Below are 51,924 nucleotides of genomic sequence, written 5' to 3' on the forward strand. Positions count from 1 at the left end.
TCAAAGAACCCCATCTTCCCTCCCTTAGCGGTCCACGTCCCCCATCACGGGGTCCAGGCTGGCGATGATGGCCACCATGTCGGGGACCTGCTGCCCCTTGCAGGCGTAGGGGAGGCTTTGCAGGTTGACGAAGCTCGGGGCCCGCACCTTGACCCGGTAGGGCATGCTCCCCCCGTCGGAGACGATGTAGTAGCCGAGCTCTCCCCGGGCCGACTCCGTGGGCACGTAGACCTCCCCCTTCGGGGGGTGGAAGCCCTCGGTGTAGTGCTTGAAGTGGTAGATGACCGCCTCCATGGAGGTCTCCAGGAGGTGCCGGGGGGGCGGGGTGATCTGGGGGTTGGGGTCGCGCACGGGGCCCGGTTCTAAGCGCTCCAGGGCCTGCTGGATGATCCTCACCGACTCCCGCATCTCCCGGATGCGGACGAGCATCCGGTCAAACACGTCCCCGCGCTCGCCCAGGGGCACGTCAAAGGCGTAGGTCTCGTAGCCCGAGTAGGGGTAGGCCTTGCGCACGTCGTAGTTCACCCCGCTGGCCCTTAAAGACCCCCCGGTGAGGCCGAGGTGGATGGCCACCTCGGGCGGGATCACCCCCACGCCCCGGGCCCTCTCGTGGAAGATGGGGCTTTCGGCGAAGAGGGCCTCGTACTCGTCGATGCGGTGGGGGAGGACCTCTAAGAGCTTCTTGAGCTCGGGGACGAACTCCTCGGGCAGGTCTTCCTTGACCCCGCCGATGCGGATGTAGTTGTGGTGGAAGCGCTGGCCCGTGACCCACTCAAAGAGGTCCAGGATGCTCTCCCGCTCGCGGAAGGCGTAGAAGAAGGGGGTGAGGGCCCCGAGGTCCAAAAGCCCGGTGCCCAGGAAGACCAGGTGGCTCGCCAGGCGGGAGAGCTCGTTGAGGATGACCCTTATGGTCTCCGCCCGGGGAGGCACCACCGCCCCCACCAGCTTCTCCACCGCCAGGGCGTAGGCCAGGTCGTGGGCGAAGGAGTGGAGGTAGTCCATCCGGGGCGTATACGTGATCACCTGCGTATACGTCCGGTTTTCCATGTTTTTCTCGAAGCCGGTGTGGAGGTAGCCGATGTGGGGCACCACCTCCAGGACCTCCTCCCCGGAGAGGGTCACCACCAGGCGCAGCACCCCGTGGGTGGAGGGGTGCTGGGGGCCCACGTTCAGGGTCATCACCTCGGTGCGGAGCTCCCGGGGTTCCTCGGGAAGGGGGGCGTCCAGCTCCAGGTAGTCTTTCATTTGACCTCCTTGGCCTTCATGAGGTCGGCCCAGAGGGCCCTGTAGCCCTTGCGGCTTCCTCCCTTGTAGAGGGTGAGGCCCGGGCTTTTGCCGGTGATGGCCGCCCGGAACTCGCTGGGGATGATGTACCGGCCCTCGCGGAAGAGGGTGGGGGTTTCGCCCAAGGGGTAGTCCTTGCGCAAGGGGTGGCCCTCGAGGTCCTCCGGGGTGAGGATCTTCCGGAGGTCGGGGTGGCCCTCAAAGACGATGCCGAACATGTCGTAGACCTCCCGTTCCAAAAAGTTCGCGCTTCCCCAGAGGTCGGTCACCGTGGGGAGCCGGGGGTCTTTCTCGGGGACGAAGACCCGGGCGAAGAAGCGGCTCCCGTCCCCGTCCTTCCACCCCGGGAGGGAAACCAGCTCGTAGACCACGGCGAAGCGCTCGGGGCGGGGGTCGGGGTAGTCTAGGTAGTCTATCCCCACGATGTCCGCCAGGTAGTTGAAGCCGAGCTCCTTGTAGCGGGCCATCTCCTCCTTGAAGCGCTCCCTCGGCAGGACCACCCAGAGGTTGCCGAGGCCGTTATCCTCAATGGGGTAGCCCTTGGCCCGGGCCTCTTCCAAGACGCGCTCAAGCCGCATGCCTCACCCCCTCGCCCGCTTCCAGGCGGCCACCGGCGGGAGCCTGCGGCCACTTTCGTCGTAGGCCTGGCCCCGCACCTTCTTCTGGAGCTGCATCACCGCGTAGATGAGGGCCTCGGGCCTGGGGGGGCAGCCGGGGACGTAGACGTCCACGGGCACCACCGAGTCCACGTTCTGCACGATGGCGTAGTTGTTGAACATCCCCCCCGAGCTGGCGCAGGCCCCCATGGAGATCACCCACTTGGGGTCGGGCATCTGCTCCCAGACCCGGCGCATCACCGGGGCCATCTTCTTGGAAAGCCTCCCGGCCACGATCATCACGTCCGCCTGGCGGGGGCTTGCCCGGAAGACCTCGCTTCCGAAGCGGGCCAGGTCGTTCCGGGCGTCGGTGGAGGCCATCATCTCAATGGCGCAGCAGGCCAGGCCGAAGGTGGCGGGCCATAGGGAGTTGCTCCGGCCCCAGGCCACGAGCTTCTCTAAGGTGGTGAAGAGGATTCCCTCCCGTTCCAGCTCCTGCACGTCCCGCTCAAAGAGGTCCTTCAGTGCCACCGCATCACCCCCTTCCACCACTCGTAGAGGAAGCCCACGAAGAGGAGCAGGGTGAAGCCCAAGGCCCCGAGGAACCCGTAGAGGCCAAGCCCCCCTGCGCTCACCGCATAGGGCCAGAGGAAGGCCACCTCCACGTCAAAGAGGATGAAGAGCATGGCCACCACGTAGAAGTGGACGGGGAAGCGCCGCACCTCCCCCGCGGGGTCGTTCCCCGACTCGTAGGGCATGAGCTTGGCCCGCCCCGGCTTCTTGGGGCCCAGGACGGCCCCCACCACCAGGGCAGCCACCCCGATGAAGAGGGCCACCCCCAGGTAGATCAGGATGTTCACGTACTCCGCTATGGGCGCCAAGGTTCCCTCCTTTCGTGCCTCTCTTCACGAGCTGGGTCCCCGAAACCCTCAAGGACCCGCCCAGGTTCCTGCCCATCTTACTACCCCATCCCCGGGACAAAGGGGTAGGGCTACACCGTGCCCGGGGCTATTGGTGTAGTTCCCCTTTTTATGGGAAAAACGCCGCTACACTCCGGTGTAAGAAAGCCGGTCCCGCAGGCGGCGGAAGGCCTCGAGGTCCAGTTCCTCGGCCCGCACCCTAGGGGAAAGACCCAGGGCCACTAGGGCTTCCTCCACCCTCTCCCTGGGGTAGCCCGCGGCGGCGAGGGCGTTGAGGAGGGTCTTGCGCCGTCGGGAGAAGGCGGCCTCCAGGAGGGCGAAAAGCCCCGGATCGTCGGGAGCGCCCGTGGGGGTGAGGCGCACCAGGCTGCTCCACACCTTGGGCGGGGGGAAGAAGGCCCCCGGGGGGAGGTCCCAGAGCCTTTCCGCCCGGGCGTGGTGGGCCACCCGGAGGGAGAGGAGGCCGTAGGCGGGGGTCTTGGGCCTTGCGGTCATGCGTTCCGCCACCTCCTTCTGCACCAGGAAGACGAGGCGGGCGAAGCGCCCCGTCTTTAGGAGCCCGGTGACGAGGGGGGTGGCGATGTGGTAGGGGAGGTTGGCCACGAGGAGGCTTCCCTCCGGCACCTCCTCCCAGGGGTAGAGGAGGGCATCCTGGAAGACGAGGCGCACCGGGAGGCCCGAAAGGGTTTCCTCCAGAAGGGGCTTCAGGCGCAGGTCTTTCTCTATGGCCGTGACCGCCGCCCCGGCCTCGAGGAGGGCCCGGGTGAGGACGCCCAGGCCCGGCCCCACCTCGTACACGGGGCCGGTGAAGGGCCGGGCCGCCTCCACGATGCGGCGGAGGTGGGCCTCCGAGACCAAAAAGTTCTGGCCGAAGCGCTTGTCGGCGAAGAGGCCGTGGCGGGCCAGGAGCGCCTGCACCGCCTTGGGGGAAGTGAGGGGGTTAGCCATGGGGAAGGCGCTTCACCCTGGGGGCCAGGGGCTCTTCCTCCGGGAAAAGCTCCAGGTACTCCCCCAGGTCCAGGGCGTCAATCAGGGCGAACCGCTCCTTGAGGAGCACGCCCTCCTTCAGGGGCACGTGCCCGTAAACCCCGAAGCGGTAGCCCATGCGCTCCACGTAGTCGGGGGTGCGGAACCACCAGGTCTTGGGCTCGCTTTGGGCGTAGAAGAGGGCATCGTACTCCTGGAGCCAGGGTACGGGGCCCACGTGGGCGAAGTGGACCCCCTCCAGGACCAGTTCCCGGGGAAAGGAGGCCATCCAGCGCTTTAGCCCCTCGGGCAGGGGCTTGCCCCCGCGCTCGGGGTGGAACTCCAGGTGCTTGAGGTGGCGGTTGCCCAGGATGGGCTCCCCTCTCAAGGCGGCCTCGTCGTGGTTGCCCAGGAGAATGGTCACGTGGCCTTCCGCTTCCTCCTGAAACCCCTTCAGGCGGAACAGCTCGCGGATCTGGGCCCCGGCGGCCAGGCGGAGGTGGGTGGGGTCCTCCGGGTCGTAGGGGGAGAGCCCGGTGAGGCGCTCGTAGTCCCGGAGGGTCTTGGGGTGGACCAGGTCGCCCAGGAGGACCAGACGCGCCTCCCCTGCCCGCAGGGCCGCCGTGGGGCGGAGGTGGGCGTCGGCCAGCCCCTCGGCCTTGAGGAGGCGCCAAAGGGCGGGGAAGTTGCCGTGGAGGTCCCCGACGGCGATGACCCTCATCCCTTGAGGAGCTTCCTAAGCTCCCCGTAAAGGCTCCGGGTTTCCTCGGGGGTTTTGCCGTAGCCCCCGTACCTGGTGATGATCCGGGCCGCCTCTTTCCCCAGGCCCTTTTCCTTGAGCCTTTCCAAAAGCTGGTCAATGAGGCGGTAGGCCTCGGGTTTTTCCTCTTCCGGGGGGGTTTCAGGGAGGCCCTCCCCCTCCCCTTCGGGGAGGCTTGGGGGGGTGAAGCGGCCTTTTTCGGGGTCGTAGTCCACCCACTGCTTCTCCAGGCGGTAGAGGTACCTTCCCACGCCGAACTTCACCGCCGCCCGCTTGAGGGCGTCGGAGAAGGCGGCCTTCAAGGAGTCCCCCTCGCCCACGTCCTCCTTGGTGACCTCGAGGACGGTGAGGCGGCACTTCACCTCCACCACCCGCTCGCGGCGCTCCCCCCGCTCGTCCTTCACCGTCCTTTCCGCGTCGGCCAGCACCTCGTAGGCGTCGTGCCAACCCTCGGGGCCCACCACCTTGTCCAGCCGGTCCAGAACCGTGCGGGCGTCCACGTAGGGGACCACGAGGGCCCGCTTTTTATCCCGGGAGAGGGCCTCTATGCGCCACTGCACCTCCCCTTTGGGGAAGGGTTCGGCTAGCTTGCGCCAGACTTCGTCCATAGGTCCAAGTTTACTTTAGCTTTTTCTCACCCTAAAGCCCCCCTAAAGGAGGGAGACTAGGGGCATGAAGCGCTGGCTGTGGTTCCTGCCCTTTCTGGGCCTAGCTTGGGCCATGGAGGTCCGCCTCACCGCCACCTTGGCCTTTGACCTCTTTCCCCAGGCGGTGGTGGTGGAGCGGGTGGTGGAGCCCCAGGGAATCGTGGTGGTCTACGGGGGCTCACAGGCGGGGGCCGTTTTCCGCTACCACGACGAGGACCTCCGCCGCCGGGGCTGGGTGCGGGTGAAGTACGAGGTGAAGAAGAACGAGTGGAAGGCGGAGTACCGCAAGGGCAAGGCCAAGGCCACCCTCTCGGTCAAGGACAAGAAGGGCCGGGTGGAGGTGCGCCTTAAAGAAGGGGACTAGACAAGGCCCGGGCCCCTTGCTACCCTAAGGGGCGCGTGGGGCCGTGGCGCAGCTGGGAGCGCGCCTGAATCGCACTCAGGAGGTCACGGGTTCGAGTCCCGTCGGCTCCACCAGAAGGCCTCCCGCCCTTGGGCGGGAGGCTTGGCCTTTTTAAGTACCCCGCTCTGGCGAAAGCCAGAGCGGGGGCCCCAACACCCATGCGAATCCGCCTCCAATCCGGTCCAATGAGACCAGGATTAGTGTAGGCGGTCCGGGGCGTTACGGAGGCGTTACCCCGTTACAGCCCGAGGAGCCACTCCACAAAAGCGTTGACCACGTCGTTCTCCGCAAGGAGTTCGGGGTTTTCCAGGGCCGCCAGATAGAAGGCGCGGACGAGGTCCGGGGGCGGGTCCCTAAGGAGGTCCTGGACGCTTTTCCCCGGGTAGGGTCCCTTCGCCAGGGGGGCGGTCAGGCGGGAGGCGGTGGCCAGGGGGGCGGCCTCCTTCAGGGCCTCCAGGGTCCTTTCCAGGAGAAGGCGCTCCCCGTCCGCCCCCAAGGCCTCCTTGGGGGTGAGGAGGGGGTTTCCCGAAAGGTCCCGCGCCTCCAGGCCCAGGGCGTAGAGCCTGCGGGCGAGGCTTTCCGGGCCCACCTCCAGGGGAAGGAGGACCTGGGCCTTCCCGTAGCGGACCTCGAGGGTGTACCTGCCCTCCTCCGGCAGGGTGACGGCGGGGGCCACCTCCTCCAGGGCCGCCGTGAGGGGGGGGAAGCCCAAGGGCTTGGACGCCTGGGCCAGCGCCTTCCCTTCCTGCCAAAGGAGGGTTTCCAGGGCCCCCCTTTCCAGGTAGGGGGTGCCTTCCAGGCGCACCATGGGGAAGACCGCCTCCCCTTTGCGGAAGGGCCGGGCGTCCTGGTCGCCGGGGATAAGGGTGAGCCTGAGGACCTGAAGGCGGACCTGGGGGGCCTCGAGGCGGGCCAAGGCCCTCCTGGCGGCGAAGGCGGCGGGATGCCCCGGGTAGCGCTCCAGGAAGGCCCGGTAAAGCTCCCGGGCGTCAAGCCCGGCCCGCTCGGAGAGGTAGGCCCGGAAGAAGAGGGCCAGGGGCTCCTTCCTTCCCTCCAGATCCTTCAGGGCCTCCTGGAAGTCCCCGCCCTCGTCCAGGCGGAGGGCCCGGTCGTAGGCGGCCTTGGCCCCCAGGTAGTCCCCGTAAATGGCCCTGAAGAGGCCCAGGTTGTAGTAGGCGGTGGCGTTGGGGTTTAGGCCCACCGCCCTCTCCGAGGCCAGGAGGGCCCGGGGAAGGTCCCCGGTGAGGTAGTAGGCCCAGCCCAGGTTGGTCCAGTAGAGCCAGGCCTCGGGGCGAAGCCTTAGGGCCTTGAGGAGGGCCTCCCTGGCCTCCTCCCCCTTTCCCTCGGCAAAGGCGGCGAAGCTCACCTCCTCCCAGGCCAGGGGCAGCTCGGGGAAGGCCTTTGCCAGCTTCCTCGCCGAGGCCTTCCAGCGCTCGTCCTCCAGGGCCCGGAGGACCAGGTGGGCGGCGGTCCTTTCCAGGACGTCCCCTCCCTCCATGGCCTCCGCCAGGGCTAAGGCCTCCTCTTTTTTCCCCTCGGAAAGGAGCCGGAAGGCCTCGTAGGCCCGGGGAAACCTCCCCTGCCAGAGGAGGAGAAGCCTTTGGGGAAGAAGCCCCTCTAGAAGCCCACTTCCCCGGCCTTCCTTCAGGTCCAGGGCCGACCGGTGGAGGGGGTCGGGGTCCTCGCCTTGGGCCAGGGCCCGCAAGCGCTCCTCGGTAAGGGTGGGGGCGGGAGGGCGGCTGAACCTCTGGGCCAGGCCCTCCCGGATGAGCCAGGGCCAGGCGGCCTCGAGGCCGGGGAAAAAGGCCTCCTTCACCCCCTCCTTCCGGGCCAGAAAGAGCCTCAGGCCCCTTTCCTCCTCCCTCCCCAGGAGCACCCACTCTGCCCCCGTGGCGGCCTGGACCAGCCGGGCGCCGGCTTGGGTGTAGAGGCCCCCTGCCAGGTCGTAGCCTCCCCGCCAGGGGAGGTCGGGCAGGAGGAGGGCGAGGAGGGTGGGGGGAGGGGCCTTCAGCCCTTGGGCCAGGGACTGGGCCAGGCCATACCCCCTGGGGCCCTCAAAGGGCAGGACGAGGCCCTGGCCCAGGGCGAGCCCCAAAAGGAGGAGGCTTGCGAGGATGCTCCGCATGGGGCTATTCTAGCGCCTTTCCCTTAGGACCATGTAGGCGAAGCGGAAAAGCCTCGGGACCCGCCGCCAGCGCTTGGGGTCCAGGCCCACCCGGAGGAGCCACTCCAGCCCAAGCCTCTGGGCCCAGAGGGGGGGTCTTTGCGCCTCGCCCGCCAGCACGTCCAGGGTGCCCCCCACCCCCACGGCCACCCGGGCCCCCAGGCGGGGCTTGTGGCGGTGGATGAAGGCCTCCTGCCTTTCCCCCATGCCCACCAGGAGGAGGTCCGGGGCTTTTTGGCGGATCTCTGCCACCACCGGCTCCTCCTCCCGGAAGTAGCCGTGGTGGAGGCCCACCACCACGCCCCCCAGGCGTTCCACTTCCCGGGCCGCCTTCTCGGCCACCCCGGGCCTTCCCCCCAGGAGGTAGACCCTGAGGCCGGGGAAGCGCCGGAGAAGGGCCAGGGTGAGGTCCACCCCGGTGACCCGCTCCCGGAGTTCCACGCCCAGAAGGCGCCTCGCCGCCCAGAGGATCCCCACCCCGTCCGGCGTGACCAGCTCGGCCTCGAGGATGGCCCGCCTCAAGGTTTCGTCCTCCCCCGCCCGCACGGCGATCTCCGGGTTAAGGGTCACCACCTGGTGGGTCCTTTCCTCTTGGAGGAAGCCCCCGATGCGCCTCAAGGCCCCCTCCATGTCCACGGGGTCCAAAGGAAGGCCCAGGAGGGTCAGGCGCTCCATGCCACGAACCTCTGGGCGTAGCGGTCCTGGGTGAGGCCGAAGGCGGCCTTGGGGAAGAAGCGCACCTCGGCCAACCTGGGCACCACGGGGTCCACCCCGATGAGGCTCGCCCGGGCCAGCTCCTCGGCGCGACCTTCCCTGTAGAGGCGCTGGCCCTCTTGGCTTTGGAAGAGGGCCTCCTGGGGGTCGGGGAAGGCCTTGAGGAGGGCGGTGGCCAGGGAAGGGGGGGCTTCGGAGGAGAGCCTCCGCATGAGGAACCCGGTGGCCACCACCGCGGAAAGCAGGGGCTCGGGGGCCCCGGCGGGGCGCAGGGTGGGGCCCAAAAGGCCCTTGGCCAGGGCCAGGGCCGCCTTGGCGTTGCGGAGGTTGGCCACGTAGACCTCCCGTTCCTCGGGAAGGAGGCTTCCGTTGAGGATGGGGGCCACCAGAACGGCGCTTTTCCCCCGGACCTCTGTCCTTTCCAGGTCTACCAGGGAAAGCCTTCCGTGGAACCCCTCCGGGGGGAAGCCCTCCACCTCCCCAAGAAGCAGGGCCTCCCCGGCCAGCTCCCCGGCCAAAAGCCGGGCCACCTTGGGCCCGGGGGCGACCCAGACCTCCTTGGCCCCCTGGGCCAGGAGGAAGGTGAGGACGCTTCCTGCGGGCAGGACCTCGAGGAGGAAAAGGGGTCCCGCCGCCGGCCTCAGGCAAAGGTCAACCCGGCACACCCGGCCATGATACCCTAGCCTGGGCATATGCGGCTTAGAGACCTGGGCGAGCGGGCGCTTTTGCGGCGGCTTGCCCCCGTGGGCTATCCCGAAGGGGCGCCCTTGCCCCCCGGGGACGACGCCGGGGGGGTGTGGGTGGAGGGGGTGGCCTGGCTCCTCAAAACCGACGGCTTCCTCTACCGGGAGGTGGCCCTGAAGGGCATGGAGCCCTTTGAGGTGGGGTTTAGGGGAGTGGCGGCCACGGCCTCGGACCTCCTCGCCAAGATGGGGCGGCCCCTGGGCTTCACCCTGGGGCTTTTCCTGCCCGAGGACCTGGAGGAGGGTTTCGTCCTGGAGCTCGTCCGGGGGGCGGCGGAGGCGGCCAGGCGCCTTGGGGCCTTCCTCCTCGGGGGGGACACGAACCGGGGGGAGGAGGTGGCCCTCACCGTTTCCGGCTACGCCCGGGCGGAGACCCCCTTGCCGCGGCAGGCCCGCCCGGGGGACCTGGTTTATCTGGCCGGGGACCGGTGGGGAAGGACCGGGGCGGCCATAAGGGCCCACTACGAGGGGCGCTCCTTGGAGAACTTTCCCGAAATCCGGGAGGCCGCCTTCTACCCCCTGCCGCGCCTCGGGCTCCTCGCCCTCGCCGGGCTTCCCCGGGGGAGCCTGGACTCCTCGGATGGCCTCGCCGAGACCCTATGGCAGCTTTCCGAGCTCGGGGTGCGGGTGGAGCTGGAGGGCCTTCCCCTTTACCCGGACGTCCTGGCCTTCGCGGGGAGCCCTGAGGAGGCCGAGGGGCTCGTCCTCTTCGGAGGGGAAGAGTTTGAGGCGGTCCTCCTCCTGCCCCCCGAGCGGGAGGCCGAGGCGCTCAGGCGGGCGGAGGCTGCAGGGCTTCCCCTCTTCCGGGCCGGCCGGGTGGGGGAGGGGGAGGGGGTTTGGCTCCGGGGGGAGGCGGTGCCCCGGCGGGGGTACGCCCACTTCGGACCCCCGGAGGGTCTCCTCCCGGGTTAAGTACCCCACCGCGGCGAAAGCCGCGGTGGGGACCCCAAAAAAATCTCCCCCCAGCCCCGGCTTGGGCATCCCATGTTGCGAAACCAAAGTGTGGGCACTTAGGCGGGGGCTACCCCTCCCACCGCCTGCCCCTGGAGCGGGTAGGCCTTTGGCGCTAGGGAGGGGGGAGGAGCCAGCGGGTTTCCTCCCGGAGGACCCGGGCCAGGCGGGGGCTCCTTTGGGGCAGGCTTGTCCACTCCTCCAAGGTGTAGACCAGGGCCTCCGCGGGCACGGGAAGCTCCTCTAGGGGAAGCCCCAGGGGGCGCTTCCAGGGGGGGAGTGCGCCACCAGGAAGAGGAGGTCCAGGTCGCTTCCCACCCCCGCTTCCCCCCGGGCGTAGGAGCCGAAGTAGCCCGCGGCCACGAGCCCCGGGATAGGGTGGCGGGAAAGCCAGGCCCTAAGGGCCTTCTCCACCTCTTCCCGGCTAGGCCATCTGAGCACGGACGAACCCAAGGACCTCACGGGCATAGCCCACCGCCTCCTCGCTCTGCAAGGGTCCGTAGTGCTCCGCCGAAGGCCCCTCGGGGAAGGCGTCGGGGTAGCGGGTAAGGATATAGAGCCCGTCTAGGTAGCGGGCCTTTTCCACCAGCTCCTGGGGCACCTCTAGGGGGAGCTCCTTCAGAAGCCGGGCCACCAGGTGCCCCCAAGCCTCCTGGCCCAGGCGGAGGTGGAGGGCCTTCACCGCCTTCCCGGCCGCCTGCTGGGCAGCGAAGCAGGCCCACTCGTGCCTCCCGGCGTTCCGGGCGATCTCGGCCATCTCCAGCTCCTTCTCCGCCTGGAGAAGCCAGTCCTTGGCCCGGTTCATGCCCTGAGTTTACCGCTATACTCGGAGCATGCGGGCCTTCAAGGCGCACCTCCGGGGCCTTGCCCCCTACCCTTACAGGAAGGAGGAGGCCCCGGTGAAGCTGGACCAGAACGAGAGCCCCTTTGACCTACCCGAGGGGCTAAAGGAGGAGGCCCTGAGGCGCCTTCGGGCCATCCCCTGGAACCGCTACCCGGAGATCCACGGGGAAAGCCTCAGGAGGAGACTTTCCGCCCTCTTGGACTGGCCGGAGGAGGGGATCGTTTTGTCCCCGGGGTCCAACCTCCTCATCCTGGCCCTAAGCCTGGCGGCGGAGGAGGTCCTGGACCTCGCTCCCTCCTTTCCCCACTACGCCCACGCCGCCAGGGTGGCGGGGACCCCTTACCGGGCGGTGCCCTTGGGGGAGGGGTTTTCCCTGGACTTGGAGGCCCTCCTTTCCGCCTTCACGGGGGGGGTGCTCTTCCTCCCTAACCCCCACGCCCCCACGGGAACGCTCTTTCCGGGGGAGGCCCTTTGGGCCCTGGCGGAAAGGGCCAGGGAGGTGGGGGGGCTTCTCGTGGTGGACGAGGCCTACCGGGAGTTCTCCGGCACGGACTTCCGCCCCCTGGCCCGGGAAAACCCCCATGTGGCCCTCCTTCGCACCTTCTCCAAGGCCTTCTCCTTGGGAGGTATCCGGGCGGGCTACCTCCTGGCGGGCCTCGAGGTGGCGGGGGTGGTGCGGGAGGTTCTCCCGCCCTTCGTCCTTCCCGCCCACACCGGGGCCATTTTGGAGGTGGTCCTGGAAAACCCGGGATACGTGGAGAGGGTGGTGGCCGAGGTGGTCTCCCAGCGGGAAAGGGTGTACCGAAGGCTTCTGGAGCACCCCACCTGGCGCCCCTACCGGAGCCACGCCAACTTCCTCCTGGTGCGAACCCCCGATGCCGAAGAGGCCTTCCGCCACCTCCTCTCGAGGGGGGTCTTGGTGCGGCGGCAGGACCGCTACCCGGGGCTTGCGGGGTGTCTCCGGGTGACCCTGGGCCGAAAGGAGGAGATGGACGCCTTCCTGGAGGCGGCCTTCGGGGTGGCCTATGCGTGAGGCCTTGGTGGAGCGGGCCACGGCGGAGACCTGGGTGCGGCTCCGCCTGGGCCTGGACGGGCCCCCGGGGGGCAGGGTGGCCACAGGCCTGCCCTTCTTGGACCACATGCTCCTCCAGCTTCAGCGCCACGGCCGCTTCCTCCTGGAGGTGGAGGCCAAGGGGGACCTGGAGGTGGATGTCCACCACCTGGTGGAGGACGTGGGCATCGCCTTGGGGATGGCCCTCAAGGAGGCCCTGGGGGACGGGGTGGGCCTGGAGCGGTACGCCGAGGCCTTCGCCCCCATGGACGAGACCCTGGTGCTTTGCGTCTTGGACCTCTCGGGGAGGCCCCACCTGGAGTACCGCCCCGAGGCCTGGCCCGTGGTGGGGGAGGCCGGGGGGGTGAACCACTACCACCTCCGGGAGTTCCTGCGGGGCCTGGTGAACCACGGGCGGCTTACCCTCCACCTGAGGCTCCTTTCGGGAAGGGAGGCCCACCACGTGGTGGAGGCCAGCTTCAAGGCCCTGGCCCGGGCCCTCCACCGGGCCACGAGGCGCACGGGAGAGGAGCTTCCCAGCACCAAGGGGGTATTGTGAGGACCCTCCTCATAGACTACGGCTCGGGGAACCTCAGGAGCGCCGCCAAGGCGCTAGAAGCGGCGGGGTTTTCGGTGGCGGTTTCCGCCGACCCCCACGCCCATCCGGGGGCGGACCTCCTGGTTCTCCCGGGGCAGGGCCACTTCGGCCAGGTGATGCGGGCCTTCCGGGAAAGCGGCTTCCTGGAGCGGGTCCTCCGCCACCTGGAAAGGGGCCTTCCCTTCCTGGGAATCTGCGTGGGGATGCAGGTCCTCTACGAAGGGAGCGAGGAGGCCCCGGGGGTAGAGGGCCTGGGCCTCTTCCCGGGGGAGGTGCGCCGCTTCCGGGCGGGGCGGGTTCCCCAGATGGGGTGGAACGCCCTCGCCTTCCAGGGGGCCTTCGCCCCCCTTTCGGGCCGCCACTTCTACTTCGCCAACTCCTATTACGGCCCCCTCACCCCCCACTCCCTGGGGACGGGGGAGTACGAGGGGACCTCCTTCACCGCCCTCCTCGCCAGGGAAAACCTCCTCGCCCCCCAGTTTCACCCCGAGAAGAGCGGGAAGGCGGGCCTGGCCTTTCTGGCCTTAGCCCGCCGCTACTTCCAGATCCTCTAGGCGGAGAAGCCGCCCCTGGGCCCCCAGGCCGGTGGCCGCCAGGGCCCCCGCCAGGTTGGCGAGGCGGGCGGCTTCTTGGGGCTTCTTCCCCTGCAGGACGGCGTGGGCGAAGGCGGCGGTGTAGGCGTCCCCGGCCCCGGTGGAGTCCACGATGTCCTCCATGGGGAAGGGCTCCAGGAGCTCCTCCCCTTCCGGGGTGACCACGATGGAGCCCATGGCCCCCACCTTGATGGCCAGGTGGGCGAAGCCTTCCCGCCGAAGCCGCTCCACCCCTTCGGAAAGGGAAGAGGCCCCCGTGAGGGCCATAAGCTCGGCCTGGTTCATGAGGAGCCAGGTGACCCCCCTAAGGTACTTCAAGAGCTCCCCCCCCGCCGCCCGCACCGCTCCCGTGCCCAGATCGGCGAAGATGGGCATCTCCCGTTTTCTGGCGGCCTCGAGGACCTCCACCGCATAGCTCCGGGAGGGCCCCCCCACCAAGGCGTAGGCGGAGAGGACCACGGCCTCCGCCTGGTCCAGGTAGCGGGGCTTGAAGAGAGAGGGGTCCAGGTGGCGGCTCGCCCCCTCGGCGCTCACCATGGCCCGCTCCCCCCCTTGGACCACCAGGATGAGGACGGAGCTCGTGGTGTGCTCCGGGTCCTCCTGGAGGTGGCGGAGGTCCACCCCCACTTCCCGCACCCGGCTTAAGGCCAGCTCGGCGAAGGGGTCCTGGCCCACCCGGCCCGCCAAAAAGACCCGGTGGCCGAGGCTCGCCAGCTGGGCCGCCAGGGTGCCTCCCGCTCCCCCGGGTTTCATGAGCGCCCTTCGGGCGGGGAGCTCCTCCCCGGGCTCGGGTATGCGCTCCACGAAGAAAAGCAGGTCCACGGAAACATCGCCCACCACGAAAAACCGCATCTTACCCCCTTTCCCAGGCAAAGGCTTTTGCCCTCACTATACCGCAAGGGCCCCGTTGCTTTGCCCCCCAGCTTACCGCCCCAAAATGAGAAAAACATAACAAGGCCCCGCCGGGGCCTTGCCTGGGAGTCTCCCCTTTATGCCCTTTCTCCCTCTTTCCTTCGCCCTGTCGGCTCGGGGACCCCATGCTGGCTTGGGCCAGCATGGGGTGGTATTAGAACCTCCGGTCCACCACCAGGCCCCCTTCCAGGGCCTCCACCAGCTCCGCCTCGTCCACCCTGAGGCCCGTGGCCTTCTGGATGGCCTCAAAGAGCCCGGGGGGGACCTTTTCCGCCTTCAGGCGGAGCACCAGCTTGTCCGTACCCTCCAGCTTCCGCTCCACCACCACCTGAAAGCCCCTGGAGTCCAGGCCGAAGCCCGCCAGGATGGGGGCGAGCTCCGTGGGGTAGAGCTTGACCCCCTTCACCTTCACCATCTGGTCCGTGCGGCCGAAGACTCCCCGGGGGAGCACGGTGAGGCCTTCCCGCCTCTCGGCCACGGCCAGGTCCCCGGTGCGGAAGCGCACCATGGGCATGAGGGTGCGGCTTAAGGCGGTGACCACCAGCTCCCCCTTCTCCCCCTGGGGGACGGGCTTCAGGGTCTCGGGGTCTAGAACCTCCAGGACCGCCATCTCCGGGATCTCCCAAAGCCCGTCCTTCTCCATCCGTTCCCCGGCCACGATGCCGAGCTCGCTGGTGCCGTAGGCGTCCAGGGCGGTGCCGCCCAGGAGGGCCTCCACCTTCTCCCGGAAGCCGGGCACCGAGGTGAAGGGCTCCCCCCCCGCCAAAAGGAGGGGGAAGCGCCCTCCCGCCTGCCCCACCTTCAGGGCGAAGGAGGGATTGGTGACCAGGACGTCAAAGCCGTAGCGCTGGCCGATCTCGGCGATGCGGGCCGCCTCCCCGGGGCCGTGGGGGAGGACCATGTTTCCCGCCCGCCATAGGGCCTGGTGGAAGAGCCATCCCCCGGCGAAGACGTGGTAGCTGAAGGCCACCAGCACCTTCCTGCCCACGATCCCAAGCCTCCGGTAGTGCTCCGCCAAGGCTTCCGCCTGGTAGCGCAGGTCCTCTTGGGAGAGGTACTCGGGCATCCAGCCTAAGGCGGGGCTTGGGGTGAGGTGCATGAGGCTCGCCCCGGGGGGCGGGGTGGGGTTTTCCTTGAGGTAGGCCAGCCACTCCTCCCGGGTGGTGAGGGGCAGGGAGGGGAGGTCCTCGAGGGCGAGCTTTTCCGGGTCTACCCCCCGGAGCTTTTCCGCGTACACGGGGTGGGCTTTGGCCTTCCGAACCACTTCCCTTAGCCTGGCCGCGCGATCCATGCCTGGCCTCCTTGGTGGGGAGAATTATACCCTTCCCCCCACCCCTCGGTGTGGGGTTCTTTTGGGGCCCGGGCGTGGCCTCCCTGTGCCGGGGTGTTTAGAGGCGCTCCTCCCAGGGCAACCCGGCCAGGGGGGCGAGCCGGGCGAGCCCCTCCCTTAGCGCCTTCAGATTATCCCGCCTCAGGGTGATGTGCCCCACCTTGCGCCCGGGGCGCACCGCCTTGCCGTACCAGTGCAGGTGGGCCCCTTCCACCTTAAGGACCTCGGCGAAGTCGGGTTTCCACCCGATGAGGTTCACCATGGCGCTGTGCCCCCTTGGGGCGGTGCTCCCCAAGGGGAGGCCTAGAATGGCCCGGAGGTGGTTTTGGAACTGGCTCGTCTCCGCCCCCTCTATGGTCCAGTGGCCGGAGTTGTGCACCCGGGGGGCCATCTCGTTGAAGAGGAGTTCCTCCCCTACCTGGAAGAACTCCAGGGCTAGGACGCCCACGTAGTCCAGGGCTTCCATGGCCCTCAGGGCGTAGGCCTCCGCCTTCCCCTGCAAGGCCTCGGAGGCCCCGGGGGCCGGGGCCAGGGAGAGCCTGAGGACCCCTCCCCGGTGGTGATTCTCCACCAAGGGATAGAAGGCCACCTCCCCGCCCCGCCCCCGCACGGCGAGGAGGGAGACCTCCCGGTCAAAGGGAACGAAGCCCTCGAGGATCACCCCTTTTCCCCCTAAGGCCAGGAGGGCTTCCCGGGCCTCCCCCTCCGTGCGCACCAGAACCTGCCCCTTGCCGTCGTAGCCCCCCCGCCTGGTCTTGAGGAGGGCGGGAAGGCCCACCCGCTTCAGGCCCTCCTCCAGGTCCTTTGGCCCGTCCACGGGGTGGAAGGGGGGCGTGGGCACCCCGAGGCCCTGGAAGAAGCGCTTTTCCTTTAGGCGGTCCTGGGCCACCTCCAGGGCCTTGGGCGGGGGGTAGACGGGAAGCTTTTCCGCGAGGAGGTGGACCACCTCCACGGGCACGTTCTCAAACTCGTAGGTGGCGAGGGAAAGCCCCTGGGCGAAGCGGGAAAGGGCCTCCTCGTCCGAGAAGCCCCCCACCACCAGCCCCCCCACCTGCCCGGCGCAGGCCTCGGGGGAAGGGTCCAGGAAGCGGAAGGAAAGCCCCAAGGGGTAACCCGCAAGGGCCAGCATCCGCCCCAGCTGCCCCCCGCCCAGGACGCCGATCATGCCCCCTCCCTGGGGTCGGGGTGGGCGAGGACCGCCTCGGTCTGGGCCTGGCGGTAGGCCTTGAGGCGCTCCATCACCTCGGGGTACTTGAGGCCCACGATGCTTGCGGCAAGAAGGGCTGCGTTCACCGCCCCCGCCTTCCCGATGGCCAGGGTGCCTACGGGGACCCCCGCGGGCATCTGGACGATGGAGAGGAGGGAGTCCAGGCCCTTTAGGGCCCGGCTTTCCACGGGGACCCCGAGGACGGGAAGAGGCGTGTGGGCAGCGGTCATCCCGGGGAGGTGGGCCGCCCCCCCGGCCCCGGCGATGAGGACCATGAGCCCCCTCTCCTCGGCGGTCTTGGCGTACTCGGCCATGAGGTCCGGGGTGCGGTGGGCGGAGACCACGCGCACCTCGTAGGGGATGCCTAGGGCCTCCAGGGTCTCCGCCGCATGGCGCATGGTCTCCCAGTCCGAGCGGGAACCCATGATGAGGCCTACCAACGGCGCCATCGTACCGGATTGTAAAAGCCCCTCCCGGGATTGTAAAGGTAAGGGGATGGACACCTTGGAGCTTTTGCGCCTTAACCTCCTTTCCCCCATGGTCCTGGCCTTCTTCCTGGGGGCCCTGGCCCGGTGGCTTAAGAGCGACCTCGCCTTTCCCGAGGCCCTCTACACCGCCCTTTCCATCTACCTCCTCTTCGCCATCGGCTTTAAAGGCGGGGTGGAGCTTTCCAAAACGCCCCTCTCGGCCCTGCTCCTCCCGGCCTTGGCCACCCTTTTCCTGGGCCTTTTCCGCCCCCTCACGGGCTACGCCCTGGCCCGCCGCCTCCTCCGGGTGGGGCGGGCGGACGCCGGGGCCCTGGCCGCCCACTACGGCTCGGTCTCCGCCGTCACCTTCCTCGCGGCCCTCACCTTTGCCCAGGAGGTGGGCCACCGCCCCGAGGGGTTTCTGCCCACCCTGGTGGCCCTTCTGGAGGTGCCGGGGATCGTGGTGGCCCTCCTCTTCGCCAAGCGGGGCGGGGGTCGCCTGGGGGAGGCCCTGAGGGAGGTCCTCACGGGGAAGAGCGTGGTCCTCCTCCTGGGGGGGCTTCTCGTGGGGCTCCTCTCGGGAGAGGCGGGGATGGAACGGGTGAAGGCCTTCTTCGTGGACCCCTTTTACGGGGCCCTGACCCTCTTTCTCCTGGACCTGGGCATGGTGGCGGCCTCGAGGGTCTCCGCCCTCCGGCAGGTAGGCCTCCGCTTGGTGGCCTACGGAACCCTGCTTCCCCTCTTCCACGGGGCCTTGGGGGCTTACCTCGGCCACCTGGCGGGGCTCTCCCCCGGGGGGGCCACGGTGCTTGCGGCCATGGCGGCGAGCGCTTCCTACATCGCCGCCCCGGCCGCCGTGAGGATCGCCCTTCCCGAGGCCAACCCCAGTTTGTACCTCACGGCAAGCCTCGCCGTGACCTTTCCCTTTAACCTGGTCCTGGGGATTCCCCTCTACCACGCCCTGGCGGTCCTTTGGGGAGGTTAGGCATGGACCTGGTGCCCTTGAAGCTCGTGACCATCGTGGCGGAGAGCCTTCTGGAGAAGAGGCTGGTGGAAGAGATCAAGCGCCTGGGGGCCAAGGGGTACACCATCACCCCGGCCCGGGGGGAGGGCTCCCGGGGGATTAGAAGCGTGGACTGGGAGGGGCAGAACATCCGGCTGGAGACCATCGTGAGCGAGGAGGTGGCCCTAAGGATTCTGGAAAAACTACAGGAAAGCTACTTCCCTCACTACGCCGTCATCGCCTACGTGGAGAACGTCTGGGTTGTCCGGGGGGAGAAGTACGTGTGATGCCGCTCCGTGCATGGGGGCTTCGGGCCGCTACCCGCAGCGGGAGGGGCGCCGGGAAAGGGAAAGCCCCACGCCCGCCAGGAGGAGAAGCCCCAAGAGGATGGCCCAGAGGGGGAGGTGTTGGCCCAGGAAGTAGCCCAGAAGGAAAAGCCCCTGGGTCCAGAGGAGGCTTCCTAAGGCCACCAGGGGGAGGAAGCGGGCGAGGGGGAAGCCCCAGGCCCCGAAGAGGAAGGGGACGAGGGCGCGCACCCCTCCCAGGAAGGGGGCGAGGAGGAGGACGAGGGGGCCAAAGCGGAGGGCCAGGCGCTCGCCCTTTCGCCAGAGGTCCTCGGGGAAGCGCCGCCTCAGGGTTTTCCCCCCGTACCGCCCCAGGGCGTAGCCCAGGAGGTGGCCGAGGAAGCTTCCCAGGAAGAGGAGGGGGAGGAGGGGGAAGGGCCTGAGGCCTCCTTCCCCGGCCAAGGCCCCCAGGGCGAGGAGGAGGGTGTCCCCCCCGGGGACGAAGAGGCCGATGGGAAGGCCCGTCTCCAGAAAGAGGGAGAGGGGGGCGAGGAGGAGGAGGGCGCTCATGCGGGGGCGGGCTTGCGGGTGGCCCAGAGGCTACCCAGAAGGAGGACCAGGAGGATAAGGAGGCTGAAGGCCTCTTTGCTGAGCCCCAAGGCCAGCTCGGGGCGGAGGAGGACCTCCTTGGCCAGCTTGTCCCACCCGCCCACGGCGAGCTTCACCCCGGCCAGGCCCACCACCAGGTAGGCCAGGTGGGCGAAGCGGGGGTAGCGGTCCAGGAGGGAGACCACGAGGCTTGCCAGCATCCGGAGGGCGAGGATGCCCAGGAAGACGCCGGTGTAGATCACCCAGAGCCTGTTCGAAAGGGCCACGGCCACCAGGACGGAGTCCACGGCGAAGGCCAGGTCCATGAGCTCCACCTGGGCCACCACCTTCCAGAACTGGGCCGCGCTCACCTCCAGGGGTGGGGGGGCGTGGGCCTCCTCGGGCCTCAGGAAGTGCCTCAAGGCGATGTAGAGGAGGTAGGCCGCCCCCAGGGCCTGCACCCACCAGAGCTTGATGACCAGGGTGGCGAAGAGCAGGGCGAGGCCCCGGAGGATATAGGCCCCCAGGATGCCGTAGAAGAGGGCCTTTCGCCGCAGGTGCGCGGGAAGCTTCTGGACCATGACCCCGAGGATGAGGGCGTTGTCCGCCGAAAGGAGGACCTCGAGGACGACAAGCGTCAGGATGGCCGCGAGGGCGCCCGTGAGTTCCATGCTCCACCTCCCAAAAGAAAGGACCACCGCCAGAGGCGGTGGTCTCGCCCGAGGGCTTCCGCCCTCCCGGCCCCCGGGGCCTCCGGGCCCGTCATGACGGGGGACCGGCCTTGGGGCTACTCCCCAACCGGGACCAGTATACGCCAAAGGTGGGCAAAGAGGGGACGGGGCCCGGGGCCTTTGGCTATACTCGGAGGCATGGACGAGGTGCAGAGGGTGTCCCAAGGGGAAGCGGCCCCGGCGTTGCCCACCAAGGAGCAGGTCCTCGAGGCCCTGAAGGTGGTCTACGACCCGGAGATCCCGGTGAACATCGTGGACCTGGGCCTGGTCTACGGCGTGGAGATCCACGAGAACGGCGTGGTGGACATCACCATGACCCTCACCGCCATCGGCTGCCCGGCCCAGGACGTGGTCAAGGCCGACGCCGAGATGGCCGTGATGCGCCTGCCTGGGGTGCAGGGGGTGAACGTGGAGTTCGTCTGGACCCCCCCCTGGACCCCCGCCAAGATGACCGAGGAGGGCAAGCGCATGATGCGCATGTTCGGGTTCAACGTGTAGCCCCCGGAGGGCAGCGGGGTCATTTTTCCCCTGGTGCCCTGCCTTGGCCCGTGGGAGAATGGGCCCATGCCGGTTAGCCGTTACTACGACGTCAAGCGGGACGAGAGAGGCGAGCGCTACCTGGAGCCCTACGTCACGGGGTTTTTGCTCCTCAGGCTTCCCCTCCTCAACAAGGGCACGGCCTTCACCGAGGAGGAGCGTCGGGCCCTGGGCTTAGAAGGCCTCCTTCCTCCCCACGTGAACACCCTGGAGGAACAGAAGGAGCGGGTCTACCGCCGCTACCGCCTCGTCCAAAGCCCCCTGGAGAAGCACATCTACCTGCGCCACCTCCAGGACCGGAACGAGGTCCTCTTCTACGCCCTCTTGGTGGACCACCTGGAGGAGATGCTTCCCATCCTCTACACCCCCACGGTGGGGGAGGCGGTGCGGGAGTTCTCCCACATCTACCGCTACCCCCGGGGCTTTACCGCGAGCACCGCCAACATTGACCGCATAGAGGAGGCCCTCCAGAACGTGCCCTTGGAGGAGGTGCGCCTCATCGTGGCCACGGACTCCTCGGCCATCCTGGGCATCGGGGACCAGGGTTACGGGGGGATGGCCATCTCCATCGGCAAGCTCACCCTCTACACCGCCGTGGGCGGGGTGGGCCCCGACAAGACCCTGCCCGTGGAGCTGGACGTGGGCACCGACCGGGAGGACCTCCTCAAGGACCCCCTCTACCTGGGGGTGCGGCATAAGCGCCTTAAGGGCGAGGCCTACTACCGGTTCCTGGACCGCTTCGTGGAGGCGGTGCGGCGGCGCTATCCCAAAGCCCTCATCCAGTGGGAGGACTTTTCCAAGGAGGCAGCCTTCAACGTCCTGGAACGCTACCGCAGGGTGGTCCCCTCCTTCAACGACGACATCCAGGGGACGGGGGCGGTGGCCCTGGCCGGGGTGCTCTCCGCCTGCCGCTTAAAGGGGGAGAGGCTTTCGGAGCAGGTGGTGGTGGTCTACGGGGCCGGGGCCGGGGGGGTTGGGGTGGCCTGGGCCCTGGTGGAGGGGATGAAGCGGGAGGGCCTCTCCGAGGAGGAGGCCAAGGCCCGCGTCCTCGTCCTAGACTCCAAGGGTCTTCTGGTGGAGGGCCGGGCCATGGAGGACTACAAAAGGCCCTACGCCCAAAAACCCGAGCGCCTCCAGGGCTGGCGCTTTGCGGGGGCCTACCCCAACCTTCTGGAGACCGTGGAGAACGCCCGGGCCACGGTCCTCCTGGGCCTCTCCGGCCAGGCGGGAAGCTTCACCGAGCCCGTGGTGCGGGCCATGCTGAAAAACGCCCCCCGCCCGGTGATCTTCCCCCTTTCCAACCCCACCTCGGCCACGGAGGCCCTGCCCGACGACCTCATCTACTGGACGGAAGGCCAAGCCCTGGTGGCGGCGGGAAGCCCCTTCCCCCCGGTGGGCTTCAAGGGGCGGACCATTCCCATCGGCCAGGGGAACAACGCCTTCGTCTTCCCGGGTCTCGGCCTGGGGGCGGTCTTGGCCCGGGCCCGGGAGGTGACGGACGGGATGGTCCTCGAGGCCGCCTATGCCCTCTACGACTACACCACCAGGCACTTTCCCGACCTCCTCTACCCCCCCGTGGCCCGGATGCGGGAGGTCTCCCCTTACGTGGCCGCCCGGGTGATGGCCAAGGCCTTGGAAGAAGGGGTGGCGGAGGAGGAGCGGATCCAGGGGCTTTCCTTCAAGGGCCTCCAGGAGTTCGTGCGGAGCCGCTTCTGGGAGCCCAAGTACCTCCCCTACCGCCCGGCCCCGGTAATCTAGGGGCATGGCCTGGCGCCTCCTAAGCCTCGAGCCCGCCCGGCTCCAGGAGGAACCTCCCCTGGCCCTGGAGCCCGAGGCCTTCCGCCCCCTGGAGGAGCCCTGGGAGGCGAGGCGGGGGACCGGGGCCCCTTGGCCTGACCCCCTCTACTTCGTGGACGGCCGGGAGCGGGCCGAGGCCCTGGTGGTCCAGGGGGCCCGCCTGGCCCTCCTGGGGTGCGTGGCTGCCGGGGCGGTGGTCCTTGCGGGGGGAAGGGTGGGCCTCCTGGGCCTTAGGGTCCGCCGGGTGGGGGTGGGGCTGGAGGAGGCCCTGGGAGTGGGGGAGCTCCTCTACGAGCCGGTGGCGGCCTTGGGGGAGGGCCTGGAGGGGCTCCAGGCGGGGCTTAGGGCCGCCCGGGAGGCCCTGGAGAGGGAGGTGGCCGAGGGGATGGAGGGGGGGCTTCTCGTGGTGGACGGCCCGGTGCGCCTCCTGCGGGAAGGCCCCCTCCTCGGCTACATCAAGACCCACTGGGCCCGCTACCTGCCCAAGGAACGGGAGGCCCTCCTGGAGGCCTTGGCCCCGGGAGAGCGCACCCCCGCCTTCCGGGTCCGCCGGAGGGGCCTGGAGCTCGCCAGCTGGTACCTGCGCCTGCCTTTGCCCCCGGAGGGGCTTCGGCCGCCCTGGGCGGGGCTTCTCCGGGTGGAAACCCCTCTGGAGGGCCCCTACGGGGAGCTTGCCGACCTTTCTTTGGGGCTCTTCCCCGCCCTGGCCTCCCACCCGGTGAAGGACCCCAGGGCCCCCCAAAACCTCCTGCCCGTGGGGGGGCTGGAGCGGGAGCTTTCCCGCAGGATGGGCAGGCCCGAGGTGGTGGGCCGCCTTCTCTCCAGGTATCTAGGAGGTGCGAGGTGAAGCGCATCGGCGTGGTCTTGGGACGCCGGGAGGCCACCCCCCTGGAGTTCTGGGTGGGGGTGGAGGGGGACGGGCTTTTGCGCCTGGATGACCTGGTGGTGGTGGAGGGCTACCACCCCCAGGTGGGCCGGGTGCGCTACTTCGGCATGGTGGACCACGTGGCCAAGGTCCACGAGGGGGAAAGCTTTGACACCGACACCTTCTTGGCGGTGGAGGGGAAGATCCCCGTGAGCCTGGCCTACGTGGCCCACGTGAGCGTGACCCGCATCCTCCCCGAGGAGTTCTTCCCCCCGGACCCGGGCTCCGCGGTCTTTCTGGCCCAGGGGGAGGATCTGGAGCTCGCCCTCTACTACGAGGCCATGCGGAACCAAAGGGGGAGCACCAAGCTCCCCGCGGGGTTTCTGAAGAACGGGGAGGTGGCCTACCTCAACCTGGAGTTCTTAAACGGCGTGAAGGGCGGGCACGTGAACATCTCGGGCATCAGCGGGGTGGCGGCCAAGACCAGCTACGCCACCTTCCTCCTCAAGAGCCTCCTGGAAAGCGGGGTCCTGGAGGACGCCCACCAGGCCAAGGTCCTCCTCTTCAACGTCAAGGGGGAGGACCTCTTCTTCCTGGACAAGCCCAACGCCCGCCTCACCGAGGAGGCCAGACGGGCTTACGAGAGGCTCGGCCTGCCCGCCACGCCCTTCGGGAGCGTGGCCTTCCTGGCCCCGCCCAAGAAGGAGGGGTACGTGCCCGACCTGGACTCCCGCCTGGAGGGGGTCAGGGCCTACCACTGGGACCTGGTCCAGTTCGCCCAGAGGGGTCTCCTTCCCTTCCTCTTCGCCGACCGGGGCCTCATGACCAACCTGGGCTTCCTGGTCCAGCACCTCACGGAAAAGCTCCGGCGCCTCGCCGAGGGGCAGAAGGGCCCCCACCTCCTGGTGGAGGACTGGCCCGGGGAGGAGGTTCCCGAGGGCGCCTCCTTTGACCAGCTGGGCAAGGTGCGCCTCAAGAGCTTCTCCGACCTGGTGCGCTACCTGGAGCACAAGCTCCTGGGCCCCGAGACCGGGGAGGGGGAAGGGGATAGGACCTGGACCGCCCGCCAGGCCAAAGGGACCCTCGAGGCCTTCGTCCGGCGCCTGCGCTCAAGCGTGGAGAACGTGGGCCACCTGGTCCGCGGCGACCGTCCCGGAAACCCCCCAGACCCCTTGAAGGGCGAGCAGGTCCACGTGGTGGACCTGGCCAAGCTCTCCCCCCAGGGGCAGATGTTCGTGGTGGGAAGCCTCCTCAAGGACCTCTTTGAGAGGAAGGAGCGGGGGCAGTACCGGGGAAGGGTCTTCGTCGTCTTGGACGAGCTCAACAAGTACGCCCCCAGGGAGGAGGAAAGCCCCATCAAGGACGTGCTCCTGGACATCGCCGAAAGGGGGCGCTCCTTGGGGGTCATCCTCATCGGGGCCCAGCAGACGGCGAGCGAGGTGGAGAGGCGGGTGGTGGGGAACGCCGCCATCCGGGTGGTGGGGCGGCTGGACGCCGCCGAGGCGGAGCGCCCCGAGTACCGCTACCTCCCCGCCTCCTTTCGCCAAAGGGCCCTCATCCTGCCCCAGGGGGCGGTGATCCTCCACCAGCCCGAGATCCCCGTGCCCCTCCTCGTCCACTTCCCCTTCCCCGCCTGGGCCACCAAGAAGGAGGAGGTCCTGGAGGACAACTCCGCCGAGGCCCTGAGGCGGGAGCTTTTTTGAAGGGGTAGGATAGCCTTGCCATGAAGGAGACCCCTCTTTACCAGGCCCACCTGCGCCACGGAGGGCGGATGGTGGCCTTCGCCGGCTACCTCCTCCCCCTGCAGTACACCTCCATCGTGGAGGAGCACCTAGCGGTGCGCCGGGAAGCCGGCCTCTTTGACGTGAGCCACATGGGGGAGTTCCTCATCCGGGGGGAGGAGGCCTTGGCCTTCCTCCAGTGGGCCACGGTGAACGATGCGAGCCGCCTCAAGGTGGGAAGGGCCCAGTACTCCATGCTCCCCAACGAAAGGGGCGGCGTGGTGGACGACATCTACCTCTACCGCCTGGGGGAGGAGGAGTACCTCATGGTGGTGAACGCCGCCAACATCGCCAAGGACTTCGCCCACCTAAAGGCCCTTTCCCAGGGCTTCCGGGTGGAGCTTCTGGACCTTTCCCAAAAGACCGCCCTTCTCGCCCTCCAGGGTCCCAAGGCGGCGGAGATCCTCCAGGGCCTGGTGGACGTGGACCTCTCCCAGAAGAGAAAAAACAACGTCTTCCCGGCCCGGGTGGCGGGGCGCCCCGCCCGCCTCGCCCGCACCGGGTACACGGGGGAGGACGGGTTTGAGGTCTTCCTGGCCCCGGAGGACGCCGAGCCCGTCTTTGAGGCCCTCCTGGGAGCGGGGGCTAAGCCTTCCGGCCTCGGCGCCCGGGACACCCTGAGGCTCGAGGCGGGCTTCCCCCTCTACGGCCACGAGCTCACCGAAGCCACCAACCCCCTCTGCACCCCCTGGGCCTGGGTGGTGAAGGGGGAGAAGGCCTACCTGGGCAAGGAGGCCATGCTCTCGGAGGCCTGCCGGGAAAGGCTCGTGGGCCTGGTGCTGGAGACGGGCATTCCCCGGGAGGGGTACCGGGTGCTTTCTGGGGAGCGCCCCGTGGGCCGGGTGACCAGCGGGGGGTACTCCCCCCTCTTGGAGAAGGGCATCGCCCTGGCCTACGTGGAGAAGGAGGCGGAGGGGCCTTTCCAGGTGGAGGTCCGGGGCCGGGCAGTCCCCGCCGCCCTTAGCCCTCTCCCCTTTGTGCCGCTAAAATAGCGGGGGTTAGGAGGCGCTATGGACATCCCAAAGGACCGCTTCTATACCAAGACCCACGAGTGGGCCCTGCCCGAAGGGGACACGGTGCTCGTCGGCATCACCGACTACGCCCAGGACGCCCTTGGCGACGTGGTCTACGTGGAGCTACCCGAGGTGGGCCGGGTGGTGGAGAAGGGCGAGGCGGTGGCGGTGGTGGAGAGCGTGAAGACCGCCTCCGACATCTACGCCCCCGTGGCCGGGGAGGTGGTGGAGGTGAACCCCGCCCTGGAGAAGACCCCCGAGCTCGTCAACCAGGACCCCTACGGGGAGGGCTGGATCTTCCGCCTCAAGCCCCGGAACATGGCCGACCTGGACGGGCTTCTGGACGCCCAGGGCTACCAGGTGGTCCTGGAGAGCGAGGCATGAGGTCCAAAGGCCCTGGCCTCGCCCGCTCCTTAGGGCGGGAGGGCCTTCTGTAGCCCCGGGGCAAATGGCCCTGGGGTTTTGTTTAAGGATGGAGCCATGGACTACACGCCCCACACGGAGGAAGAGATCCGGGAGATGCTCAGGCGGGTGGGGGTGGAAGACCTTCAGGGCCTCTACGCCCACCTGCCCGAGGAGATCCTGAACCCCCCCATAGACCTCCCCGAGCCCCTCCCGGAGTGGAAGGTGTTGGAGGAGTTAAGGCGGCTTGCGGCCCAAAACCGCCCCGCCCCCAAGGCCTTCCTGGGCGGCGGGGTGCGGAGCCACCACGTGCCCCCCGTGGTCCAGGCCCTGGCCCTAAGGGGGGAGTTCCTCACCGCCTACACCCCCTACCAGCCCGAGGTGAGCCAGGGGGTTCTCCAGGCCACCTTTGAGTACCAAACCATGATCGCCGAGCTTGCGGGCCTGGAGATCGCCAACGCCTCCATGTACGACGGGGCCACCGCCCTGGCGGAAGGGGTGCTCCTCGCCCTCCGGGAGACGGGCAGGATGGGGGTTTTGGTCTCCCAGGGGGTCCACCCCGAGTACCGGGAGGTCCTCAAGGCCTACCTCGAGGCCGTGGGGGCCGGGCTCAGGACCCTTCCCCTGGTAGGGGGAAGGACCCCTGTCCCCGAGGTGGGGCCGGAGGTGGGGGCGGTGGTGGTCCAGAACCCCAACTTCCTGGGGGCCCTGGAGGACCTAAAGCCCTTCGCCGAGGCCGCCCACGGCGCCGGGGCCCTCCTCGTGGCCGTGGCCGACCCCCTCTCCCTGGCCCTCCTCAAGCCCCCGGGGGCCTTGGGGGCCGACGTGGCCGTGGGGGACGGGCAGGCCCTGGGGCTTCCCATGGGGTTTGGCGGCCCCCACTTCGGCTTTCTCGCCACCCGGAAGGCCTTCGTGCGCCAGCTTCCGGGAAGGCTCGTCTCCGAGACCGTGGACGCCGAGGGCAGGCGGGGCTATATCCTCACCCTCCAGGCCCGGGAGCAGTACATAAGGCGGGCCAAGGCCAAGAGCAACATCACCACCAACGCCCAGCTCACCGCCCTCATGGGGGCCATGTACCTGGCGGCCCTGGGCCCCGAGGGGCTTAGGGAGGTGGCCCTGAAGGGGGTGGCCATGGCCCACCGGCTTCGGGCCCTTCTCCTGGAGATCCCCGGGGTCCTTCCCTTCACCCCGGAGCCCTTCTTCAACGAGTTCGCCCTGAGGCTTCCCCGGGACCCCGCGGCGGTGCGCCGGGCCTTGGCCCAAAGAGGCTTCCACGGGGCCACCCCGGTGCCCGGGGAGTACGGGGAGAACCTGGCCCTCTTCGCCGCCACCGAGCTTCACGAGGAGGGGGACCTCTTGGCCTTCCGGGAGGCCCTTAGGGAGGTGCTGGCATGAGCTATCCCCTGATCTTTGAACGGAGCCGCAAGGGAAGACGGGGCCTGAGGCTGGTCAAGGAGGTCCCCAGGGCGGAGGACTTCCTCCCCAAGGAGCACCTCAGGGAAACCCCTCCCCGGCTTCCCGAGGTGGACGAGCTCACCCTGGTGCGCCACTACACCAACCTCTCCCGCCGCCAGGTGGGGGTGGACACCACCTTCTACCCCTTGGGGTCCTGCACCATGAAGTACAACCCCAAGCTCCACGAGGAGGCGGCGAGGCTCTTCCAAGACCTCCACCCCTACCAGGACCCTAAGACGGCCCAGGGGGCTTTGGCCCTCATGTGGGAGCTCGGGGAGTACCTCAAGACCCTCACCGGCATGGACGCCATCACCTTAGAGCCCGCCGCCGGGGCCCACGGGGAGCTCACCGGGATCCTGATCATCCGCGCCTACCACGAGGACCGGGGGGAGGGGAGGACGAGGAGGGTGGTCCTCGTGCCCGACTCCGCCCACGGCTCCAACCCCGCCACCGCCAGCATGGCGGGCTACCAGGTGAAGGAGATCCCCTCGGGGCCCGACGGCGAGGTGGACCTCGAGGCCCTTAAGCGGGAGCTCGGCCCCCACGTGGCCGCCCTCATGCTCACCAACCCCAACACCTTAGGCCTCTTTGAGAGGCGCATCCTGGAGATCGCCAGGCTCTGCAAGGAGGCCGGGGTCCAGCTCTACTACGACGGGGCCAACCTCAACGCCATCATGGGCTGGGCCAGGCCCGGGGACATGGGCTTTGACGTGGTCCACCTGAACCTCCACAAGACCTTCACCGTGCCCCACGGCGGGGGCGGTCCGGGCTCCGGCCCGGTGGGGGTGAAGGCCCACCTCGCCCCCTACCTTCCCGTGCCCCTGGTGGCGAAGGGCGAGGAGGGCTTCTACCTGGACTTCGGGCGGCCCAAGAGCATCGGGCGGGTCAAAGCCTTCTACGGGAACTTCCTGGCCCTGGTGCGGGCCTGGGCCTACATCCGCACCCTGGGGCTCCCCGGCCTGAAGAAGGCCGCGGCCCTCTCCGTGCTCAACGCCCGTTACCTGAAGGAACTCCTCAAGGAGAAGGGCTACCGGGTGCCCTACGATGGGCCCACCATGCACGAGTTCGTGGCCCAGCCGCCTTCGGGCTTCCGCGCCCTGGACCTCGCCAAGGGGCTTTTGGAGCTCGGCTTCCACCCGCCCACGGTCTACTTCCCCTTGATCGTCAAGGAGGCCCTCATGGTGGAGCCCACGGAGACCGAGGCCAAGGAGACCCTCGAGGCCTTCGCCGAGGCCATGGGGGAGCTTCTAGAGAAGCCCAAGGAGTGGCTGGAAAACGCCCCCTACACCACCCCGGTCCGCCGCCTGGACGAGCTTAGGGCCAACAAGCACCCCAAGCTCACGTATTTTGACGAGGGGTGAGCCAGTCCTTTTGGGGCCCCCGTTGCGGCAAAAGCCGCAACGGGGCACTTAAGAAGGGGGCGGGGTGTGGGCCCCGCCCCCCCGGGCTTCAGCCTACTTCTCCACGGGTAGGTTGGCCCCGGTCCAGGCCTTGAAGCCGCCCAGGATGCTCTTCACGTTGTAGCCCTGGCCCCGGAGGAAGACCAGGCCCATGGCCCCCCGGTGTCCGATGCCGCAGTAGATGATGATGGGCTTGCCCTTGGGGATCTCGCCGATCCTCTTGGGCAGGTCGCGGATGGGGATGTTCACCGCACCGGGGATGCGGCCGTCCTTGAACTCGCTGGGCTCCCGCACGTCCAGGATGAAGACGTCCAGGGTGTCCATCATCTGCTTGGCGGCGGCGGGCTGGATGCCGTAGAAGTCGGCGGGGAGGGCGGTGAGGAAGTTGCCCAGCTCCCGCACCGTCAGGGCGGAGAAGGTGGCGGTGGTCGCCTGTGCCAGCACCGGAATCGCCGCCAAAAGCCCTAACCAAGCCAGCTTCTTCATGCCTTTCATGACCCACCTCCTTATTCCCTAGGGGCCTTAAGCCCCTAAAGGCCCAGTCCTTGCCACTGGCCCACCAGGACCCAGAGGGCCCTGAGGCCGGCCGCCGCCACGAGCCCCGCCCAGGGGGCGAGGCGTTCCTTGCCGAAGACCCCAAGCCCCGAGAGAAGGAAGAGGAAGAAGGGCAGGCCTCCCTCCTTCAGGAAGTGGCCCCGGGCCTCCGAGGAGAGGGTGAGGGGGTAGAGCAGGGCCAGGAAGAGGACCGCCCCCATGGCCATCCTCAAGGGGGCCTTGGACCAAGGGCTTCCCAGGAGGGCCGCCAGGGCTAGGGCCAGGCCCAAAGCGGTGAGGGGGAAGACCCCCGCCAAGAGGGCGTTCCACAAGGGGCGGTTCAGGTTCACCGCCAGGGCCATCCCGGGGTAGCCCAAGGCCACCAGGCTAAAGAGGAGGAGGCCCCAGGCTAGGAGTTTTCTAGGCCCTTTGCCCAGGTAAAGGAGCCCCGCCGAGAGGAAGGAAAGGGCAAGCCCCCAGGAGCCCCACCAGATGGGGCTTTGGGGATGGAAGGAAAGGAAGAGCCAGATGTGGGTGAAGCGGAAGCGGGCCGGAGACTCGGCCCAAAGCACCAGAAGATCTAAGGCGATGAGGAGGAGGGCGAGGAGGGTGTAGCGCCTGGCCTCTTCCTGGCCTTTCAGGTGCAGCAAGGCCGCCAGGAAGGCCATCCCCCCCGCCAGCCCCACCAGGACGAAGTGCAGGGCGTTGGTCCAGTGCCAAAACTCCCCAGCGTTGGGCAGACCGTAAAACTCAGTCATGGCGCACCTCGCTTTCCCGGGTAAGCCCCTTTTTGGAAGGAGCGTTGAGGTAGAAGAGCTTGGGCCTCGTGCCCAGCTCCCCCCGCAGGACGTCCACCCTCCCGGCCTCCTTCAGGGCCTTGACCACGGGGCTTTCCGGGTCGTCCAGGTCCCCGAAGGCCCGGCAGTTCGTGGGGCAGGTTTCCACGCAGGCGGGGAGCCGCCCCTTGTCCAGGCGGTGGGCGCAGAAGGTGCACTTGTCCACGTAGCCCTGGGGATGCAGGTAGCGGGCCTCATAAGGGCAGGCGGCCACGCAGGCCCCGCAGGCGATGCACTTTTTGGGGTCCACCAGTACCAGGCCGTCCTCCCTTTGGTAGCTCGCCCCCGTGGGACAGACGGGGACGCAAGGGGGGTTTTGGCAGTGGAGGCACTGCTCGGGCCGGAACTCCACCACAAGGTCGGGGAAAACCCCCAGTTCCCGCTCCCGGATCCAGAGGCGGAAGCCTCCTGGGGGCACCTCGTTCTCCATCTTGCAGGCCACGGCGCAGGCGGCGCAGCCCACGCAGAGGCTTAGGTCTATGGTCATGGCGTACCGGGCCATCACATCCTCCTTTCCTCCAAAGGACGGCGGGCCAGGGAGGCCAGGGAGGGGAGCCTGGGCCTTTCCGCCCTCTCCAGCTTCACGAAGTTCACCCTCAGGCCCGCCCCGCCGGAGATGGGGTCCAGCTTGTACCGGGTCTGGAGGTAGTTGTCCGAGGCTCCCCGGCCGTGGGCCACCTTCATCAGGGGGGCCTTGTGGCCGAAGCCGTGGACCAGGTAGACGCAGTCCCTGCGGATGCGCTCCGTGGCCTTGACCCGCACCGGGCCCTCCCGGACGCCGTCTTGGTTCACCAGGTAGGCGTAGTCCCCGTTTTTCAGGCCGAGCTTACGGGCTTCCTCGGTGTGGACCCAGACCTCGTTTTCCGGGTCCATCTCCATGAGGACCCAGTTGTTCTGGGTACGGGCGAAGGTGTGCACGGGGCTACGGCCGTAGAGGAGGCGGTAGAAGCCCTGGGGTGGGGGCTCGGGGGGCGTGTAGACGGGAAGGGGCTGGTGCCCGGCCTGCTTGAAGGCCTGGCAGTAAAGCTCAATCTTTCCCGAGGGGGTACCGAAGGGCAGGCGCCCCTCCTTTTCCCAGTCCGTAAGCCAGGGTTTCCCCTTCTGGACCAGGGTGCCCATGCCCTTCAGGGTTTCTAGGTCAAGGCCGATGCTTTGCAGGCGGGTGTCCAGGTACTCCTCAATGCCCTTCCAGGGGAAGTACTGCTCCAGGCCGAGCCTGAGGCCCAGCTCCCGGGCGATCCACCAGCCCGGCCTGGTGTCAAAGAGGGGCTCGTGGGCGGGCACCCGGAGCTCTATGAAGGGGGTCTTGTGGGCCACGGCCACCAGGTCGTCGTAGCGCTCCAGGTAGGTGGCCTCGGGCAGGATCACATCCGCCCACATCACGTGCTCCTGGGGCAGGACGTCTATGGCCACGTAAAGGTCCAGCCTCTTCAGGGCCTCCTTGGTGCGGGGCACGTTGGGGATGGAGTGGAAGAGGTTGATGCCGTAGGCCAGGAGCCCTTTGATGGGGTAGGGCTCCCCGGTGATCATGGGTTCAATGAGCTCCTGGATGGCCGTGGTCCTGGCGAAGAACTTGCCCTTGTCGGCACGGGGGCGGAAGCCTTCCGGCTCGTGGTCGCCCCCTGCGGGGCCGGAGCATCCCCCGGCGGCGGGCTCCAGGGGGAGGGGTGGGGTGGGGTACTTCTCCAGGTAGGGGCTCTGGGCGATGTAAAAGCCCCCGGGCCGCCCGTAGTTCCCCAGGAGGACGTTCACGTAGAAGAGGGCCATCATGCGGTAGGTGTCGTCCCCGTACCAGACGGTGTGCCGCCCGGGGGGGAGGACGGCCTGGGGCTTGTGGGCGGCCATCTCCCGGGCCACTTCCCGGATCACCCCTGCGGGGATCTCCGTCTCCTTCTCGGCCCACTCGGGGGTGAAGTCCTTCACGTGGGCCTTGAGCTCCTCAAAGCCGGTGGTGTACTTCTCCACGTACTCCCGGTCGTAAAGCCCCTCGTAGATGAGGACGTGGATCCAGGCCAGGAGCAAGGCGGTGTCGGCGCCGGGCTTTATGGGAAGCCAGCGGTGGGCTTTGGCGGCGGCGGTGGAGAAGCGGGGGTCCACCACCACCAGCTTGGCCCCCCGCCTCAGGGCCAGGGCGAAGTCCTGGAGCTGGGTGTTGTGGGTGTCCTCCCCGATGTGGTGGCCGATGAGGACGATGTAGCGGGTGTTTTCCCAGTCCACGGGCTCGTGGCCGCCCACGGGCCGGCCGAAGACCCACTGGGAGGCCACCTCCCGGGGAGCGGTGCAGATGGCCACCGAGGGCTTGGCGGCGTTGGGGCTTCCCCAGGCGGCGGGAAGGAAGTCCACGAACCAGGTGTCCCCGGTGCCGTGGCCGAAGAAGGCCACGGCCTCGGGGCCGTAGGTCTCCCGGATCTTGAGCATCCTCTCCGCCACGTGGTCCAGGGCCTCTTCCCAGGTGGCCACCCGGTACTTCCCCTCGCCCCTTTGGCTACCCTCCACCCGGATGAGGGGGCGCTTCAGGCGATCGGGGTCGTAAGTGGTCTGGGGCATGCCCTGGCCCCGGGGGCAGAGGCGGCCGCGGCTTTTGGGGTTGGCCTCGTAGCCGTCCACCTTGTAGACCCGCTGGCCCACGGCGTAGGCCACGATGCCGCACCGCCAGAAGCAGCCCTCGCAGATCTGGTAGACCTTCCGCACCTCCTTTGCGTACCAGGGGGCCCGAAGGGCCTTGGCGGGACCGCTTCCCCTAAGGGCCAGGGCCCCCACCCCGAGGGCGCTAAGCTTCAGAAACTCCCGTCTTTGCATGGACTACCTCCTGCAAAAACCCCACCAGGGCGGCGTAAAAGCCCGTGGGGTCGTGGGCCTTCACCGCCTCGCCGAACCGCTTGAGCCAAGGGGCCAGGAACTCCTGGGCGAGCCTCCTCGCCAGGTCGGGGCGCCTGGGGGCCAGGAGGGCCATGGCCTCCCCCAAGGCAGCCAGGTGGTCGGGAAGGTCCCGCCAGGTTTCCTGGACCTCGAGGCCCCCCTCCCGATAAAGCTCCAGGAGCCGGTGGTAGGAGGGCCCCAGGAGCTCCCCGTCCCGGGCGTAACCGGCGTAGGGCGGGGCGGGGACCCCTTGGGGGTTGGTCACGAAGAGGGCGGTGTAGGCCGCCTGGAGCTCGGCCAAAGGGGGGCGGGGGAGGGCCACCGGGCCGCCCTTGAGCTCGGAAAGGGCCTCCTCCAGGGTCCCTCCTTGGAGCTCCCGCCAGAGGGCCTCTCCCGGAGGGGCGAAGAGACTGGCTGTGACCCAGCCCAGGAGTTCCATGCTCCACCTCCCGGTCCCAGGCTAGGGCTTGCCCCTCATTTCACAAGACGGAAGGTTTTCCCTGGCCGTGTCGGCCGTCTTCCTAAGGCAAATGTCCCTAGGCCAGGCCGTGCTCCCGGGCCCAGCGCACCAGCTCAGGGGTGTCCATGAGGCCCAGTTTGTTGAGGGCCCGGGCCTTGTAGGTGGAGGCAGTCTTGACGGAGAGCCCGAGCTTCTCCGCGGCCTGGGATAGGGTGTAGCCCTGGGCCAGGAGGGCCACCACCGCCCTTTCCCGCCGGGACAGCGCCTCGGGGCCCGGGGTGGCCTGGCCCTCCAGGAGGGCCTGGGTGAGGCTTGGGTGGAGGTAGCGGAGGCCTTTGGCCATCCGCTCCAGGGCCTCCAGGAGGTCCTGGTCCAGGGCGTGTTTGGGCAGGTACCCCTTGGCCCCCAGCTGGAAGGCCCGGGCCACGTAGGCGGGCTCGTCGTGCATGGAAACTACCAGGACCGGGGCCCGCCCGGCCAGGTGGGGGAGGGCCTCGAGGCCCCCCATCCCCGGCAGGTTCAGGTCCAGGAGGACGAGGTCGGCCTCCCAAGGGGCGCTTAGGGCCTCCTCCGCCCGGGCGAACTCCCCCACCACCCGGTGCCCTCCCTCCTCCAGGAGGAGCCTGAGCCCTTTGCGCACCAGGTGATGGTCCTCTACCAGCAGGATCCGCATCCTTGCCCCCTATGCCCTGCGCCGGGAGGGTTTCACAGCGGCACCCCGAACTCCACCCGGGTCCCCTCCCCGGGGGCCGAGTGGAGGCGGAGGCTTCCCCCCAGGCCCTGGACCCGCTCGTGCATCCCCAGAAGGCCCACCGAGGGCGGGGTCTTCTCCGGATCAAAGCCCTGCCCGTCGTCCTCCACCAGGCCGAAAAGACGGTCCCCCTCGGTCCATAGGGCCACCTGTACCCTTCGGGCCTGGGCGTGGCGCAGCACGTTGGTGAGGGCTTCCTGCACCACGCGGAAGAGGGCCACCTCCTTCTCCTTGGGGAGCGGGGGCACTTCCAGGCGAGCCTCCACCCTGAGGCCGTTTTTCCGGTACTCCTCCAGGTAGCGCCGGAGGGCCTCCTGAAGGCCCAGGTCGTCCAAAAGGGGAAGCCTTAGCTCCCGGGAAAGCCGCCGCACCTCCTCCAGGGCCTCCGCCACCCGTTCCCGGGCCTCGGCGAGCCTCTCTGGGTGCCGCTCGGCCACCTTTAGGGTGAGGAGGGCGGCGGTGAGGAGGCTCCCCACCCCGTCGTGAAGCTCCCGGCCTACCCGGCGGCGCTCCTCCTCCTGGGCCCGGAGAAGCCTCGCCGCCTGGCCCAGGCCCGTCCGCTTGAGGGCGAGGAGGAGGAGGGCTCCCAAGGCCTCGGGGGGCCTCATCCCCGCCTCGAGGCTCAGGACCAGGACGGCCAGGGGCTTTCCCCCAGGGGGGGATACGGGGAGGGCGAGAAAGGGGTCCTCCGCCACGGGGTTTCCCGTGGTGGCCGCGGCCTCGGCCAGGTGCCGCGAGCGCTCCACCAGGGGGCAGGCGGCGCGGCAGGCCTGCATCTGGAAGAGGCGGAGGTCCTCCCCCACCCAGTAGGCCTCCCCACAGCGGATGACCCCCTTCTCCTCCAGGAGGCGGAGGGCCTTCCGCACCACCTCCTCCCGGGTCCTGGCCTCCGCCAAGACCAAGGCCAGCTCGGCGCACCCCATCCCCCCTAGGCTACCCCCTGGGCCAGGGGAAAGGTGTCCCTAAAGCCCGAAGTAGGCCCGGGCCGCCGCCACGTCCTCTGCGATCTGCTCCCTCAGGGCCTCCGGGCTGGGAAACCGCCTTTCCTCCCGCAGGCGCTTGAGGAAGCGCACCCGCACCTCCTCCCCGTAAAGCTCCCCGGCGAAGCCCAGGAGGTGGACCTCGAGGCGCCTCTCCCCGCCCCCCAAGGTGGGCCTGGTCCCCACGTTGGCCACCCCTTTGTAACGCCCGAAGGCTCCCTCGGCTTCCACGGCGAAGACCCCCGGGGGAAGCACCTTGAGGGGGTGGACGGCCAGGTTGGCGGTGGGAAAGCCCAGCCTCCGCCCCACCCTGTCCCCTTCCACCACCACCCCGTAGGCCCCGTAGGGGTGGCCCAGGAGATGGCGGGCCTCCTCCACCCGGCCTTCTCGCAACAGGGCGCGGATGCGGCTAGACTTCACCGCCTCCCCCCCCAGGGCGAGGAGGGGAACCACCCGCGTGGGGGCCACCTTCTCCAGGGCCTCCGGCCCCCCTGCCCGGCCCTGCCCGAAGCGGAAGTCCTCTCCCACATAGATCCGGCTCGCCCCTAAGGCCCTTAGGTCCTCCAGGAAGGCCTCGGCCGGGCGGCGGGCGAAGGCCTCGTTGAAGGGCACGGCCAGGATGAGCTCCACCCCCACCTCCTTTAGGGCCTCCACCTTCTCGCTGAGGTCCATGAGGAACCCCTCTCCCCGGGTGAAGACCTTGGTGGGGGGGTCAAAGGTGTAGACCAGAAAGGGCTCCTTCAGGGCCTTGGCCTCGGAGAGGGCCTGGCGCAGGAGGAACCGGTGGCCGAGGTGGACCCCGTCAAAGGAGCCCACGGCCACCACCTTGGACCCTTTGGGGACGTCAGCCACCTCGGAGAAAAGCATGGTAGTAGAGCACCCCCACCATCCCCGTGGCCGAGAACTCCGCCTCGCCCCTTCGGTGAAGCTCCAGGGCCTCCTCCGGCCTCAGCCAGAGCACCTCTATCTCCTCGTCCTCGTCGGGGGTGGCCTGGGCCTCCCCCAGGTTCTCCGCCAGGAACACGTAGGTCTTCTCGTCGGTGAAGCCGGGGGAGACGTAGAAGCTGAAAAGATAGGTGAGGTCCCCGGAAAGCCCCGTCTCCTCGGCCAGCTCCCTTCTGGCAGCCTCCAGGGGATCCTCTCCCGGCTCTATGAGCCCCGCCGGGATCTCCAGGGGGGCGAGGCCCACCGCCGGGCGCATCTGGCGCACGAAGAGCATCCGGCCCTCCCTTAGGGCGATGACGGCCACGGCCGGCTTGTGCTCCACGATCTCGTAGCGGCCTTCCAGGGCCAGGTTAAGGATCCGGCCCCGGTAAAGATAGGTGCGTTCCACGCCCCCATGTTATCCCCATCCGGGTATGGGGGACGGCAAGAAAACCCCCGGGGAGGGATAGCCCCGGGGGCTTCCGGTGGCCGTGGCCGCGGGTGGGCGCCCGACGAAGAAGAACGGGAACTGTTGCAAATGAGAGCCCGGGTATACTGGCGGCGTGTACGGGGTCTTGGTCTGGCCCCCCGAGGACCTGCGGGTCTTTCTGGAAGGCTTGCAGGCCCAGCATGGGGTTAAGGGTTTCGGCCCGCCCCACCTCAACCTGCGTCAGCCCTTTGAGTGGCCTTACGAGGAGGAGGCCTTGCGGATCGCCGTGGCGGGGATCCTCCGGGGGCATGCCCCCTTTCGGGTGCGCCTCGGCGGTTGGGGGTACTTCCCCCAGGGCGTGGTGTACCTGAGGGCCTACGGGGGAGCCCCCTTTGCCCGGCTTTACCACGCCCTCGAGCCCCTGGCCCCTCCCCTTAAGGAGATAGAGGGGCCAAGCTACCTGCCCCACCTCACCCTGGCCCTGGGGGTGGGGGAGGGGGAGGCCAGGCGCCTTCTAGGGCTTCTGCCCCCGCCTCCCCGGGGTTCTTTCCTGGTGAAGGAGGCCGCCTTGGTGAAAAGCGATGAGGAAGGGAACCTGGTGGAGGTGGCCCGCTTTCCCTTGGGCCCTAGCCTAGAGCGATGAGGGCCATGGCCAGGAGGCTCAGGCCCACCCCGAGGAGCCTTCCCTGGGAAAGCCTTTCCTTCAGGACGAGCCAGGCCAGGAGGACGGTGAAGACGGGGTAGAAGGAGGAGAGGACCGCCGCCACGTCCAGCCGCCCGGCCTGGGCGGCGAGGAGGAAGAAGAGGTTTCCCCCGGCGTCTCCCAGGCCCGCGAGGAGGACCCAAGGGGCCCCGCGCCCTCGAGGCCAAGGCCTGGCCTTAAGGGCGGCGGGGAGGACCAGGAGGAAGGCGGTGAGCTTGGCCCAGGCGGCGGGGTAGAAGAGCCCTTCCACCCGGTCCATGAAGGCGTAGAACCCGCCGAAGCCCAGGCCTGCGAGGAGGGCGAGGGCCAGGTTTCCCGGTGGGGCCCGGCCCTCGGGCCGGGAAACGAGCCAGACCGCGAGGAGGCCCAACCCCATGCCCAAGGCGGGGAAGAGGCCCGGCCACCCCTCCAGGAAGGCCCCCAGGGCCACGGGCAGCGCCGCCCCCACCACCCCGGCCACCGGGGCGGCGAGGCCCATCTCCCCTTGGGCCAGGGCCCGGTAGAAGGCGAGGAGGCCGAGCGCCCCGGAGGCCCCACCCAAAAGGGCGAAGGGGAGGTCCCGCCCTTTGAGCGCTTCCCCGAAGGCCAGGGCCAGGAGGAGGAAGAGGAGGAGACCGATGCCGGAAACCCAGAGGACCACCGCCTGGGCGTGGGCCCGGCGGGAGGCCATGCCGCCGCCGAAGTCCCCGGCCCCCCAGGTGAGGGCGGAGAGGAGGCCGAAGCCTAGGGTGAGAAAGAGGCTTGCGTCCATGGGCCTAAAGGAGCGCCCGCCCCGGGCCCGGAGCGGGCGGCAGGTCCGCGGAAGGCCTAGTCCAGGAAGTCCCGGAGCTTCCGGGTGCGGGACTCGTGGTACTTGAGCTTGCGGAGGGCCTTGTTCTCAATCTGGCGGATCCTCTCCCGGGTCACGCCGAAGTAGGCCCCCACCTCCTCCAGGGTGTGCTCCCGCCCGTCAATAAGCCCTTTCCGGAGCTTCAGGACCATGGCCTCCCGCTCGGAGAGCTTGGAGAGGGCCTTTTCCAGCTCCTCGGCCAGAAGGCTCTGGGAGGCGGCCTCCACGGGGGAGGGCAGGTTCTCGTCGGGGATGAAGTCCCCGTAGAAGCTGTCCTTTTCGTCGCCGATGGGGGTTTCCAGGGAAACGGGCTCCTGGGCGATCTTGAGGGTTTCCTCCACCCGCTTGGCGTCCCAGCCCGGCCCCATGGCCTCGGCGATCTCCTCGTAGGTGGGCTCCCGGCCCAGCTCCTGCTGGAGCTGCCGCGCGGTGCGGGCGAGCTTGTTGATGGTCTCCACCATGTGCACCGGGATGCGGATGGTGCGGGCTTGGTCGGCGATGGCCCGGTTGATGGCCTGCCGGATCCACCAGGTGGCGTAGGTGGAGAACTTGAAGCGCCGCTTGTACTCAAACTTCTCCACGGCCCGGATGAGGCCCTGGTTACCCTCCTGGATTAGATCCAGGAAGGAGAGCCCCCGGCCGGTGTACTTCTTGGCGATGGAAACCACCAGGCGGAGGTTGGCCTCTATGAGGTGCTGCCTTGCGGCCTCCCCCTCCCGGGCGATGTGCAGGTAGCGCTTGAGCTCCTTGGGGAGGCTCTTGAGCTTCTGGTCCACCTCCTCTAGGACCTTGGGGTCCGCTTTCTCCTTGGTCAGCCCCGAAGGGGCTACCTTGAGGCCCGGGATTTGCTGGATGCGCGCCGTGCCCAGGATCTTGGCCCGCACCGCCTCCCGGATGAGGTCGGCGTCCAGCCCCGTGGCCTCGGAGAGCTTCTTGATGGCCTCCATGCCCTCCTCCACCTTCCTGGCCAGCTCAATCTCCTCCTCCAGGGTAAGGAGGGGCACCTGGCCGATCTCGTGCAGGTACTGGCGCACGGGGTCGGAGGTGGACACCTTGGGGAGGGCCAGCTCCTCCTCTTCCTCAAAGAGCTCCTCCCCCTCGCCCGCGAGGAGGTCGTCCGCCTCCAGGTCTAGGGGCTCCTCCAGGGCCAGGTCCCCTTCGGCTTCCAAAAGCTCGGGGTCAGGCTCGGGGAGGTCGGCGAGGTCCGCCTCCGCGAGCCCCTTCCCCAAGAAAGGGTCCGGCGCCTCGAGGGGTTCTTCCGACAGGGAAGGGGCGGACGAGGCGGAAAGCTCCGCCACGGGCTCCGGGGTCTTGGCCAGGGTCTTGGTCTTTTTCTTGGCCTTCAAGGCTCTCCTCCCTCCTTCGTCGCGAAAAGCACCTTGTACTCCCTCGCCGGGGTCGGCGAAGCGATCCTTAGGGTCTTGCAGTTGCCGAAGCGCGCCTCCAACAGGGGCTCGTACTTGAGAAAGGGGTTGGCCACCAGAAAAAACCCACCGCCCGGCTTTAACCGGGCCGCCGCCGCTTCCACGAAGGCCTGGGCCACATCCAGGATGACCGCACCCCCCACGTGAAAGGGGGGGTTCGTCACTATGATGTCAAACCGCGCCCCTTCCGTCAAGGCCTCGTCCACGTCCGAGTGGAGGACCCGGGCCTTAAGCCCGTTCACCTTAAGGCTCTCCTCCAAGGAGAGCACCGAGGCCCAGTCGTCCTCCACCGCCGTGACCTCCCCTCCCAGGTGGGCGAGGGGCAGGGTGAGGGCCCCATAGCCCGCACCCAGGTCCAGGACGCTCCTTCCCCCGAGGTCCCCGGCCTCCCCCTTCAGGGCCTCCAGGAGGAGGAGGGAGGCGGGGTCCACCTTGCCCGCCGAGAAGACCCCGGGGAGGTGGCGAAAGGTGAACTCCCGGCCCAGAAGGCGGGCCTTAAAGGTGTGCCAGAGGGGAGGGAGGGGCGGGGCTTCCTTCTCCTTCTCCAGGAGGGCCACCCGGTAGGGGCCCTCCCGCCGCACCACCTCCCCGTAGCCGAGGAGACGGCGGGCCTCCTTGAAGTAACGCTCGAACCCCTTGTTCTTGTCCCCCGCCAGGTAGGCCCGGCCCCCCATCCTTAGGGCGCGGGCAGCGGCCACGAGGCTGGCCTCCACGTAGCGGCTTCCCCGCCCCGCGGGGAGGGCCAGGACCACCAGGTCGTAGGCGCCCTCCTCGGCTTCCCAGGGAAGGGCCAGGCGGGCCTCGAGGCCGCTTGCCAGGAGGCAGCGGAGGGCCGCCCGGGAGGTCTCCAGGCGCTCCACCTCCATGGCGCCTTCTAGGGGGAGGCTCCCCCAGCCCACCCCGGGGTTGAGGTCCAGGGCCCGCTTTCCGAAGGGGGCCACGCTCTTCTGGAGGAGCTCGTACACCGGGTCCCGAAAGCCTCGAGCCCCCGGCTTCAGCGTAAAGCACCCCCCCGGGCCGGGGCAGGGGGGTGAGGCGGTGGTACTCCGCTAGGGTCAGGCCCACGTCCTTTCAGGATACGGGGCTTGGGGAGGAAGGGCAAATGTGCTAATATTCCCTTTCAAACCGCCCTTGGGCGGGGAAGGAGGGAAGCGTGGCCCTGGTGGTTCAGAAGTACGGCGGCACCTCGGTGGGGGATCTGGAAAGGATCCACAAGGTGGCCCAGCGCATCGCCCACTACCGGGAGAAGGGGCATCGGCTGGCGGTGGTGGTCTCGGCCATGGGCCACACCACCGACGAGCTCATCGCCTTGGCCAAGCGGGTGAACCCGAGACCGCCCTTCCGCGAGCTGGACCTCCTCACCACCACCGGGGAGCAGGTGTCCGTGGCCCTCCTTTCCATGCAGCTTTGGGCCATGGGCATCCCGGCCAGGGGGTTCGTTCAGCACCAGATCGGCATCACCACCGACGGCCGCTACGGGGACGCCCGCATCCTGGAGGTGGACCCGAGGCGCATCCGGGAGGCCCTGGACCAAGGCTTCGTGGCGGTGATCGCCGGTTTCATGGGGACCACGAGGGAGGGGGAGATCACCACCTTGGGCCGGGGGGGATCGGACACCACCGCCGTGGCCGTGGCCGCCGCCCTGGGGGCCAAGGAGTGCGAGATCTACACGGACACCGAAGGAGTCTACACCACGGACCCCCACCTCATCCCCGAGGCGAGGAAGCTTTCGGTCATCGGCTACGACCAAATGCTGGAGATGGCCGCCCTGGGGGCCAGGGTCCTCCACCCCCGGGCGGTCTACTACGCCAAACGCTACGGGGTGGTCCTTCACGTGCGCAGCAGCTTCTCCTACAACCCCGGTACCCTGGTGAAGGAGGTAGCTATGGAAATGGGCAAGACGGTGACGGGGGCGGCCCTGGACCTGGACCACGCCCAGATCGGCCTCATCGGCATTCCGGACCAGCCGGGCATCGCCGCCAAGGTCTTCCAGGCCTTGGCCGAGCGGGGCATCGCCGTGGACATGATCATCCAGGGCGTGCCGGGCCACGACCCCTCCAGGCAGCAGATGGCCTTCACGGTGAAGAAGGACTTTGCCCAGGAGGCCCTGGAGGCCCTAGAGCCCGTCCTCTCCGAGATCGGGGGAGAGGCCATCTTGAGGCCTGACATCGCCAAGGTGTCCATCGTGGGGGTGGGCCTGGCCTCGGCCCCGGAGATCCCGGCCAGGATGTTCCAGGCGGTGGCCTCCGTGGGGGCCAACATCGAGATGATCGCCACCAGCGAGGTGCGCATCTCGGTGATCATTCCCGAGCGGTACGCCGAGGCCGCCTTGAGGGCCGTCCACCAGGCCTTTGAGCTGGACAGGCCCTGATGGAGCGGGTCTTTCTCTCCTGGGAGGACCTCCTCGGCCTGGTGCGCCGCCTGGCCCTGGCCCTGGAGGGGGAGGAGTTTGACCTCCTTCTGGGCATTGCCCGGGGCGGCCTGATCCCCACCGCCCTTCTGGCCCAGGCCCTTTCCGTGCGGGAGATTCTCACGGCGGCGGTGATGTTCTACGAGGAGGAGGCCACCCTGCCCGAGCCCGTCTTCCTGCAGTTCCCCCCGGACCCCCTGCTTTTCGGCAAGCGGGTCTTGGTGGTGGACGACGTATGGGACTCGGGGCGCACGGCCTTCGCCGTGAAGGCCCGGGTGCGCCAGGCAGGAGGGGTTCCCCGGGTGGCCACCCTCCACTTCAAGCCGGGGCGGAACCGGGTGCCGGACCGCCCCGACTTCTACGCCCAGGAAACCGAAGCCTGGGTGGTCTACCCTTGGGCCCCGGAGGTCTGGTGGCTCCGGCCTAGATGAGCCCCAGGGCCTTCACCTGCTCCATCTCGTCCAGGAGTTCCTGGGCGGTGATCTCCATGCGCTTCCGGGCGAAGGCGTTCACCTCGAGGCCCTCCACGATCTGGTACCTTCCGCCCCTGGCGGTCACGGGGAAGGAGTAGACGATCCCCTCGGGGATGCCGTACTCCCCCTGGGAGGGCACGGCCATGGAGACCCAGTCCCCCTCGGGGGTGCCCAGGGCCCAGTCGCGGATGTGCTCAATGGCGGCGTTGGCGGCGCTGGCGGCGCTGCTGGCCCCCCGGGCCTGGATGATGGCCGCCCCCCTCCCGGCCACGGTGGGGATGAACTCCTTCTCGTACCACTCCATGTCCACCAGCTCCAGGGCGGGCTTCCCATCTACCTCGGCGTGGAAGAGGTCGGGGAACATGGTGGAGGAGTGGTTGCCCCAGACCGCCACCTTGCGGATGCGGTCCACGGGGACCCCGGTCTTCTTGGAGAGCTGGGCCTTGGCCCGGTTATGGTCCAGGCGGGTCATGGCGGTGAAGTTCCTCGGGTCAAGGCCCGGGGCGTTTTTGTAGGCGATGAGGGCGTTGGTGTTGGCGGGGTTGCCCACCACCAGCACCTTCACCTCCTTCTTGGCCACCTCGGCCAAGGCCCGGCCCTGCTCGGTGAAGATCCTACCGTTCATCTCCAGGAGGTCCCGCCGCTCCATGCCCGCCTTCCTGGGAGCGGCCCCCACCAAAAGGGCGTAGTCGGCGTCCTTGAAGGCCACCTTGGGGTCGTCGCTGGCCTCTATCCCGGCCAGGAGGGGGAAGGCGCAGTCCTCCAGCTCCATGATGACCCCCTCCAGGGCTCTCATGGCCTGGGGGATCTCCAGGAGCTTCAGGACCACGGGCTGGTCCTTGCCCAGCATCTCCCCCGCGGCGATGCGGAAGAGGAGGCTGTAGCCGATCTGGCCTGCGGCGCCGGTCACCGCCACGCGAACAGGGCTTTTCATCCTCTACCTCCCTTGGGCCTACGCCCAGGGGGCATTTTACCCCTAGAGGCCCCGGTAGATGCGCCTTTCCGCCTCTATGGCCTGGTCCAGCTCCTGAATCTCCCGCAAAAGCTCCAAGCTGGGGCTTTGCCGCAGGAGCTCCTTCAGCTTGGCCCGCCTCTCCAGGTAGTAGGCCTCCCGCAGGCGGGCCAGGGCCTTGTTCATCACCTCGGGGAGGCGGGCCTCCTCCACCTCGGGGGTCATCATGAGCCGCTCAAAGAGGATGCCCCCGGCTTCCTTACGGCTTAGAACCTGGCGCAGGTAGTCTTTGCGGGGCTCTTTTCGGGCGAGCTCTAGGAACTCCGCCAGGGGGGAGCCTTCCGGAGGCCAGACATGGTCGGCCACGTAAAGCACCCAGTTTGGAAGGCGCTCCTGGGGGAGGGAGAGGAGGAGGGCGATGACGTCCAGCTCCAGGAGGAGGGCGCGGTTTCTGGGCTCGGCCTTGGGGGGTGGGGGCGGGGAAGGCTTGCCCCGGCGGCGGCTTAGGAGGTACTCGTTGAGTTCCTTGGGGGAGAGGCCCAGGCGCTCTACCACCAGGGCCTTGAGCCTTTCCGCCACGGGGTCAAAGGGCTCGGGGGAGAGCATCCTGGGGGTGAGGGTCTCCAGAACCTTCCGCTTGTGCTCGGGGCGGGAAAGGTCCCGGCCCCTCACCGCCTCCTGGAAGCGGAACTCCACCTCGGGGAGGGCCTCCTCCAGGGCCCTTTGGAAAAGGGCGGGGCCCTCGGGGTGGAGGAGGAGCTCCCCGGGGTCCTTGGCGGGGAGGCGCACGGCGTAGAAGAGGAACTGCCGGGCCATCTCCAGGTCCAGGCTCTGCAGGGTGGCCTTCTGCCCGGCCTCGTCGGCGTCGAAGGCCAGGTAGACCTCCCGCACCTCCTGGGCCTTGAGGAGCCGGGCCTGTTCCTCGGAAAGCCCCGAGCCCAAGACGGCCACGGTCTCGGGGAAGCCCATCTGGTGGAGGGCGATGGCGTCAAAAAGCCCCTCCACCACGATGGCCCGACCCTCACGCAGGCGGGTTTTGGCCTCGGGGTAGGCGAAGAGCACCTCCCGCTTGCGGAAGAGGGGGGTTTCCGGGGAGTTCAGGTACTTGGGAAGCTCTTCCCCCAGGGCCCTTCCCGTGAAGGCCACAATGCGCCCCAGGTGGTCCTTGATGGGAAAGGTGATGCGGTGGCGGAAGCGGTCAAAGAAGCGCCCTTCCCGTTCCGCCAGCACCCCCGCCTTCAGGCCCTCCTCCGGGCTCACCCCGTGGCGGGCGAGGTAGGTGAGGAGGCCCTCCGCCTTGGGGGGGGCGTAGCCCAGGCCGAAGTGGGACAGGCTTTCCGGGCTTAGGCCCCGGCTTTGCAGATAGGCCTGGGCCTCCCTGGAGGCCTCGAGGCCTTCCCGGAAGTAGGCCTGGGCCAGCTGGAGGACCTCTAGAAGCTCCTTGCGGGCCTTAGGGCTTCCCCGCCTTGGGAGCTCCACCCCGGCCTCCTCCGCCAGGCGCTCCAGGGCGGCCTGGAAGTCCAGGCCCTCTATCCGTTCCACAAAGGCGATGAGGTCGCCCCCGGCCTTGCAGCCGAAGCAGTGGAAGAGGCCCTTCTCCTCGTCCACGTAGAAGGAGGGGGTCTTTTCCTGGTGGAAGGGGCAAAGCCCCTTCCAGCGCCCGCGGCCCGCCGGCTTGAGGGCCACGTAGCGGGAAACCACCTCCTTCAGGGAGAGGCGGCGCTTGATGGCCTCTATGGCCTCCCCGTCCATGCCTCCCTCCGCCTACGCCAAAGCTGGCGGACCCACCTTCCCAGCATACCGTACCCCCGGAGGTCAGGGGCCCCTTCCCCGGCCAAGGCCGCCTTCCAGGAGGCGGTGAGGGGCACCGAGGGGGTGAAGCCCAGGAGGTGGTCCACCCTTTCCCCCTCTTCCAGGAGGAGCTGGGCCCTGAGGAGCCGGGCCACCTCCAGGTGGACCAGGAAGCCGGTGCGGTGGGTCCGGTAGAGGAGGTGCTGGGAGAGGACCCGGGCCTTGTGGGGGTTCGTGGGCCAGTGGTAGAGGGCTAAGGAGGTGAGGGCCAGGTGGTGCACGTAGGGGTTGGAAAGCCGCCTGGCCTCCCGGAGGGCTTCCTTTAGGAGGGGCTTGGGGTTTTGCCCCCGGAGCCAGCGGTGGTGGGCCAGGGCCAGAAGGGCCAGGCCCCGGCCGTCCTGGTGCCGCCTCGCCGCCTCCAGGAGGTCCTCCCTAAGCCTCCCCTTTAGGGTCCAGGCGGTGAGGAGGGCGGCGGCGAGCCAGGGGTGAGGGGTTTGCCGGTAAGCGGCCTCCCCCTCGGCCAGGGCCTCCTCCAGGCGGCCTGTTTCCAGGAGGAGGCGGAGGCGGGTGGCGTGGAAGCGGGCCTGGGCCTCGAGGTCCCCTTCCTCCCCGGCCTCCAGGAGGGCCCAGGCCTCGGGGTAGCACCCCAGGTCCATGAGCAGGCCCGCCTTCAGGCTCCGCCCGTGGAGCCTCAGGGCGGGAGGGGCGTTGGAGGGGAAGGCCTCCAGGGCCTCCAGGGCCTGCCGGGGCTGGAAGGCCCGCCAGAAGGCCCCCGCCAGGGCCAGGCGGGCCTGGGCCTCCTCCAGGGGGTAGGGCCTGAGCCCGGGAAGCAGGGGAAGGAGCTCCCAAGGCCCTTGGGCCTCCTTGAAGGCCTGGAGCACCGGGTCCTGGGAGCGGGGGCCTCCCGGGGCCTCCTCGCCCAGGCCCAGGGAGGCCAGGGCGTCCTGGCGCTCCCTTTCCAGGAAGTCCCGCAAGGAGGGGTCGGCCTCCAGGGCCATCCGGTAGAGGGGAAGGGCCTCTTCGGGGTGGCCTTTCCGCCAGGCCTCCTGGGCCAGGAGGCGGTAGGCGTGGGCGGCCTTGCGGGCCTCCCCCGCCTCTTGCAGGTGGCGGGCCATGGCCAGGAGGTGGCCCTTTCGCCGGAGGAGGTCCGCCGCCTCCCGGTGCCAGGCCTGGGCCTTGGCCTCGGGCACCAGGGTCCGGGCGGCCCGGGCCACCTCGGGAAGGGGCTTTCCCCCCTCCAGCAGGCCCTCCCGCTCCAGCCTTTCCCGGGACAAGCGCCCCACCAGGGCTTCCAGGACCTCTTCCGGGGCCTCTCCCAGCACCCCCCAGGCCAGGAGGGCCTGGCGCTCCCGGGCGGGCAGGGCGTCCAGGGCGGGCTGGAGGGCGAGGAGGAGGGGCTCTTTGGGGGCATGGAGGGCCAGGGTGGGGGCGAGGAGGGGCTTGCGGCTTTCCACCACCAGAAGGAGGCGGGGAAAGGGATGGGGGAGGAGGCGGGCCAGGGTGGGGTCAGGGCAGTGCAGGTCCTTGAGGACCAGGAGGAGGGGCCCCGGCAGGCGCCAGAGCACCCGCCGCCAGGCCTCGAGGATGGCCCCTTCCAGGGCCTCCCGGCCCCAGGAGGGCCTTGGGGCTAGGCCCAGGCTGTAGCGCCAGGCCAGGGCGAGGCCCTCCGGGAGCCCCGCCCGGTCCAATAGGGCCTCCGGCCCTCCCCAGGCCCTTTCCACCGCCTCCCGCAGGCTGGTCCGCAAGGGGGTTTCCGGGCCCATGCGCTCCAGGACCACCACCGGGAAGGGGAAGGGTTCCTCCAGAAGCCTTTCCAGGAGGAAGGTCTTGCCGCTCCCCGGGGGGCCCACCAGGTTGAGGCGGCCGGGAGGCCTGGCCAGGGCCTGGCGGACCCGGGCCAGGAGGGCCTTTCCCTCGGGGCCCGGGTCGGGGCGCGCCCGGTGGACCCGGGCCACCTCCACCCTTCCCAGGCCCCTGACCTCCTTGGAGCCCAGGGGCTCGGCCTCCGTCCCGGGGGCCAGGGCCAGGGTGGCGGCGTCCGTTAGGACCTCCCCGGGGGCGGCCAGCTTGCTCAGCCTTTCCGCCAGGACCACCGGGGGGCCCACGGCCGTGGGCTCCCCCGCCTGGCCGCTTCCCAAAGGAGCCCAGAGGGCGAGGCCGCTGGCCACCCCTGCCCGGGCGGGGAAGGGGGAGGCGGCCACCATTTCCAGGGCCGCCTCCAGGGCCCGCCAGGGTTCCCGCCCCCTGGCCCTGGGGGCCCCGAAGAGGACCAGGACCCCGTCCCCCAGGAAGCGGTGGACGAAGCCCCCGTGGGCCCGGGCCACCCGGCTGGCCTCCTCCAGGGCCCCTTGCAGGCGCTGGTAGGCCGGGGCCAGGCCCTCCCGGAAGCCCTCGCTGGAGGCCACCAGGTCAAAGAAGACCACGCTCACGTGGCGCCTTTCCTCGGGCAGGAGCACCTCCAGGGCCCGGCCGCAGGCCATGCAGAACCGGGCCTCGGGGGGATTTTTCTGCCCGCAGGCGCAGCGCATCTCACTCCCGGAAGAGCATCAAGGGGGGCCAGAGGAGGGCCTCGGCCTCCTCGGGCAGGGGGGCTTCCCCGTGGACCAGCACGGGCACGGGAGCCTCCAGGAGGTAAAACCCGTCCCCCAGGGCCCGCGCCCTTCCCCCCAGGCGGTAGGTGGGGCCTTCCCGCCTCAGGAAGGGCGCCCCTTCCAGGGGCTTGGCCTCCCGCACCACCCCGTGGAGGAGGGCCTTCACCCGGCCCGTGGGGGCCGGGGGAGCCCCCCGGTCAAAGGCGTAGACCACCTGTTCCCCGCAAAGGACCTCCACCAGGGGGCTTCCCCAGGGCTCGGGGAAGAGGTAGACCTCGAGGGCGTGGGCCTGGAAGCGCTGGTAGAAGGCCTCGGGGCTTTCCTCTATGGCCCGCTTTGGGCTCATGGGGAAGAGTTTACGCGCCCACGCCCGGTTTCCGCAACGTCACCGCCTGGGCCTTGAGGGAGAGGGCCAGGTGGGCCGCGAGGAGGAGGGCGGCCCCTTTGTCCAAGTACTGGTTGCCGTTGCCGCACTTGGGGGAGAGGACGCACCGGGGACACCCCTCCTCGCAGGGGCAGGCTTGGAGGAGCTCCCAAGTGGCCCGGAGCCACTCCGGGAAGCGCCGGGCGGCGGCCCGGGCGTAGCCCACGCCGCCGGGGTAGCCATCGTAGATGAAGACGGTGGGCCCTTCCCCCGAGGGCAGAGGCCGCGGGTAAAAGGGATAGGAAAGCCCCCCGATGTCCTGCCTTTCCGCCAGCACGAAGAGGGGAAGCAGGCCGATGAGGGCGTGCTCCAGGGCGTGGATTCCTCCGGGGACCCGGTGGGGGGGGACCACCCCCTCGGGGTGGAACCAGAGGGCCTCGGTGGGAAAGGCGATCTCGGGAAGGTCCAGGGGCACTTCCTCCAGGACGCTTCCCGTGAAGAACCGCTTTTTCACGTACCCCACCACCCGCTCCCTCAGCACCACCCTTCCTACCCAGACCCCGTGGCCCACGGGCTCGCCCGAGAGCACCTCCAGGTGGGTCTCCGCCCGGGGCTCGGTGTAGTAGTCCTCCAGGGCGGGCAGAAGCCAGATCTCCCGCCTATGGGGGTCGTGGTTGCGCACCAGGTAGCTTTCGCCCTGGTGCAGGTAGATGGCCCCGGGGTGGGCCTCCCAGTAGGCCTGGCGCTCGTCCAGGTGGCCCAGCACCTCCCCTTCGGGACCCCTTAGGGTGAAGGTCGCCCCCAGGCCCCGGAGGCCGATCTCCCGGTGGGGGTGCCTTTTGGGCGTGTAGTAGCGGCCGTCCTTCTCCTTAAGCTCCTCCAGGGCCTCGGGGCAGAGGACCTCTTCCCGGTGGAGGGGCCACTCCCAGGCGGCGGCGTGGAGGTGCAGGGGGCAGAGGACGGGGTTCTTGGGGTCGGCCACGGCCTCCTCCGGGGGGCTTCGCAGGAGGAGGTGGGGGCGGTGGAGGAAGTACTCGTCCAGGGGGTCCTCCCGGGGGATGAAGACCACCAGGGCCCGCCTCTCCCCCCGGCCAGCCCGCCCCGCCCGTTGCCAAAAGCCCGCCACCGAGCCCGGATAGCCCACCAGGACCACGGCGTCCAGCTCCCCGATGTCCACCCCAAGCTCCAGGGCGCTGGTGGAGACCAGGACCCGCACCTCCCCTCTTTTGAGGGCCTCTTCCAGCCTCCTCCGGTCCTTGGCGGTGTAGCCCGCCCGGTAGGGGCGCACCATGGGGTGGGCGGCGTAGCGGGCGATGAGCTCGGCGCTTTTGCGGGCGTTGGTGAAGACCAGGGCCCTGAGGCCCCCTTCCGCCAGGGTCCTGGCCAGGTAGGCGGCCTCGAGGAGGGGGCTTCTCCGCCTCTCCCCTTTGCGGTCCAGGGGCTTGGGGAGGAGGATCAGGACCTCCCTTTCCGAACGGGCCACCTCCTCCCGGAGCTCCACGAAGGGGAGGCCGGTGAGGGTTTCCGCATGGGCCTTGGGGTTCTGGATGGTGGCGCTGGCGGCGATGACCTGGGGGTTCGCCCCGTAGCGGCGGGCCAGGCGCAGGAGGCGGAAGAGGACCAGGGCCACGTGGGTGCCGAAGACGCCCCGGTAGGCGTGGAGCTCGTCCAAGACCAGGTAGCGGAGACGGGAGAGGAAGGAGGCCCACTCCCCGTGCCGGGGCAGGAGGCCGTGGTGGAGCATGTCCGGGTTGGAGAGGAGGACGAGCCCCCGTTCCCGGGCCGCCTTGCGGGTGGGCCCGGGGGTGTCCCCGTCGTAGGGGAAGACGCCGTCCAGGCCCAGGGCCTGGGCCATGGCCTTTAGGCGCCCCAGCTGGTCGTGGGCCAGGGCCTTGGTGGGGAAGAGGAGGAGGCTGGTTTCCCCTTCCAAGGCGGCCTTGAGCACCGGCACCTGGAAGACCAGGCTCTTCCCGGCGGCGGTGGAGTAGGCCATGACCACGTTCTTCCCGGCCTCCACCTCCTTTAGGGCCGCCACCTGGTGGGCGAAAGGGGTTAGACCCAAGGCCCGAACCACCCCGGCGAAGACCCCCCGGTAGGGGGCTGGCCTCGGGGGTTTCTTCGGGAGGAGGCGGGCGAAGACGATGCGCCCCCGGAACTCTTCCTCCGCTTCCAACCACTCCCGGTAGCTGGAAAACCCTTTCAGGGCCTCGGGCAGCACCCCCTTATTATGGGGACATGATCCTCACCACGACTCCCCAGGTGGAAGGGCGCCGCATCCAGGCTTACCTGGGCATCGTTTTCGGAGAGGCCATCGTGGGGGGCGGGGTAGGCGCCTGCGCCTTGGTTCGGTGACACAAAGGCCCGGGAAAGTCCTTCTGGGGCCCCCGTTGCGGCTTGGGCCGCAACGGGGTACTTGAGGCGGGCCCGGGAAGTGGCCCTAGCGGAGCTGGCAGAGGCCGCTCGTCGCTTGGGCGCGGACGCCGTGGTGGGCGTGGACTTGGACTACGAGGTTCTGGGCTCGGGCAACTCCATGCTCATGGTCACCGCCAGCGGCACCGCGGTGAGGCTCGCCCCCTAAACCTCCCGCACCCACACCTCGTGGACCACGGGACGGCCCAGGTAGGGGGCCCAGAAGGGGCTTGCCCGCTTGGCGTAGAGGCGGAACCCCAGGTTGCGGTAAAGCTCCCGGGCGGCTCGGTTGGCCCGGGTGGTGGAAAGCTGCACCCCCCTTACCCCCTTGGCCTTCAGGCAGTCCAGGAAAGCGGTAAGGAGGGCCCTGCCGAGGCCGCGGCCTTGGGCCTTTGGGTCCACGGCGATGTGGAGGTGGGCGGGGTAGGCCTTCCGGGGGGCCTTGGGCCCCGGGAAGAGGAGGAGGCGCAGGAGGTAGCGGAGGTGGGGAAGCCTGGGGCCGTAGCGCCCCAGGAGGAAACGAAGAGATATCCCCGGCAACCGGGCGAGGAGGGCCAGGGCCAGGGGGAGGTGGGCGCAGGCCCCCAGGATGTACCCCACCACCTGGCCTCCCTCCTCGGCCACCAGGGAGCAGCACCCGCCCCTTAGGTAAGGGGCCACGAAAAGCTCCCCCCACAGGGCCTCGCTGGGAAAGGTCCCGGACCCTTCCCGGCCCAGGAGGAGGGTCTTGTGGGATAGGTGGGCGATGGCGGGAAGGTCCTCCGGGCGGGCCGGGCGCAGGGTGGCCACCCCTCCAGTTTAGAATGGCCCTGGTGCGCCGCCTGGCTCCTTGGCAGTGGCTTCTTCTCCTCTTCCTCCTCTACCTGGGGCTGGGGGAGGCCCTGAGGCTCTGGCTTGGGCTTCTATGGACCGAGCGCCTTCTGGTGGTCCTGGCCGCCTTGGGGGTCTGGGCCTTCGTCAACGGCCGTTTTGTCTTCGCCTACTACCACGCCCTCCTCTCCACGGCCCGGGTGCGCCGCCTGCCCCTCTTTCCCGGGCCGGGGGAAGGGGAGCACCTTGTGGTCCTGGCCCCCCACCCCGACGACGAGGTGCTGGCGGCGGCGGGACGCATGCGCCGCACCTGGGAACGGGGAGGACGGGTGAGCGTGGTCTACCTCACCTCCGGGGACGCCTTTGACCTGGCGGCGGGAAGCCCCTT

General features: G+C 69.2%; 54 protein-coding genes, 1 tRNA gene and 3 pseudogenes (2 of these 58 cut by a window edge). 21 read left to right on the top strand and 37 right to left on the bottom strand.

The features are described from left to right. The 8 genes from nuoE to ACZ5RK_RS05610 all read right to left on the bottom strand — a co-directional run. Positions 1 to 14: the beginning of an NADH-quinone oxidoreductase subunit NuoE gene (nuoE, locus tag ACZ5RK_RS05575; RefSeq protein WP_054647134.1), read on the bottom strand. The gene continues 532 nt to the left of window position 1, outside the view; only the first 14 of its 546 coding nucleotides appear in the window; the start codon lies at positions 12 to 14; its stop codon lies off the left edge, out of view. Positions 15 to 24: 10 nt separating this feature from the next. Continuing rightward, positions 25 to 1,245 (bottom strand): NADH dehydrogenase (quinone) subunit D, encoded by a 1,221-nt coding sequence (gene nuoD / locus ACZ5RK_RS05580; protein WP_054647135.1) that lies wholly within the window; start codon positions 1,243 to 1,245, stop codon positions 25 to 27. Further along, a complete protein-coding gene (locus ACZ5RK_RS05585; RefSeq protein WP_464909979.1) occupies positions 1,242 to 1,862 on the bottom strand; it encodes an NADH-quinone oxidoreductase subunit C in 621 nt (206 codons plus the stop codon). The genes nuoD and ACZ5RK_RS05585 overlap by 4 nt, the downstream gene beginning before the upstream one ends. Positions 1,863 to 1,865: 3 nt before the next feature. Then, positions 1,866 to 2,411 carry a NuoB/complex I 20 kDa subunit family protein gene (locus ACZ5RK_RS05590; RefSeq protein WP_464909980.1) on the bottom strand — a complete coding sequence of 182 codons (546 nt, stop codon included), beginning with the start codon at positions 2,409 to 2,411 and terminating at the stop codon, positions 1,866 to 1,868. Continuing rightward, the gene (locus ACZ5RK_RS05595; protein WP_054647136.1) at positions 2,402 to 2,761 is read right to left on the bottom strand and encodes an NADH-quinone oxidoreductase subunit A; all 360 of its coding nucleotides are present in this window, start codon (positions 2,759 to 2,761) and stop codon (positions 2,402 to 2,404) included. The genes ACZ5RK_RS05590 and ACZ5RK_RS05595 overlap by 10 nt, the downstream gene beginning before the upstream one ends. A gap of 165 nt (positions 2,762 to 2,926) precedes the next feature. Next, positions 2,927 to 3,748: a 16S rRNA (adenine(1518)-N(6)/adenine(1519)-N(6))-dimethyltransferase RsmA gene (rsmA, locus tag ACZ5RK_RS05600; protein ID WP_054647137.1), complete on the bottom strand. Its 822-nt coding sequence runs from the start codon at positions 3,746 to 3,748 to the stop codon at positions 2,927 to 2,929. Beyond that, the gene (locus ACZ5RK_RS05605) at positions 3,741 to 4,487 is read right to left on the bottom strand and encodes a metallophosphoesterase (RefSeq protein ID WP_464909981.1); all 747 of its coding nucleotides are present in this window, start codon (positions 4,485 to 4,487) and stop codon (positions 3,741 to 3,743) included. Before ACZ5RK_RS05605 ends, rsmA begins: the two co-directional genes overlap by 8 nt. After that, positions 4,484 to 5,134, bottom strand: coding sequence for a Rad52/Rad22 family DNA repair protein (locus ACZ5RK_RS05610; RefSeq protein WP_464909982.1), 651 nt, complete (start codon positions 5,132 to 5,134; stop codon positions 4,484 to 4,486). The genes ACZ5RK_RS05605 and ACZ5RK_RS05610 overlap by 4 nt, the downstream gene beginning before the upstream one ends. A 64-nt stretch (positions 5,135 to 5,198) precedes the next feature. Here ACZ5RK_RS05610 and ACZ5RK_RS05615 point away from each other — a divergent pair, with 64 nt between their 5' ends. Both ACZ5RK_RS05615 and ACZ5RK_RS05620 read left to right on the top strand, forming a co-directional pair. Continuing rightward, positions 5,199 to 5,537 (top strand): hypothetical protein, encoded by a 339-nt coding sequence (locus ACZ5RK_RS05615; RefSeq protein WP_054647138.1) that lies wholly within the window; start codon positions 5,199 to 5,201, stop codon positions 5,535 to 5,537. 37 nt (positions 5,538 to 5,574) lie between these two features. Continuing rightward, a tRNA-Ala gene (locus ACZ5RK_RS05620) sits at positions 5,575 to 5,650 on the top strand. A gap of 164 nt (positions 5,651 to 5,814) precedes the next feature. Here the strand turns inward: ACZ5RK_RS05620 and ACZ5RK_RS05625 are convergent. The 3 genes from ACZ5RK_RS05625 to ACZ5RK_RS05635 are packed head-to-tail and all read right to left on the bottom strand — an operon-like array spanning position 5,815 to position 9,119. Then, positions 5,815 to 7,701: a hypothetical protein gene (locus tag ACZ5RK_RS05625; protein WP_464909983.1), complete on the bottom strand. Its 1,887-nt coding sequence runs from the start codon at positions 7,699 to 7,701 to the stop codon at positions 5,815 to 5,817. A 9-nt stretch (positions 7,702 to 7,710) separates the two neighbouring features. Beyond that, the gene (locus ACZ5RK_RS05630; RefSeq protein WP_464909984.1) at positions 7,711 to 8,415 is read right to left on the bottom strand and encodes a WecB/TagA/CpsF family glycosyltransferase; all 705 of its coding nucleotides are present in this window, start codon (positions 8,413 to 8,415) and stop codon (positions 7,711 to 7,713) included. Beyond that, complete coding sequence (locus ACZ5RK_RS05635; protein WP_464909985.1) at positions 8,403 to 9,119, bottom strand: 2-phosphosulfolactate phosphatase; 717 nt, start codon at positions 9,117 to 9,119, stop codon at positions 8,403 to 8,405. Before ACZ5RK_RS05635 ends, ACZ5RK_RS05630 begins: the two co-directional genes overlap by 13 nt. A 27-nt stretch (positions 9,120 to 9,146) precedes the next feature. Between ACZ5RK_RS05635 and ACZ5RK_RS05640 the strand changes: the two genes are divergently transcribed. After that, positions 9,147 to 10,109, top strand: a complete 963-nt coding sequence (locus ACZ5RK_RS05640; protein ID WP_464909986.1) for a thiamine-phosphate kinase — start codon at positions 9,147 to 9,149, stop codon at positions 10,107 to 10,109. 154 nt (positions 10,110 to 10,263) lie between these two features. On the opposite strand, the pseudogene ACZ5RK_RS05645 reads toward ACZ5RK_RS05640, so the two are convergent. Both ACZ5RK_RS05645 and ACZ5RK_RS05650 read right to left on the bottom strand, forming a co-directional pair. After that, positions 10,264 to 10,616: pseudogene (locus ACZ5RK_RS05645) on the bottom strand (nucleotidyltransferase domain-containing protein). Beyond that, on the bottom strand, positions 10,573 to 10,953 hold the full coding sequence (locus tag ACZ5RK_RS05650) for a HEPN domain-containing protein (protein WP_464909987.1): 381 nt from the start codon (positions 10,951 to 10,953) through the stop codon (positions 10,573 to 10,575). The pseudogene ACZ5RK_RS05645 and the gene ACZ5RK_RS05650 overlap by 44 nt, the downstream one beginning before the upstream one ends. 28 nt (positions 10,954 to 10,981) lie before the next feature. On the opposite strand from ACZ5RK_RS05650, the gene ACZ5RK_RS05655 reads away from it, so the two are divergent. From ACZ5RK_RS05655 to hisH, 3 genes are read left to right on the top strand one after another with little or no spacing between them, the layout of a single operon-like run. Beyond that, complete coding sequence (locus ACZ5RK_RS05655) at positions 10,982 to 12,025, top strand: pyridoxal phosphate-dependent aminotransferase (protein ID WP_464909988.1); 1,044 nt, start codon at positions 10,982 to 10,984, stop codon at positions 12,023 to 12,025. After that, positions 12,018 to 12,602, top strand: coding sequence for an imidazoleglycerol-phosphate dehydratase HisB (gene hisB / locus ACZ5RK_RS05660; protein WP_464909989.1), 585 nt, complete (start codon positions 12,018 to 12,020; stop codon positions 12,600 to 12,602). The genes ACZ5RK_RS05655 and hisB overlap by 8 nt, the downstream gene beginning before the upstream one ends. Next, positions 12,599 to 13,195: an imidazole glycerol phosphate synthase subunit HisH gene (hisH, locus tag ACZ5RK_RS05665; protein WP_464909990.1), complete on the top strand. Its 597-nt coding sequence runs from the start codon at positions 12,599 to 12,601 to the stop codon at positions 13,193 to 13,195. The genes hisB and hisH overlap by 4 nt, the downstream gene beginning before the upstream one ends. On the opposite strand, the gene ACZ5RK_RS05670 is transcribed toward hisH, so the two are convergent. The 4 genes from ACZ5RK_RS05670 to purE all read right to left on the bottom strand — a co-directional run bounded on the left by ACZ5RK_RS05670 (position 13,166) and on the right by purE (position 17,132). Next, on the bottom strand, positions 13,166 to 14,086 hold the full coding sequence (locus ACZ5RK_RS05670; protein WP_464909991.1) for a carbohydrate kinase family protein: 921 nt from the start codon (positions 14,084 to 14,086) through the stop codon (positions 13,166 to 13,168). The genes hisH and ACZ5RK_RS05670 overlap by 30 nt on opposite strands. Positions 14,087 to 14,300: 214 nt before the next feature. Continuing rightward, complete coding sequence (locus tag ACZ5RK_RS05675; protein ID WP_464909992.1) at positions 14,301 to 15,437, bottom strand: phenylacetate--CoA ligase family protein; 1,137 nt, start codon at positions 15,435 to 15,437, stop codon at positions 14,301 to 14,303. Between the two features lie 97 nt (positions 15,438 to 15,534). Next, positions 15,535 to 16,641 carry a 5-(carboxyamino)imidazole ribonucleotide synthase gene (locus ACZ5RK_RS05680; RefSeq protein ID WP_464909993.1) on the bottom strand — a complete coding sequence of 369 codons (1,107 nt, stop codon included), beginning with the start codon at positions 16,639 to 16,641 and terminating at the stop codon, positions 15,535 to 15,537. Then, a complete protein-coding gene (gene purE / locus ACZ5RK_RS05685; RefSeq protein ID WP_464909994.1) occupies positions 16,638 to 17,132 on the bottom strand; it encodes a 5-(carboxyamino)imidazole ribonucleotide mutase in 495 nt (164 codons plus the stop codon). Before purE ends, ACZ5RK_RS05680 begins: the two co-directional genes overlap by 4 nt. Before the next feature lie 46 nt (positions 17,133 to 17,178). Between purE and ACZ5RK_RS05690 the strand changes: the two genes are divergently transcribed. Further along, positions 17,179 to 18,135, top strand: coding sequence for a sodium-dependent bicarbonate transport family permease (locus ACZ5RK_RS05690; protein WP_464909995.1), 957 nt, complete (start codon positions 17,179 to 17,181; stop codon positions 18,133 to 18,135). 2 nt (positions 18,136 to 18,137) lie between these two features. Next, positions 18,138 to 18,440, top strand: coding sequence for a P-II family nitrogen regulator (locus tag ACZ5RK_RS05695; protein WP_464909996.1), 303 nt, complete (start codon positions 18,138 to 18,140; stop codon positions 18,438 to 18,440). Between the two features lie 30 nt (positions 18,441 to 18,470). Here ACZ5RK_RS05695 and ACZ5RK_RS05700 read toward each other — a convergent pair whose 3' ends face one another. Beyond that, positions 18,471 to 19,007, bottom strand: a complete 537-nt coding sequence (locus tag ACZ5RK_RS05700) for a DedA family protein (RefSeq protein WP_464909997.1) — start codon at positions 19,005 to 19,007, stop codon at positions 18,471 to 18,473. Continuing rightward, positions 19,004 to 19,696: a TerC family protein gene (locus ACZ5RK_RS05705; protein WP_464909998.1), complete on the bottom strand. Its 693-nt coding sequence runs from the start codon at positions 19,694 to 19,696 to the stop codon at positions 19,004 to 19,006. The genes ACZ5RK_RS05700 and ACZ5RK_RS05705 overlap by 4 nt, the downstream gene beginning before the upstream one ends. 198 nt (positions 19,697 to 19,894) lie before the next feature. On the opposite strand from ACZ5RK_RS05705, the gene ACZ5RK_RS05710 reads away from it, so the two are divergent. The 8 genes from ACZ5RK_RS05710 to gcvPB all read left to right on the top strand — a co-directional run bounded on the left by ACZ5RK_RS05710 (position 19,895) and on the right by gcvPB (position 28,967). After that, entirely contained in the window at positions 19,895 to 20,254 is a 360-nt protein-coding gene (locus tag ACZ5RK_RS05710) for a metal-sulfur cluster assembly factor (protein ID WP_054647574.1), read from the top strand. A 66-nt stretch (positions 20,255 to 20,320) separates the two neighbouring features. Then, positions 20,321 to 22,051, top strand: coding sequence for an NAD-dependent malic enzyme (locus tag ACZ5RK_RS05715; RefSeq protein ID WP_464909999.1), 1,731 nt, complete (start codon positions 20,321 to 20,323; stop codon positions 22,049 to 22,051). Between the two features lie 4 nt (positions 22,052 to 22,055). Continuing rightward, a complete protein-coding gene (locus ACZ5RK_RS05720) occupies positions 22,056 to 22,937 on the top strand; it encodes a nuclease (RefSeq protein ID WP_464910000.1) in 882 nt (293 codons plus the stop codon). After that, positions 22,934 to 24,658, top strand: a complete 1,725-nt coding sequence (locus ACZ5RK_RS05725) for an ATP-binding protein (RefSeq protein ID WP_464910001.1) — start codon at positions 22,934 to 22,936, stop codon at positions 24,656 to 24,658. The genes ACZ5RK_RS05720 and ACZ5RK_RS05725 overlap by 4 nt, the downstream gene beginning before the upstream one ends. 20 nt (positions 24,659 to 24,678) lie before the next feature. After that, complete coding sequence (gene gcvT / locus ACZ5RK_RS05730) at positions 24,679 to 25,728, top strand: glycine cleavage system aminomethyltransferase GcvT (RefSeq protein WP_464910002.1); 1,050 nt, start codon at positions 24,679 to 24,681, stop codon at positions 25,726 to 25,728. 18 nt (positions 25,729 to 25,746) lie between these two features. After that, positions 25,747 to 26,133 (top strand): glycine cleavage system protein GcvH, encoded by a 387-nt coding sequence (gcvH, locus tag ACZ5RK_RS05735; protein ID WP_464910003.1) that lies wholly within the window; start codon positions 25,747 to 25,749, stop codon positions 26,131 to 26,133. 96 nt (positions 26,134 to 26,229) lie between these two features. Next, positions 26,230 to 27,546 (top strand): aminomethyl-transferring glycine dehydrogenase subunit GcvPA, encoded by a 1,317-nt coding sequence (gene gcvPA, locus ACZ5RK_RS05740; protein ID WP_464910004.1) that lies wholly within the window; start codon positions 26,230 to 26,232, stop codon positions 27,544 to 27,546. Next, entirely contained in the window at positions 27,543 to 28,967 is a 1,425-nt protein-coding gene (gene gcvPB / locus ACZ5RK_RS05745; RefSeq protein WP_464910005.1) for an aminomethyl-transferring glycine dehydrogenase subunit GcvPB, read from the top strand. The genes gcvPA and gcvPB overlap by 4 nt, the downstream gene beginning before the upstream one ends. Before the next feature lie 93 nt (positions 28,968 to 29,060). Here gcvPB and ACZ5RK_RS05750 read toward each other — a convergent pair whose 3' ends face one another. The 9 genes from ACZ5RK_RS05750 to ACZ5RK_RS05790 form a co-directional block, all read right to left on the bottom strand. After that, entirely contained in the window at positions 29,061 to 29,501 is a 441-nt protein-coding gene (locus ACZ5RK_RS05750) for a rhodanese-like domain-containing protein (protein WP_054647451.1), read from the bottom strand. Between the two features lie 35 nt (positions 29,502 to 29,536). Beyond that, positions 29,537 to 30,298: a polysulfide reductase NrfD family protein gene (locus ACZ5RK_RS05755; protein ID WP_464910006.1), complete on the bottom strand. Its 762-nt coding sequence runs from the start codon at positions 30,296 to 30,298 to the stop codon at positions 29,537 to 29,539. Next, positions 30,291 to 30,878 (bottom strand): 4Fe-4S dicluster domain-containing protein, encoded by a 588-nt coding sequence (locus ACZ5RK_RS05760; protein ID WP_464910007.1) that lies wholly within the window; start codon positions 30,876 to 30,878, stop codon positions 30,291 to 30,293. Before ACZ5RK_RS05760 ends, ACZ5RK_RS05755 begins: the two co-directional genes overlap by 8 nt. After that, the gene (locus ACZ5RK_RS05765; RefSeq protein ID WP_464910008.1) at positions 30,878 to 33,175 is read right to left on the bottom strand and encodes a molybdopterin-dependent oxidoreductase; all 2,298 of its coding nucleotides are present in this window, start codon (positions 33,173 to 33,175) and stop codon (positions 30,878 to 30,880) included. The genes ACZ5RK_RS05760 and ACZ5RK_RS05765 overlap by 1 nt, the downstream gene beginning before the upstream one ends. After that, the gene (locus tag ACZ5RK_RS05770) at positions 33,147 to 33,674 is read right to left on the bottom strand and encodes a TorD/DmsD family molecular chaperone (protein ID WP_464910009.1); all 528 of its coding nucleotides are present in this window, start codon (positions 33,672 to 33,674) and stop codon (positions 33,147 to 33,149) included. Before ACZ5RK_RS05770 ends, ACZ5RK_RS05765 begins: the two co-directional genes overlap by 29 nt. A gap of 97 nt (positions 33,675 to 33,771) precedes the next feature. Next, positions 33,772 to 34,368, bottom strand: coding sequence for a response regulator (locus ACZ5RK_RS05775; RefSeq protein ID WP_464910010.1), 597 nt, complete (start codon positions 34,366 to 34,368; stop codon positions 33,772 to 33,774). 32 nt (positions 34,369 to 34,400) lie between these two features. Next, entirely contained in the window at positions 34,401 to 35,369 is a 969-nt protein-coding gene (locus tag ACZ5RK_RS05780) for a sensor histidine kinase (RefSeq protein WP_464910011.1), read from the bottom strand. Between the two features lie 39 nt (positions 35,370 to 35,408). Then, positions 35,409 to 36,293 carry a riboflavin biosynthesis protein RibF gene (gene ribF, locus ACZ5RK_RS05785; protein WP_464910012.1) on the bottom strand — a complete coding sequence of 295 codons (885 nt, stop codon included), beginning with the start codon at positions 36,291 to 36,293 and terminating at the stop codon, positions 35,409 to 35,411. Beyond that, positions 36,271 to 36,759, bottom strand: coding sequence for an NUDIX hydrolase (locus ACZ5RK_RS05790; protein WP_464910013.1), 489 nt, complete (start codon positions 36,757 to 36,759; stop codon positions 36,271 to 36,273). The genes ribF and ACZ5RK_RS05790 overlap by 23 nt, the downstream gene beginning before the upstream one ends. 154 nt (positions 36,760 to 36,913) lie before the next feature. Here ACZ5RK_RS05790 and ACZ5RK_RS05795 point away from each other — a divergent pair, with 154 nt between their 5' ends. Next, positions 36,914 to 37,423 (top strand): 2'-5' RNA ligase family protein, encoded by a 510-nt coding sequence (locus ACZ5RK_RS05795; protein WP_464910014.1) that lies wholly within the window; start codon positions 36,914 to 36,916, stop codon positions 37,421 to 37,423. Here ACZ5RK_RS05795 and ACZ5RK_RS05800 read toward each other — a convergent pair. The 3 genes and pseudogenes from ACZ5RK_RS05800 to ACZ5RK_RS05810 all read right to left on the bottom strand — a co-directional run bounded on the left by ACZ5RK_RS05800 (position 37,407) and on the right by ACZ5RK_RS05810 (position 40,801). Next, complete coding sequence (locus tag ACZ5RK_RS05800; protein WP_464910015.1) at positions 37,407 to 38,234, bottom strand: EamA family transporter; 828 nt, start codon at positions 38,232 to 38,234, stop codon at positions 37,407 to 37,409. The genes ACZ5RK_RS05795 and ACZ5RK_RS05800 overlap by 17 nt on opposite strands. A 56-nt stretch (positions 38,235 to 38,290) precedes the next feature. Then, positions 38,291 to 39,658, bottom strand: coding sequence for an RNA polymerase sigma factor RpoD (rpoD, locus tag ACZ5RK_RS05805; RefSeq protein WP_464910016.1), 1,368 nt, complete (start codon positions 39,656 to 39,658; stop codon positions 38,291 to 38,293). After that, positions 39,655 to 40,801, bottom strand: a pseudogene (locus tag ACZ5RK_RS05810) (methyltransferase). The gene rpoD and the pseudogene ACZ5RK_RS05810 overlap by 4 nt, the downstream one beginning before the upstream one ends. Positions 40,802 to 40,889: 88 nt before the next feature. Here ACZ5RK_RS05810 and ACZ5RK_RS05815 point away from each other — a divergent pair. After that, positions 40,890 to 42,107: an aspartate kinase gene (locus ACZ5RK_RS05815; protein ID WP_464910017.1), complete on the top strand. Its 1,218-nt coding sequence runs from the start codon at positions 40,890 to 40,892 to the stop codon at positions 42,105 to 42,107. Continuing rightward, positions 42,107 to 42,577 (top strand): phosphoribosyltransferase, encoded by a 471-nt coding sequence (locus ACZ5RK_RS05820; RefSeq protein ID WP_464910018.1) that lies wholly within the window; start codon positions 42,107 to 42,109, stop codon positions 42,575 to 42,577. The genes ACZ5RK_RS05815 and ACZ5RK_RS05820 overlap by 1 nt, the downstream gene beginning before the upstream one ends. Here the strand turns inward: ACZ5RK_RS05820 and ACZ5RK_RS05825 are convergent. Genes ACZ5RK_RS05825 through ACZ5RK_RS05845 form a run of 5 tightly spaced genes read right to left on the bottom strand, consistent with a single transcriptional unit; the run spans position 42,570 to position 50,535 of the window. Further along, the gene (locus ACZ5RK_RS05825) at positions 42,570 to 43,553 is read right to left on the bottom strand and encodes a malate dehydrogenase (protein WP_054647241.1); all 984 of its coding nucleotides are present in this window, start codon (positions 43,551 to 43,553) and stop codon (positions 42,570 to 42,572) included. The genes ACZ5RK_RS05820 and ACZ5RK_RS05825 overlap by 8 nt on opposite strands. Positions 43,554 to 43,595: 42 nt before the next feature. Further along, positions 43,596 to 45,323 (bottom strand): DNA primase, encoded by a 1,728-nt coding sequence (dnaG, locus tag ACZ5RK_RS05830; RefSeq protein ID WP_464910019.1) that lies wholly within the window; start codon positions 45,321 to 45,323, stop codon positions 43,596 to 43,598. Continuing rightward, on the bottom strand, positions 45,305 to 47,890 hold the full coding sequence (locus tag ACZ5RK_RS05835; protein WP_464910020.1) for a zinc-ribbon domain-containing protein: 2,586 nt from the start codon (positions 47,888 to 47,890) through the stop codon (positions 45,305 to 45,307). The genes dnaG and ACZ5RK_RS05835 overlap by 19 nt, the downstream gene beginning before the upstream one ends. A 1-nt stretch (position 47,891) precedes the next feature. Next, positions 47,892 to 48,299: a hypothetical protein gene (locus ACZ5RK_RS05840; protein WP_464910021.1), complete on the bottom strand. Its 408-nt coding sequence runs from the start codon at positions 48,297 to 48,299 to the stop codon at positions 47,892 to 47,894. A 10-nt stretch (positions 48,300 to 48,309) separates the two neighbouring features. Further along, positions 48,310 to 50,535: a DEAD/DEAH box helicase gene (locus tag ACZ5RK_RS05845; protein WP_464910022.1), complete on the bottom strand. Its 2,226-nt coding sequence runs from the start codon at positions 50,533 to 50,535 to the stop codon at positions 48,310 to 48,312. Between the two features lie 17 nt (positions 50,536 to 50,552). Between ACZ5RK_RS05845 and ACZ5RK_RS05850 the strand changes: the two are divergent. Next, positions 50,553 to 50,895: pseudogene (locus tag ACZ5RK_RS05850) on the top strand (heavy metal-binding domain-containing protein). On the opposite strand, the gene ACZ5RK_RS05855 reads toward ACZ5RK_RS05850, so the two are convergent. After that, positions 50,892 to 51,515, bottom strand: coding sequence for an N-acetyltransferase family protein (locus tag ACZ5RK_RS05855; protein ID WP_464910023.1), 624 nt, complete (start codon positions 51,513 to 51,515; stop codon positions 50,892 to 50,894). The pseudogene ACZ5RK_RS05850 and the gene ACZ5RK_RS05855 sit on opposite strands and share 4 nt — an antisense overlap. 23 nt (positions 51,516 to 51,538) lie before the next feature. Between ACZ5RK_RS05855 and ACZ5RK_RS05860 the strand changes: the two genes are divergently transcribed. Continuing rightward, positions 51,539 to 51,924: the 5' portion of a PIG-L deacetylase family protein gene (locus ACZ5RK_RS05860; RefSeq protein WP_464910024.1), read on the top strand. 694 nt of this gene lie beyond the right edge of the window; 386 of the gene's 1,080 nt are visible here — the first part of the coding sequence; its start codon is at positions 51,539 to 51,541; its stop codon lies beyond the right edge, outside the window.

The sequence above is a fragment of the Thermus kawarayensis JCM 12314 genome, assembly GCF_055393575.1.

What these genes read in the sequence shown, in the direction of transcription:
- ACZ5RK_RS05655 (WP_464909988.1), top strand. Translation starts at nt 10,982, where the DNA reads ATGCGGGCCTTCAAGGCGCACCTCCGGGGCCTTGCCCCCTACCCTTAC.
- ACZ5RK_RS05825 (WP_054647241.1), bottom strand. Translation starts at nt 43,553, where the DNA reads ATGAAAAGCCCTGTTCGCGTGGCGGTGACCGGCGCCGCAGGCCAGATC.
- ACZ5RK_RS05775 (WP_464910010.1), bottom strand. Translation starts at nt 34,368, where the DNA reads ATGCGGATCCTGCTGGTAGAGGACCATCACCTGGTGCGCAAAGGGCTC.
- ACZ5RK_RS05780 (WP_464910011.1), bottom strand. Translation starts at nt 35,369, where the DNA reads ATGGGGTGCGCCGAGCTGGCCTTGGTCTTGGCGGAGGCCAGGACCCGG.
- ACZ5RK_RS05610 (WP_464909982.1), bottom strand. Translation starts at nt 5,134, where the DNA reads ATGGACGAAGTCTGGCGCAAGCTAGCCGAACCCTTCCCCAAAGGGGAG.
- ACZ5RK_RS05765 (WP_464910008.1), bottom strand. Translation starts at nt 33,175, where the DNA reads ATGCAAAGACGGGAGTTTCTGAAGCTTAGCGCCCTCGGGGTGGGGGCC.
- ACZ5RK_RS05820 (WP_464910018.1), top strand. Translation starts at nt 42,107, where the DNA reads ATGGAGCGGGTCTTTCTCTCCTGGGAGGACCTCCTCGGCCTGGTGCGC.
- purE (WP_464909994.1), bottom strand. Translation starts at nt 17,132, where the DNA reads ATGGCGCCGTTGGTAGGCCTCATCATGGGTTCCCGCTCGGACTGGGAG.
- ACZ5RK_RS05755 (WP_464910006.1), bottom strand. Translation starts at nt 30,298, where the DNA reads ATGACTGAGTTTTACGGTCTGCCCAACGCTGGGGAGTTTTGGCACTGG.
- ACZ5RK_RS05585 (WP_464909979.1), bottom strand. Translation starts at nt 1,862, where the DNA reads ATGCGGCTTGAGCGCGTCTTGGAAGAGGCCCGGGCCAAGGGCTACCCC.
- gcvPA (WP_464910004.1), top strand. Translation starts at nt 26,230, where the DNA reads ATGGACTACACGCCCCACACGGAGGAAGAGATCCGGGAGATGCTCAGG.
- ACZ5RK_RS05650 (WP_464909987.1), bottom strand. Translation starts at nt 10,953, where the DNA reads ATGAACCGGGCCAAGGACTGGCTTCTCCAGGCGGAGAAGGAGCTGGAG.
- gcvH (WP_464910003.1), top strand. Translation starts at nt 25,747, where the DNA reads ATGGACATCCCAAAGGACCGCTTCTATACCAAGACCCACGAGTGGGCC.
- dnaG (WP_464910019.1), bottom strand. Translation starts at nt 45,323, where the DNA reads ATGGACGGGGAGGCCATAGAGGCCATCAAGCGCCGCCTCTCCCTGAAG.
- ACZ5RK_RS05700 (WP_464909997.1), bottom strand. Translation starts at nt 19,007, where the DNA reads ATGAGCGCCCTCCTCCTCCTCGCCCCCCTCTCCCTCTTTCTGGAGACG.
- ACZ5RK_RS05615 (WP_054647138.1), top strand. Translation starts at nt 5,199, where the DNA reads ATGAAGCGCTGGCTGTGGTTCCTGCCCTTTCTGGGCCTAGCTTGGGCC.
- gcvPB (WP_464910005.1), top strand. Translation starts at nt 27,543, where the DNA reads ATGAGCTATCCCCTGATCTTTGAACGGAGCCGCAAGGGAAGACGGGGC.
- ACZ5RK_RS05640 (WP_464909986.1), top strand. Translation starts at nt 9,147, where the DNA reads ATGCGGCTTAGAGACCTGGGCGAGCGGGCGCTTTTGCGGCGGCTTGCC.
- ACZ5RK_RS05630 (WP_464909984.1), bottom strand. Translation starts at nt 8,415, where the DNA reads ATGGAGCGCCTGACCCTCCTGGGCCTTCCTTTGGACCCCGTGGACATG.
- ACZ5RK_RS05770 (WP_464910009.1), bottom strand. Translation starts at nt 33,674, where the DNA reads ATGGAACTCCTGGGCTGGGTCACAGCCAGTCTCTTCGCCCCTCCGGGA.
- rsmA (WP_054647137.1), bottom strand. Translation starts at nt 3,748, where the DNA reads ATGGCTAACCCCCTCACTTCCCCCAAGGCGGTGCAGGCGCTCCTGGCC.
- ACZ5RK_RS05760 (WP_464910007.1), bottom strand. Translation starts at nt 30,878, where the DNA reads ATGGCCCGGTACGCCATGACCATAGACCTAAGCCTCTGCGTGGGCTGC.
- ACZ5RK_RS05840 (WP_464910021.1), bottom strand. Translation starts at nt 48,299, where the DNA reads ATGAGCCCAAAGCGGGCCATAGAGGAAAGCCCCGAGGCCTTCTACCAG.
- ACZ5RK_RS05710 (WP_054647574.1), top strand. Translation starts at nt 19,895, where the DNA reads ATGGACGAGGTGCAGAGGGTGTCCCAAGGGGAAGCGGCCCCGGCGTTG.
- ACZ5RK_RS05675 (WP_464909992.1), bottom strand. Translation starts at nt 15,437, where the DNA reads ATGGATCGCGCGGCCAGGCTAAGGGAAGTGGTTCGGAAGGCCAAAGCC.
- ACZ5RK_RS05750 (WP_054647451.1), bottom strand. Translation starts at nt 29,501, where the DNA reads ATGAAAGGCATGAAGAAGCTGGCTTGGTTAGGGCTTTTGGCGGCGATT.
- ACZ5RK_RS05695 (WP_464909996.1), top strand. Translation starts at nt 18,138, where the DNA reads ATGGACCTGGTGCCCTTGAAGCTCGTGACCATCGTGGCGGAGAGCCTT.
- ACZ5RK_RS05835 (WP_464910020.1), bottom strand. Translation starts at nt 47,890, where the DNA reads ATGCGCTGCGCCTGCGGGCAGAAAAATCCCCCCGAGGCCCGGTTCTGC.
- hisB (WP_464909989.1), top strand. Translation starts at nt 12,018, where the DNA reads ATGCGTGAGGCCTTGGTGGAGCGGGCCACGGCGGAGACCTGGGTGCGG.
- ACZ5RK_RS05720 (WP_464910000.1), top strand. Translation starts at nt 22,056, where the DNA reads ATGGCCTGGCGCCTCCTAAGCCTCGAGCCCGCCCGGCTCCAGGAGGAA.
- ACZ5RK_RS05800 (WP_464910015.1), bottom strand. Translation starts at nt 38,234, where the DNA reads ATGGACGCAAGCCTCTTTCTCACCCTAGGCTTCGGCCTCCTCTCCGCC.
- ACZ5RK_RS05705 (WP_464909998.1), bottom strand. Translation starts at nt 19,696, where the DNA reads ATGGAACTCACGGGCGCCCTCGCGGCCATCCTGACGCTTGTCGTCCTC.
- ACZ5RK_RS05670 (WP_464909991.1), bottom strand. Translation starts at nt 14,086, where the DNA reads ATGCGGTTTTTCGTGGTGGGCGATGTTTCCGTGGACCTGCTTTTCTTC.
- ACZ5RK_RS05680 (WP_464909993.1), bottom strand. Translation starts at nt 16,641, where the DNA reads ATGATCGGCGTCCTGGGCGGGGGGCAGCTGGGGCGGATGCTGGCCCTT.
- ribF (WP_464910012.1), bottom strand. Translation starts at nt 36,293, where the DNA reads ATGCTTTTCTCCGAGGTGGCTGACGTCCCCAAAGGGTCCAAGGTGGTG.
- ACZ5RK_RS05715 (WP_464909999.1), top strand. Translation starts at nt 20,321, where the DNA reads ATGCCGGTTAGCCGTTACTACGACGTCAAGCGGGACGAGAGAGGCGAG.
- ACZ5RK_RS05625 (WP_464909983.1), bottom strand. Translation starts at nt 7,701, where the DNA reads ATGCGGAGCATCCTCGCAAGCCTCCTCCTTTTGGGGCTCGCCCTGGGC.
- gcvT (WP_464910002.1), top strand. Translation starts at nt 24,679, where the DNA reads ATGAAGGAGACCCCTCTTTACCAGGCCCACCTGCGCCACGGAGGGCGG.
- ACZ5RK_RS05690 (WP_464909995.1), top strand. Translation starts at nt 17,179, where the DNA reads ATGGACACCTTGGAGCTTTTGCGCCTTAACCTCCTTTCCCCCATGGTC.
- nuoD (WP_054647135.1), bottom strand. Translation starts at nt 1,245, where the DNA reads ATGAAAGACTACCTGGAGCTGGACGCCCCCCTTCCCGAGGAACCCCGG.
- ACZ5RK_RS05605 (WP_464909981.1), bottom strand. Translation starts at nt 4,487, where the DNA reads ATGAGGGTCATCGCCGTCGGGGACCTCCACGGCAACTTCCCCGCCCTT.